Raw genomic sequence first — 57,671 nt, forward strand, 5'->3', positions numbered from 1 at the left:
GATTGTAAATCACAAACGATCATCAATGTTCCTACCTTTATGTACTGAAGGCACATCACTGAACTAACTGTTCAATTTAGACCCGTTTGCCCTAGGACTCACTCTCTTGCTGCTGCGATGCACCTTGAAATTCATTGGGTGTAGTGGTATTCATCAATGACCAATAATTTCATCACTTGAACATCCTTGTTCTACTATGGTTAGATTTAAATAATTGGCTTAATGGTTAAACATTAGGAGGATGAGCATAGAAATATAATATGGTGAAGAATAATAAATTATATGAATAATTTTATTGGTTAATATATGCTCAGTTGTTCATTTTGGACACTCAATATATTGAGTGCCCAAATACTTTAGAATATCTAAATCTATTGTTAATGTTTAATATAATCGAGCTGGCTGTATACTGAGGTTTCTATTTTTTCAATCTCGGCCTGCAAAATGAGAATAAGTTGCTTCGCTACGCCGGTTGTCAACCATAATGTTTTGTCAACACTGATATTTTTTGTGTTTTGATCTTGGGTGGTTGAGTAATAAAGACGTATCATTATGGCATCATAGGCATCGACAGTGCTAATGTCCCAGCCTACAACAGGATGAGTCTGAATTATTTCATTGTTTTCCATAATAACCTCCTAATCAGACTACAGAATCATTATTGATATAATTGACTAAGAGCAACAGAACTCATCTAAGATGAGTCCCTCGCAGTATAAACCTTTTTGGCAAGCTAATAAGTGAAAATAACGGGATTTTTTGCATTATAGTTGATAGGAATCATGGTAAGTCATTTCCGTAACTTATAAGACCGGAATTCTGCGGAAATCAAGAACAATTTCCGCACGAGTGAGTGATAGTAATAAAGCTTGGAGATAACGCTACTCACATACCTTTACATCCCATCTGGCATCTTCTCCAGCGAGGAATGGAATTAATTTTTCACCACCACATTCGATATATTCAACGACAGGAGTTGGTTTGCGTGTGAGTTCGATAAAGCCATCATTAATTGGCAGGCCATAAAATGCGGGGCCATTTAGGGAACAGAAAGATTCAAAATATTCCATTGCTCCCATTTCTTCAAAAACAGTGGCATAGGCTGCCAGAGCGGTTGGAGCATTGAAAACGCCTGCGCAGCCACAAGAAGATTCTTTGCGGTGTAGTACATGAGGAGCCGAATCCGTACCTAAGAAGAAGCGGTTACAACCACTGGCAACTGCTGCTCGGAGTGCTTTCTGGTGAATATTGCGTTTCAGTACAGGTAAGCAGTAAAGGTGGGGACGAATACCACCAACCAGCATATGGTTGCGATTGAACATTAAGTGCTGTGGTGTTAGTGTCGCACCTAATTTATCGTTGCCTTCAAGAACGTATTCTGCGGCTTCTTTGGTTGTAATATGCTCAAAAACAACTTTTAATCCAGGAAACTGTTGGCGCAATGGTTCCATTACTTGTTCAATAAAGCGCGCTTCACGGTCAAAAATATCAATATGAGAGGCTGTGACTTCCCCATGGATCAACAATGGCATACCTATTTTTTCCATCGTTTCCAATAAGGGGTTGAGCTTTTTGATATCAGAAACACCATGGCTGGAATTAGTTGTTGCATTAGCTGGATAAAGTTTACAGGCAGTGAAGATTCCCTCTTTATAACCAGTTTCAATTTGATTACTGGCTGTTGAATCTGTCAAATAGCAGGTCATAAGAGGTTGGAAGTGATGATCTGACGGAGTAGCTGCGATTATCTGTTCCTTATAGGCTTTGGCGCTGGCAATATCTGTCACTGGGGGGGCAAGGTTGGGCATGACTATAGATCGGCCAAAAAAACGGCTGGTATGAGGTACAATGGTTTTTAGCATATCTCCATCACGGAAATGAACATGCCAGTCATCAGGGCGGCGAATTTTAATTGTGTGTAATTCAGTAGTCATGGAACCGGCTCCAAAATATAGGTGAAAAACGGTGGATGCTGATTCAGCACTCCTTAAGCCGGAGGAAGATGATAAAGCGAAAATAGCTAAATAGCTATTATTGAATGATAATATTCTCTGAATTTTGGGAAGTTAGAATTTTAAATTTATCTTGGCTAGGGTATTCAGAGGAAATTATCGTATCAAAAAAGAAAATATGGAAATAACAACACGAGGGTGAATTGAATTTGGCTCCTCCAGCTGGACTCGAACCAGCGACATACGGATTAACAGTCCGCCGTTCTACCGACTGAACTATGGAGGAACTCCTTCAAAACGAGGCGGATATTAACGGTATTTTTCACATCTGTCAAAGCAGAAAACACCAATAAGTGTTTGATTGCTGATAATTTGTGCATTGTGCTTTTTTTGACTTAAAATTGAATGCCTTACGATAAATTGGGAAATAGAAGTAGGTCATAAGGGCAAGAAGTAAGAAACCGAAGGAGAAAAAAAGAAGAGAGATTTTTAAAAGAGGGGAACTTAAAAAGAGGAAAAATTCAAAACAGAAAAGTAAAAAGCAGAAAGCAAAAAACCTGATTAGCAAAACTAATCAGGTTCTTCAAAATATTTGGCTCCTCCAGCTGGACTCGAACCAGCGACATACGGATTAACAGTCCGCCGTTCTACCGACTGAACTATGGAGGAATTGAGTTGTTCTTGAGAACGGGGCAAATAATACAGTGAATGATTTGGCATTGTAAAGCGAAAAAAATAAAAATAGTCTCAATCGGCTGAGTTATCATCAATGTGGTGTTTTTTTGTTGTTTTTTGACTAGGGGGTGTTGATGTTTATTGTTTATCATTTACTCAATCCACATCGGTAGCCATATAATGACAAACGCCAGTGCCAACATACTGGCGTAATTCCGTTCAAGCTTATCGTATCTTGTGGCTATTGCACGAAAATGTTTCACTCTGGCGAACGCATTTTCGACTAAATGCCGATAACGGTATAAGCCGTTATCAATTTTCTTATCCGATTTTCGGCTATTTTTTCGATAAGGTATAACCGTTTTCGCCCCGTGTTTTTCAACAAAACGTCTGAACGCACCGCTATCGTAACCTTTATCTGCAATCACACAATCTGATGCCGGTGAATGGGCAACCAGACTTTCCGCATGTACAATGTCATGCGTTTGACCGCCTGACAGCTCAAAATGGACGGGCAAGCCGTAGTTGTCTACGGCTAAATGAATTTTAGTCGAACGTCTGCCTCGACTCTTACCGATGGCTTCATCTTTCCAAATTCATCAGGTAAATCCCGCCACGGACATCCCGTTCTCATTCGATAAAGGATCCCTTCGAAAGTCAGGTAGTGCTCTTCTTTGTGGTAAATACATCCACGTTGTTGCATCAATACAGCTAGCTTATTCCATAAGGATTTTGATAACACGGTTCTTGGCATGATGGGCTGGGATAATCGTTTTTTCGCGAAGACAATGATACCAGATCATCATGCTGTTCAAATTCCCCTCACAAAACGTCAACACGCCCTAAAAATCTCTGATCTTTTGAATACTTATTGGTCATATAATCTTTAGTGGTATTTTGTTTATCTTGTTAAAACTCGACTTATTTTATGATTAACACTTTTATCTCTATTTTTTATAAGTATGAGCTAAATAAGCATAAGCTCTTACAAAATAGGAATATAACAGAATTGGTTTTCAATAGATGCTGGCAACAAGTGCAGAATGTGCTGATCTTAAGAAGAGAGGATAAAAGATCGGGAAGTATAAAAAACGGCTTCCTGATTGGGAAGCCGTTTAATACGATTTAGACTAAATTATCTTTCTTAGCCTTAACATCACGCTTGACTTATTCAGCGTGACATTTGAATTTGGCTCCTCCAGCTGGACTCGAACCAGCGACATACGGATTAACAGTCCGCCGTTCTACCGACTGAACTATGGAGGAATTAGGGATTTTCCTGAGAGCAGGGCGAATATTAGCGATGAACTAGAATAGTGTCAACGCAAAAATTCTTTTTTCTTACCGTTTGCTCGTTATATGAACTTTCTGATTTATTATTGTACTACTTTATTAAATTCCTGCGTTTTTATTAACCATATTAATGGGTTGAACATAAGGTGACTGTTCTGAGCAGGCAAGTATAAACACATCATAAAAACAAATACCCTGCTTTCTATGTATGATATGTTTTATGTCATCTTTGATTTCATTAGGTATTCTAGGATGAGTGAGTATCTTATTGATAGCTTTTTTAGAGACTTGCTCGTTGACAAACCACTCACCATTATAACAGACACGTAAATCGAGTACGTCAATATCTTCGAAATGATAGATTGGTTTGATATCAAATAGCAGAACGGCGGCCATAGCGATAAAAGCTAGAGTAAAGGTAAAAAGAGACCAAGTGCCAAAATAGGGCGCGTACCACATGAGCATAGCAAGAAAAGCATAAGCGATAACCATCGCCAGACACAGGTAAGGGTGGTGGCGAATAAAAATGCTGTTGAAATGCACTTTACCATCACGATGCTCTTTAAGATTGATCCGCTCAAGATCCTGAATCAATATCTGTTTTATGATTTTCATAATACTAACCCACTTATTTGTAGACTCATTTGTATAAATAGTATTGTAAAAAGTGCTGTAAAAATTGTAATTGGATTGAAAATTATGACATTTTCAAGGTTAGCATGTACTGAACCAATATCTGTATAGCAATTGCTTTAATTTATTTGGCAAATTGTTATTGTTGGCGGGCAATATCCGTATTTTTGAGGAGACAAAAATTGAATATATCAAATAAAATTATAAAAACACCTCTTTATTATGTTATTTTGTTCTAATATTGAGCATCTGAGTTTTTTTTAAAACGATAATACACAAAAAGGTTGCTATTCGTGTGCGTTAATGCGTTAATGCGTTTGGCCTGATTAACAGACCTACTTTATGTACGACATCTTGAGTTAATGAGTTATGTGTAAGTGCTATCCCTGGTAGCCTTTGTTGACCGTTTCCTTCTTAGTGCCTCCATAAGTAATAGCTGATAATGGCCAACACATGCCCGAGGTGGCGAGTTTTTTTTGATATATAGGAAAGTCAAATGTCTGACAAAATGAAAGGTCAAGTGAAGTGGTTCAACGAATCTAAAGGCTTTGGTTTCATCACTCCAGCTGATGGTAGCAAAGACGTATTCGTACATTTCTCTGCCATTCAAGGTAACGGTTTCAAAACTCTGGCAGAAGGCCAGGATGTAGAATTCACCATTGAAAGTGGTGCCAAAGGCCCAGCAGCAGCAAACGTAACTGCTATCTAATTTCGCCTTTATGCCTTACTAAGCTCGCCAGCACAAAGTGCTGTGGCGGGCTTTTTGTTTTTCTGTGCCACGAACTTTATCTTACGTATTCGATTCTAAAATTTTCTAGGTTATTTAATTAATAAAAATAACGGAATGGAAATAATAGGATATAAGCCATTAATTTAAATCAGTTGTTATTATATGACTGAATATCTTATTATTGAAATTATATTTCACCGTTACTATTCAGTAAAACAGAAAACCATCACTGTTTTGCAAAAATCTCCCCGGATTGAAATCTTTACTTAGTAATTTTAACTGATTATATACTCCCAAAAATTCTATTGGATACCTATTAATTGGACAGTCAAAGTTTTAGTTTAAGTAAAAAATAATCTGGTAAGTTATTCATTTCTTCTTCGACTACAATCAGCTTTTTTCTGATTGCAATGGTTAATACAGCAATAACTGTATAGCGCTAGCTGGCTATTGACCCGTTTAGTGCTGGCCATGATTGTCAGTTCTAATCTGGTAAAGGGGCTATTGCGATGTCAAAGAAAAAAGCCATTACTAAATTTAGATGCAGAAGGTGAGAAAGATGCTTCTGTGCTTCGCTGAACTTGGTTAACCCGCTTCTACTAAAGTGATCCTAATAACTTAATGAATCAAGCAATTGTTAGGTATTGATGCGGTAATTCTGACATCGATTATCTCCGCCGCTACAGAAAAATTGATGAGTTACCTTTTGATTTTGTTAGACACAGGTTGTCAATTTCCATACAGGATTTGTATAGAAATCATCAGTTAATCTGCAAGGATGCCGCAGAAGAAGCACTATCAGTTTGCTCATCTATAAGGACAAAAGAGAAAATTATTCCTCTCACTGAAGAAAGCCGTAACAATGTAATAGAATTAGTTAAAAACTATAACGAACAAGCTTTCAGGGTGTTAATCATAGCAAGAAGGAGTTAAGTCACGATGAAGTGAAACCTCTGCTTTCTGTTACTGACAAAAAGGGATGGTAATAGAAAGTTTATTAGCATTTTTAGATCTACCAAAAGAAAGTGCTGTAATGGCAATTTTGGTATTAAGAGAAGGTAGTGTTTCAGTTAAGATGCTTACCGGAGATAATCCTGTTGTTACCGTTAAAATTTGTCGAGATATGGATTTAGATTCTGGAAATATTCTTATTGGTTCTGATATTTAACTAATGAGTGATGAAGACCTTTCAAAAGGAGTGGAATTAAGGTTGGTCTTTTGTAAGTTAACTGCCCTGTAAAAACCATGCATTTTAAAGTCATTAAAAAATAATGGTTATACAGTTAGTTTTCTTAGAGATGAAATAAATGACGAGCCGGTATTACGGGATACTGATGTTGGAATTTCAGTTGATATAGCGCCGGATATCGCAAAAAAGTCAGAAGATATCATTCTGCTTGAGAAAAATTTGATGGTATTAGAGGAGGGGGTAATTAAGGAAAGGGAAACGTTTGGGAATACCATCAGGTATTTAAATATGAAGGCTAATTCAAATTTTGGAAACGTATTTTTTGTATTGATCGCCAGTGCATTTATTCCATTTTTACCGATGTTATCCATTAATTTGCTTGTACAAAACCTAATGTACGATATTTCACAACTGTTTTTGCATGGGACAAAATGGACAAGGAGTTTCCGAAAAAGCTTCGTAAATGGGATGCAAAAAATATAGAGCATTTTATGCTTTGAATTGGTTTACATTATCTATTTTCAATATCACGACTTATGCTGTGATTTGGTATATATTTGCAGTGAACAGTATAGAATATCAAGTATTATTTCAATCAGGGTGGTTTGTGGAAGGACTATTGTCACAGACTTTGGTTGTACATGTGTTGTACGTATATTGTGCACACAAAAAATTCCCTTTGTGTAAAGTACGGTAATATTTTCTATTTTAATAATAATTGCAATGAGTATCTATATCCCATTACCCCACATTTAATACCCTAATTGGGTTACAGCCACTATCATGGGAATATCTTTTATGGTTAATTGAAGCACTAATAAGCTATTGTATCATTGCTAAATGATGAAGCGGTTCTACATTCATTGATTTGGTGGATGGTTGTAAATAATTCTCATTACTTTATATCTTATTCTGTATAGGTTAAGGGATGAGTTCATATAGAGTGTATGTCTTTATGACGATCATTATGATGAACTTTTTTCAGATATTTAGAATAGGTTTTGATGTTATTCTTTGAACATGAACCGTCTATCACAATATAAATGAATTTAAGGCGATAATAGAGTTATATTTACCTGTTATTTTTTTATTTGAACGCTAATTTAATCTATCTATTGTTATTTTTTAAAGTTAAATAGAGGGAATTACTTTTTAATATCTGTTTTTTATTTCTTTTTATTTTTGGTTTTATTCTTCTTTTAATTAGGTTTTATGTAATAAGATGTTGTTACTAAATTTGCATTTAGGAATTATTTTGTGTTTGTATTTTTTGTTATTCAAGCCAATTAATTTTTAGCCAATACACTACTGTGTTTTGGAGTATGGCTACCGATTTATTTGTTTTAGAAAACCAAAAAAACATTTATCCTTCTTATCATTTGAGGGGTGGGTGAGAAATAAATTAATTAATATTATTAATGTTTGTGTGCATAAGATAGACAATGGGAAAAAATAATCAGCAAGAAGCGATTAGTTAAATTTATGTCACTAACTGGCTATACATGTGTTTACTTTGTTTAGATAAATTTATTAATTGTAATGTCTGGAAATGGCCTGTCTAGCTCTTAGAAAGCTTGAATTTTGTTTAATTAGCAAAGTATTGCTAGTTGTGTTTGTTAGATGATAGAGATGCAGATGTTTTTTTATTTCAATATCATACTGTATTTTATCTTATTTTTGTGATCTGTGTGATGTTTACATTTAAAGTAGGGATGAGGGCTTGCTTTCTTCTGTTTGAAAATAACACGATCATAAACTAAAAATGATCAGACTGATAGCTTTTTAATAACTAGTATTCACATATAATTAATAAATTAAGCATGACAATGATCTAAATCAAGTTATAGTGGAAGATGAGTGCATACCCACATTATCAAGACGCAAATTTTATTAACATTCTAATAATTTAGCTAAAGTAGATATTTTTTATCGTTATTTTAAATTTATAAGTTTAATAGATCGTATAAAATAAAAAACAATCCCTAATATTTTTATTTAGATAATTTAACTTATTAATTGTAGACTATTTCTCGTTTTTTGTTGCTTGAATAGTTAATGAGCTAGAATCATAATAAAAAGTATAAGTTTTGTGATCGTGATCACATAGTATTTAAAAGGACATATATTCTCCGTTGTATAAGTTGATGATTCAGGAGTAAAGTTAATTAGCATTAAGAATATTCTTAATCAATTTTGGCAAGTGCATTACCCAGATGACGCAATAATACTTTCACAACCCATTACCGAAATATTTTAGAAATTGGGCGATCCCAAGAGTAATACAAAGGACAGTTACTGCTCTGGCTAAAGATGTATATTTCAGTTATGTCGGAGATTATTGAATCTCATGCTACTGGTAATTTTGTCGTGAGTGATTCTTTGATCACTTAATTTAATTTTTTCATGTAATCGGACGGGATATATAGAAATGAGTACGGTTGAATTGCTCAAACATATTTATGACATAAATTTATCGTATTTGCTTTTAGCACAACGGCTAATTAACCATGAGAAAGCATCTGCGATGTTCCGTTTAGGTATTAGTGAATCTATGGCTGATACGTTGGCCGAGCTGACATTACCTCAGTTAGTAAAATTAGCTGAAACAAACCAACTGATTTGCCATTTTCGGCTTGAAGACCACGAAACCGTACAGCAGTTAACTAAGGAATCGCGGGTGGACGATCTGCAACAAATTCATACAGGTATCTTGCTGTCTACTCATCTTTTTCAGCAATTATCTGCTCAGGGTGACACTTCAATCAAGAAAAGAGCGTAAAGATGGTTGAAAAAAGTATTGTTCAGGAAGCGAAAGATATTCAGTTGGCAATGGAACTCATCACTTTAGGCGCACGATTACAGATGCTTGAAACTGAAACGAAACTAAGTAGAGGCCGACTAATCCGGTTATATAAAGAATTGCGGGGAAGCCCTCCGCCTAAAGGGATGTTACCTTTTTCGACGGATTGGTTTATGACTTGGGAACAGAATATTCATTCGTCAATGTTCTATAATGCTTACCGTTTTCTGTTGAAAAGTGGACATTGTGAAGGTGTAGAGGCTGTTGTTAAAGCTTATCGGCTGTACCTTGAACAATGTCCTCCGAGTAGTGAAGAGGGACCTATTTTGGCATTAACCAGAGCTTGGACATTGGTTCGTTTTGTTGGTAGTGGAATGTTACAGCCAACACAATGTCGCTGCTGTGGTGGAACTTTCATCACACACGCTCACCAGCCAGTAAATAGCTTTGTTTGTAGCCTTTGCCAGCCTCCTTCACGGGCAGTAAAAAAACGTAAACTTTCCCTTCAACTTGCCGATACTAATTCACAACTGCTGGATGGATTTGCTCAGCAAGCTATGTGAATTTAAATGGGAAAGTAAATGCAGGTTACAGGTTTGATAATAAACTCTGTGACCTGTTATCACATCCTTATTAATTTGTCAACTTGCCCTGTTTAAATCCCATCTGTTCACCAACTTAGCTAAAGGATATCGCGTGTTAGTACTTTTAGGATATATAGTGGTTTTTGGTGCGGTAATTGGAGGCTACCTACTTGTCGGTGGTCACATGGGCGCACTTTATCAGCCAGCGGAATTTTTAATTATTGCAGGTGCGGGAATTGGCGCTTTTATCGTGGGCAATAATGGCAAGGCGATAAAGGCAACACTGCGTGTTTTACCAAAAGTATTGCGTAGATCAAAATACAATAAGGCGATGTATATGGATCTTATGGCGTTACAATTCCGCCTGTTGTCCAAGTCTCGCCAGAATGGGCTGCTGGCTTTGGAGAGAGATATTGAAAACCCACAGCAAAGCGACATTTTCACACAGTATCCTCGTTTGTTGAAAGATCAGTATTTGATGAATTTCATCACTGATTATATGCGCTTGATCATCAGCGGTAACATGAATCCCCATGAAATTGAAGCCTTAATGGATGAAGAAATCGAGACTTACGAACAGGAAAGTGAAGTACCAGCAACTAGTTTGGCAATGGTAGGAGATTCACTGCCTGCGTTCGGGATTGTTGCTGCCGTAATGGGAGTTGTTAATGCATTGGGATCTGCGGATCGTCCGGCAGGAGAATTGGGAGCGTTGATCGCACATGCGATGGTGGGAACATTCTTGGGGATCTTATTGGCTTATGGTTTTGTTTCTCCTCTGGCTACACTTCTTCGTCAACGCAGCAGCGAACAGGTCAAGATGATGCAATGTATCAAGGTAACACTGCTTTCCAGTTTGCATGGTTATGCACCACAAATTGCGGTTGAATTCGGCCGTAAAACATTATTCCTCACAGATCGTCCTTCATTCACAGAACTTGAAGAACATGTTCGTCGGGTTAAATCTCCTGTACAACAAGAAATTGAAGAATAACTATGAGAGAGAATAATGTTTCCGTTGTCAGAATAAAAAAGCGTAAAAAACATGACCCAGGCCATGTTGGTGGATCATGGAAGATTGCTTACGCTGATTTTATGACTGCAATGATGGCATTCTTTTTGGTCATGTGGCTGATATCGATTGCCAGCCCACAGGAATTGACCAGCATTGCAGAATATTTCCGTACCCCTTTACAGGTAGCGATCAATAAAGGGCAGCAAAGCAGTGATAACACTAACCCGATCCCTGGGGGAGGAGATGATGTTTTCCAACAGAACGGGGAAGTTTTCCGTCAATCCAAATCCGTTGAAGCCAACGAAGAAACTCATCGCCTGAATCGATTACGCCAACAACTTGATCAATTGATTATTACAGATCCTCGTCTTAAAGAGCTCCGCCCTCATCTATTGATTGACATGATGGATGAAGGTTTACGCATTCAAATTATCGATCGGGAAAATCGCCCAATGTTCATGATTGGCAGCTCAAAGGTTGAAAGTCACATGAGCAATATCTTGCGGGCAATTGCGCCGATTCTGAACGGCATTCCAAACAAAATTAGCCTTTCTGGTCATACCGATAGTTTACAGTATGCCAACGGTCAGCGAGGTTACAGTAACTGGGAGCTTTCTTCTGAACGTGCCAATGCGTCAAGGCGTGAATTGCTGATAGGTGGTCTGGATGGAGTCAAAGTCCTGCGGGTTGTGGGTATGGCATCCACTGTCAGTATGCAGAAAGGTATTGATCCCAATGCACCGGTTAATCGTCGTATCAGCATCATTGTATTGAATAAAGATGCAGAAAAAAGGATTGAGCAGGAAAATAGTGGTGGTAACGCCATGACCGCTAACAATAGTATGGATATACAAGAAGTCATCAGAATGGATTCGAATGAGGGAACGACTGCTCAGCAACCTACCGAACAATCCCATGTGACCATAAAACATGAAATCATAAAATCGGAACAGCCATCGGCTGAACCGTTGAGTGATACTAAGATGACAGAGTAAGTAACGATGGATATTACCGCGTTTTATCAGACTTTCTTTGATGAAGCAGATGAACTATTGGCTGATATGGAGCAGCATTTATTGCTGCTCAATGCCGATGAACCTGATCGTGAACAGCTGAACGCAATATTTCGCAGCGCCCACTCCATTAAAGGGGGCGCTGCGACTTTTGGTTTTACTAAGCTGCAACAGACTACACATGTTTTGGAAAATCTGCTCGATAGTGCCAGACGTGATGAAATACGTTTGACTATTGACATTATCAACCTGTTTTTAGAAGCGAAAGATATTATGCAGCAACAATTGGATGCCTATAAAAGTTCTCAGGAGCCGGATGAAGATACATTCAATTATATCTGCGAGACACTGCGTCAGCTTGCATTAGAACTACAGCAAGAGCAGCAGCAGGAAGAAGCATTTTTTGCAGCAACATCTGTAGTTCAGACCGAACTTATCACAGAAGACGTTGTAAACGAAGTTGAGGAAAAACAATTTGTAGCATCAGTTCAGTCCGAAGAAAATCAGCCAGAAGAGAAACATGTCTCGGCAGATAAATCCAATCATGGGCGGATACGTGTTCATTTATCTGGACTGAAAGAACGAGAAGTCAGTTTAATGAAGGATGAGTTGGGGCATCTTGGTGAGATTTATGATGTAGAACAGACTGCAAACAGCCTTGAAGCATCATTGATTACGTCTGCGACAGAAGATGATATCACGGCAGTATTGTGCTTTGTTATTGAGCCTGAGCAAATAACTTTTTTACCAACAAATGAATCTCAATCGGAAAGCACGGACACTGAAACGGAACAAGATGCTGTAGCAAAAAGTGATGTTGTAGCAAAAACTGTGGCAGAAAATAGTACAGCAGACAGTGATACGACAAACAATATTGCAACAAGCAACAATGCAGTAAACAGCAGCACAGCAAAAAATACGGCAGCAGAGGCTACCACAGCAGCAAATACAATAGATACAAATAATCCACAGCCGACTAATACCCCGAAAAAAACAGATGTACATGAAGTCGGGCGTCCCGCTCCACGTCCAGCAGCGGGATCGCCACGTCAACGGGCGGAATCGTCCAGTATCCGTGTCGCGGTTGAAAAGGTTGATCAGCTTATCAATTTAGTGGGCGAATTGGTCATTACCCAATCTATGCTGGCACAACACTGTAACGGTCTAGAGCCGACAAAACACAGTGAATTACTCAGTTGCATGGCTCAATTACAGCGAAATTCCCGTGATTTGCAAGAATCCGTCATGTCAATCCGCATGATGCCAATGGAATACGTTTTTAGCCGTTATCCGCGCTTGGTGCGGGATTTGGCTGGGAAACTCAATAAAAAAGTGGAATTGACACTAATTGGTAGTTCGACAGAACTGGATAAAAGTTTGATTGAACGGATTATCGATCCCCTGACGCATCTGGTACGCAACAGTCTTGACCACGGTATCGAAAGTCCGGAAAAACGTCTCGCGGCTGGAAAATCAGAAACGGGTAATTTGACTCTGGCAGCTGAACATCAAGGCGGAAATATCTGTATTGAAGTTATTGATGATGGTGCTGGTCTAAACCGAGAAAAGATCTTGGCAAAAGCACAATCTCAAGGTCTGAGTGTCAATGAGAACATGAGCAACGAAGAAGTGGCTGTGCTGATTTTTGCTCCCGGTTTCTCTACCGCAGAAGTGGTAACAGATGTCTCTGGCCGCGGTGTTGGCATGGATGTGGTCAGGCGCAATATTCAAGATATGGGCGGACAAATTCAGATTAACTTCCAAGAAGGGAAGGGAACTGTTATTCGCATTTTGCTGCCACTGACATTAGCGATACTGGATGGCATGTCGGTTAAAGTTAATGGTGAAGTTTTCATCCTGCCATTGAGTGCAGTGGTCAGTTCATTGCAGCCACAGGATGAAGATATTTATCCGTTGGCGGGTGATGAAAAGTTATTGCAGGTACGTGGTGAATATTTACCGCTACTTGAACTGTATCGCATATTCGATATCTCGAATGGAGTGACTGATCCAACGAAAGGTATTGCTGTCATTGTGCAGAGTGCCGGGCGTCGTTATGCATTGCTGGTGGATAAACTGGTGGGGCAGCATCAAGTTGTTGTTAAAAATATTGAGAGCAATTACCGCAAAGTACCGGGCATTTCGGCTGCTACCATTATGGGGGATGGTAGTGTTGCGCTCATCATTGATATTCCTGCCTTGCAGAAACTTAACCATGAGCAGTTGGCTGAGCGCAAAGCGGATTTGGTGAATAACAAATAAGATTATCCAATCACACTAAAAGGTAACATCATGTCAGCCATAGAAGAATTAAATAAATTATCGGGCGAAACGATCGGAAAGGAGTATCTGGTTTTCACCTTGGGTGACGAAGAGTATGGAATTGAAATACTGAAAGTGCAGGAAATTCGCGGTTATGACCAAGTTACCCGTATTGCGAATACACCTGATTTTATAAAAGGGATCACCAACCTGCGCGGAGTGATTGTCCCCATCATCGATTTACGGATTAAATTCTCGCAGGAAAATATCACGTATGATGATAATACCGTGGTGATTGTCCTGAACTTGCTTAACCGTGTTGTTGGGATTGTCGTTGATGGTGTGTCTGACGTGCTGTCCCTGAAAGAAGATCAGATTTGTCCTGCACCAGAATTTGCGGTTACTTTATCAACAGAATACCTAACAGGACTTGGTTCTCTTGATGAACGGATGCTGATTTTGGTTGATATCGAAAAACTTCTTAACAGTGAAGAAATGGCTTTGGTCGATTCAGTTGCAAGAGGTTGATATTTTGGGCTGCTGCAATAAAAAACAGCAGCCCTTTTGTTCTAGATCAAAAAAATGCTGTAAAAAATCAATTTTTAGAATTACGCGTAAAGTTCCCTTTAAGTGTGCCGATAACACTGGCATAGCAATTTATTACAAAAGGGAAGTCATGTTTAACCGAATGAAGATAGTGACGGGACTCATCTCAGTCATCATATTGTTTGGTGCTTTGCAATTTATCTCCGGGGGATTGTTCTTCAAAGGGTTGAAGAATGATATAAAGGCCTTTGATTTAGTAGATAAAATGCGACAGCAGCAAACCTATCTGGATGAAAGCTGGGTTAACCTGTTGCAAGCCCGCAATAACCTGAACCGTGTTGGCATTATGTATATGATGAAAGGTCACGGTGTTGAAGGTAGTTATAAAGCTGAAGAAGCTTTGGCAGAAGCCAGAACTAATATTGCCCGTGCCGAACGGTTCTTCGAGCAATATGACCAGACTGAAAAAGTGTCTTTTTATGATCAAGAACATCTTCAACGTTTGAAACAGACCCATCATGATTATCTCAATGCACTTAAAGAGTTAGATAACATGCTGGTGCATGAAAAGTTTAAAGAGTTTTTTCTCCAGAAAACGACTGATTATCAGAACGCTTTTAATGAGGAATTCGACTTTTATCTGTCCCAGAGCGCAAAACTTTATGATCAGATATCACAGGAAGCTGACAAGGCTTACAGCAATGTCATCGCTTCGTTGATCTTTGTGATGACTCTGCTGGTTGTGGTCATGATAATAAGCTGGATTGGCTTACGTAAAGCATTGATCGATCCATTGAATCAACTGCTGGATAATATTAAGGCCTTCTCAAAAGGGGACCTGACCCAGACGATTACCGTATCTGGTAATAATGAAATGGGCATGCTAGCTGTTGGTCTCATGCATATGCAAACGGAACTGATCAATACGGTCAGAAGTGTCCATCAAAGCACCCAAACCATCTATACCGGTACTAGTGAAATTGCCGCGGGTAACAACGATCTTTCTTCTCGTACTGAACAGCAAGTGGCTTCTCTGGAAGAAACTGCTGCTAGCATGGAACAGTTGACTGCAACAGTAAAACAAAATGCTGACAATGCTCGTCAAGCCAGTAATTTAGCTGACAACGCCTCTGAGATCGCCCGTCAGGGAGGTAAAATGGTATCCAACGTCGTTCAGACGATGCATGAGATTGCAGACAGTTCTCGCAAAATTTCCGATATCACCGGCGTGATTGATGCCATCGCTTTCCAAACCAACATTCTTGCACTTAATGCTGCTGTAGAAGCTGCCCGTGCTGGTGAGCATGGACGTGGTTTTGCCGTGGTTGCCGGTGAAGTGCGTAATCTGGCGCAGCGCAGTGCAGAGGCGGCCAAAGAAATCAAGGCGCTGATTGAAGATTCTGTAAATCGTACCGATACAGGCTCTGAGTTGGTAGGAAGTGCTGGTGAAACAATGAATAAGATTGTCGATTCTGTGACTCGCGTGACTGACATCATGGGAGAAATTGCGTCGGCTTCTGATGAGCAAAGTAGAGGAATTACCCAAGTTGGTGTTGCTATTTCTGAAATGGATAGAGTTACCCAACAAAACGCGTCACTGGTTGAGCAGTCTGCTGCGGCTGCGGCGGCATTGGAAGAGCAGGCCAAAATATTGACCAAAGCTGTTGCGTTGTTTCAGTTACCGGAGCAGGCAGAAAGGATGCAGCCTGAAAATAGAAAACATGAAGTTTTATTGACGAGAAAATTGTCAATTCCTCCAGCTAATAAAACGAATACTCCTGTACTGAAAAAAAACAGTAGCGTGGAAGACCCATCTAATTGGGAAACATTCTAAAAAAATAATAGCGATAACTACGGCTGCATTATGCAGCCGTTAAACGAGGTGATTACATGTTAGGCAGGCTTCGCATATCAACCAGTTTGTATCTATTACTGATGATGTTTTGTGTTATGCAAATTATTTCGAGTGGTTTATCTCTGGGAATAGTTTATACGGACCAGTCATATATTGAAAAAATTGATCTGGGCACTCAACGGAGAGATACCCTTGGCTTGAGTTGGGCGGCATTGTTACAAACGCGTAATACTCTGAACAAAATCGCAATTGCTCAGAAAGTGGGACAGCCACAGTCTCAAATAGATGCAATGGAAGCATTGCTCAAAAGCGCACTGAATGAGGCAGACAGGAATTTTGCCAAATTCAGTTCATTACCCCAGATGGAAAAAACTGACAATAGCGTAATTTTATTGTCTGCGGTTGAACGTTCTTACCAAGAATATATCAACGCATTAAAAGAATTAAAAACTTATCTCTATGAAAATAATTTTCAGGCTTTTCTTGATCAATCTACAGAAGATTACCAGCGTGCAATGGAAATTGCATATAACAATTATATGCAGCACCTCGGCTCTAATATTAGAGAAGCGGTTTCTGATGGTGCGTTTTATTATAAAGTATCCATTGCCATGTTCTTTGGCGCTATCTTGATGGTATTTATTGTTTCAGTAGTGGCTCATTGGTGGCTGAGACGTAACCTGCTCAGACCATTTTCGAATATGAGAGCTTGCTTTCAGGATGTGGCCGAAGGTCGCTTAGATAAAGAAGTTGCCGTGACCACCAATGATGAAATTGGTGATATTTTCCGAAAACTGCGTGACATGCAGACCTCATTAATCAAATCCATTGCCTCTGTGCGTGAGAATACCAACCAGATGTATTCTGGCATTCAGGAAATCACGCAGGGCAATACAGACTTATCTTCACGTACAGAACAACAAGCGGCATCATTAGAAGAAACGGCTGCCAGTATGGAAGAGTTGACTGTTACCGTCAAACAAAACGCAGAAAATGCGCGCCAAGCTAGTGAACTGGCAGTATCTGCTTCCCAGACCGCTTCAAAAGGTGGTGAACTGACCACAAGTGTTGTGGCAACTATGGATGAGATCGCCAACAGTTCGAAGAAAATCAGCGCCATTATCAGTGTTATTGATGGCATCGCTTTCCAGACCAATATTCTGGCACTGAATGCAGCCGTTGAAGCGGCACGTGCTGGTGAACAGGGACGTGGCTTCTCTGTGGTAGCCGGTGAAGTACGTGACTTGGCACAACGTAGTGCTGAAGCAGCGAAAGAAATAAAAACCTTAATCGACGAATCTGTCAATCGTGTTAACCAAGGTTCAGAACTGGTTAACAATGCGGGGCAGACTATGGATGAGTTGGTTAGATCGGTAAATCAAGTAACTGATTTAATGGCCGAAATAGCTTCTGCTTCTGATGAGCAAAGCCGTGGTATTCATCAAATTGCCCAAGCTGTCAGTCAAATGGATCAAGTCACACAGCAAAATGCCACATTGGTGGAACAATCCGCGGCTGCGGCTTCTGCCCTTGAAGATAAAGCAGACATATTGGTGAAAACCGTAGCTCAATTCGAACTGCCTAGAAGCTTGGAAAATGAGCACGATTATCAAACGTCTTCTGCATCAAACATGACCGATGAGTATGTTGTAAGTCAGGTACATTGAGGTCAGATGAAATCCAATTTAATAGCTTCAGATACTGATGCTACTGCACCGCTGAACTTTATGCTTCAGCGGCATGCTTTGTCGGATGCGCAATTTGAGCGCATCTGCCAGTTTATCTATCAACGGGCTGGCATTGTATTGGCAAAAAATAAACGTGAGATGGTATACAACCGCTTAGTCAGGCGGCTTCGTGTATTGGGTTTTAATGATTTTGGACAATACCTGTCAATTCTGGAACAAGATAGCCACAGTAAAGAGTGGGAGCTGTTCATCAATGCATTGACCACCAATCTCACGGCATTTTTCAGGGAAATCCATCACTTTCCCATTCTGGCGGCACATGCCAGCAGGAAAAATGGAGGAACATACCGCGTTTGGAGTGCTGCTGCTTCAACGGGGGAGGAGCCGTATTCTATAGCAATGACCTTGTGTGATGCGCTGGGGCATCGGTCAAATCGGATAAAAATCATTGGCAGCGATATTGATACCAGTGTGCTGGAAAAAGCCCGGCAGGGTGTCTATCGATTGGAAGAATTGCAATATCTTACGGAAAGCCAAAAGAAAAAATATTTTTTCAAAGGAGTTGATCTCTTTGAAGGATATGCTCGGGTTCGCCCTTTACTGGCTGAATTGGTGAATTTTCAGCACTTGAATCTACTGGATTCTGATTGGGCGCTAGAAGGCAAGTTTGATGCGATATTCTGCCGTAATGTCATGATTTATTTTGATAAGAAAACACAGGAAAGGATCTTGCGCCGTTTTGTCAATTTTTTAAAACCGGATGGTTTGCTCTTTGCAGGGCATTCCGAAAACATCACTCAAATCAGCCGAGAATTCTACTTGCAAGGACAGACCGTTTACGGTGTAGGTCGGGCAAGGAGGGGTCATGAATAAAATAACTGTTCTTTGTGTGGATGATTCGGCGCTGATGCGTCAAATCATGCGGGAAATCATCAATAGCCACCCCGATATGGAAGTCGTGGATTGTGCACCAGATCCATTTGTTGCCCGCGATTTAATCAAAAAACACCGCCCACAGGTATTAACATTGGATGTTGAGATGCCGCGCATGGATGGAATTGATTTTTTGGAAAAATTAATGCGATTACGCCCCATGCCTGTCGTGATGGTGTCTTCTCTGACAGCAAAAGGTTCGGAAATCACATTAAAGGCACTAGAATTGGGCGCTGTGGACTTTGTGACCAAGCCACAACTGGGTATCCGTGAAGGTATGTTGGCTTATAGCGAACTGATTGCCGAAAAAATCCGTGCTGCAGCCCAAGCCAAAGTCAGTACTGCGGCACCTGAATTTGTGAGTGTTCCCCCCTTGACTTTTAAGCCGCTATTATCCAGTGAAAAACTGATCGCAGTAGGGGCATCAACAGGAGGAACAGAGGCAATCAAAAATCTGCTGCAACCCTTGCCAGTCACCAGTCCGGCTTTACTGATCACTCAACATATGCCCCCGGGTTTCACTCGCTCTTTTGCCGAAAGGCTTAATAAATTAAGCCAGATTACAGTAAAAGAAGCTGAGGATGGAGAACGAGTCTTGCCGGGACATGCTTACATTGCTCCAGGGGATCACCATATGGAGCTTTGCCGCAGTGGTGCCAATTATCAAATCATGATCACTAACGCGCAGCCAGTTAATCGCCATCGTCCTTCTGTTGATGTTTTATTTCGTTCCGTTGCCAAACATGCAGGGCGTAATGCCGTAGGCGTTATTTTAACCGGTATGGGCAATGATGGTGCTGCGGGTTTGCTGGAAATGAAGCAAGCAGGAGCTTATACGTTGGCTCAGAGCGAAAAAAGCTGTGTGGTATTTGGCATGCCACGCGCAGCGATCCAGTTGGGGGCGGTAGATGAAGTTATGGATCTTCAAAAAATCAGCAAAACTATGCTGGCCAAAATCAGCATGGGGCAATCGATTCGTATTTAATTGTTGTATTTGATGTTAATTTTTGCAGCGCTGTGCTGCCGGGTAAGTGAAATTCCAAGGAGTTTTTATGGCAAGTAAGGATCTGAGATTTCTGGTAGTCGATGACTTTTCAACTATGCGTCGAATTGTGCGTAACCTACTGAAAGAATTGGGATTCAACAACGTAGATGAAGCACAGGATGGAGCAGAAGCGTTGACTAAACTTCGCACTACCGAATTTGATTTCGTTATTTCTGACTGGAATATGCCAAATATTGATGGTCTCGAATTGCTGAAAACGATTCGCAGTGAAGAAAAACTGGCTGCCTTACCTGTTTTGATGGTAACGGCAGAGGCGAAAAAAGAGAACATTATTGCAGCAGCGCAGGCCGGAGCCAGCGGTTATGTTGTGAAACCGTTTACTGCGGCCATTTTGGAAGAGAAACTCAGTAAAATATTTGAAAAACTGGGGCTCTAAGGAGACAAAATGAGTGAAAATCCAGTCATGCCGAGAGATGCGGCGATCCCAACCAGCGAAATAATCAGTCGTATTGGGCAGTTAACGAGAATGCTGCGTGATAGTTTACGTGAACTGGGATTGGATCAAACTATCGCTCAGGCGGCTGAGGCGATCCCAGATGCGAGGGAGCGATTGAATTACGTTGTCCAAATGACGGCTCAGGCGGCTGAAAGGGTGCTGAACTGTGTTGAAGTAGCACAGCCCCGTCAGAATGAATTGGAAGCGTCTGCAAAAGACTTGACCCAACGCTGGGATGAATGGTTTGCAAACCCGAGCAATTTGGATTTAAGCAATGCCCGCTCATTGGTAACAGACACGAGAAACTACCTGAATCTCGTGCCTGACCATGTCTCATTTACCAATACTCAATTGCTTGAGATTATGATGGCGCAGGACTTTCAGGATCTCACTGGGCAGGTAATCAAGCGGATGATGGAAGTTATTCAGGAACTGGAAAAACAGTTGGTCATGGTATTGATGGAAAACATGCCCTCTGACCAGATGGCTAAGGCGAAAAAAGAGAACAACAGTCTTCTTAACGGCCCTCAGGTTAACCAGAGTAGTGCTGGCGTTATTGCCAACCAAGCACAGGTTGATGATTTGTTGGATAGTTTAGGTTTTTGATAACGAGTTCGAGTGCTTTAACGAACAGAGTTTTTATATTTTGATTGCGTTTGGGTGAGCTGAATGGCTGGCCCAAACGTCTGCTCCGACATTATTTTTCCCATCACTTTTCTATACTCATTATTTTTGAATATATCGGAAATAAAATTAGATCACAGCGTTATCCAATTTAATTTAGTGTATAAATATACACGAATCTAAATCATGCAGAGGAGAACGTTGTGAAGTCGATTGATAAGGTCATTAAGTTGAAAAATTCATTTATTTCTTACCATAAGGAATTTCAATAAAATCAGTAAAGTAACAAAAATCCAGTCTTCTTCCTGCATGGCACAAAACGGATTGCTTTAGGATTAACCATAAATATAAAAAATTATCTTAATCAAATAGATAAAGATACACTGATTATTGGATTAAGTAGAGGTACGTTAATTCCGCCTTATTTGGTACGTGAAGTTTATAAAAATGTGAAAAACAGTACATATAAAGAAATTAATAGTGGTCATGCGGTGCAAATTGAGAGGCCAAAAGAATGGATTGGCTTAATCAAAGATTTCACTTTTTCAACATCAATACTTTCTTATTAAGTTATTAATAGTGGAGTGGGAAATTAACCACCTTTTCTACCGGTAAATGCTTATAAATCGTTGATAACGACACATTGTAAATAATCGACAACTGTTTCCGGGTATGACCTTTATTCAGCAATCTGGCAGCTTGTTGTCGATCTTCCTCGGTAAATACCACGGGCCGACCACCAATTCGCCCCTGTTCCCGTGCTGCTGCCAGACCTGCATTGGTTCTTTCTACAATCAGTTCGCGTTCCATTTCTGCCAATGCACTCATTACATGAAAGAAAAATCGTCCCATTGCTGTACTGGTATCAATGCTATCAGTCAGGCTTTGAAAATGAATTCCACGTTCATGTAGCTCTGAAATGAGCGTCACCAGATTTTTCACACTTCGCCCTAGTCGATCCAATTTCCAAACCACCAGTGTATCACCGGATTTAAGATGCTTTAAAGCGCGTTTGAGCCCTGGACGATTAGCTGTTTTTCCACTGATTTTGTCTTCGAAAATCAACTCGCAGTTGATATTGACTAAGGCATTTCTTTGTAAATCACTATTTTGATCATTTGTTGACACTCTGATGTAACCAACTCTTGCCACAGAAAATCCTTTAGTTATCTGAGAAACTATTTACTCGGAAATAATACCTATTTATTCATTATAAAAAACCTTTAATTTTATAAAAGGAGAGATAAAAGTTTAGTAAGAGAGGGTTAATATCATAACAAGTGATGTTAATAAGTTATTATTAATGAGATTGATAGCAAGTAACTAGAACGAGTGATTTAATTCACAGTATCAAATTTTTCTTACCAAGAATAGTTAATTAGTCCTCGCTTATTTTCCCAAAATGCTCTTTATTTAATTGAAACGCTTTTGTTGCTAATTTGTTATATAAACTACCGAGGGTGTATATGGAACTGATTACACAATGGTTAGGTACAATAAACGAGATAGTATGGGGAGTTCCCATGCTAATTGGGCTTCTGGGTATCGGTATCTTCATGCAAATTCGCCTGTCCTTCTTGCCAATCCGTAAATTGGGGATGGGGTTCAAGTTACTCTTTCAAAAAAATAAACAACGGGGTGAAGGGCAAATCTCACCTTTCAATGCATTAATGACCGCCTTGTCAGCAACGATAGGGACAGGAAATATAGCAGGTGTAGCGACAGCTATTGTGATGGGTGGGCCAGGCGCAATGTTCTGGATGTGGATGACTGCATTAGTGGGCATGGCGACGAAATATTCAGAAGCGGTATTGGCGGTGCGTTTCCGTGAGACGGATAAAAATAGTAATTATGTTGGCGGCCCGATGTATTACATCAAAAATGGCTTGGGGGAAAAATGGGTTTGGCTGGGAACACTTTTCGCCTTTTTCGGCAGTATTGCGGGTTTTGGTATTGGCAATACAGTACAAGCTAACTCTGTCGCTGACGTACTGCAAAGTAACTTTGGTATTGAAAAAACCATAACTGCGGGAATTCTGGTCGTTTTAGTTGGTGCAGTGCTGATTGGTGGCATTAAACGCATTTCTGATGTTGCAGGTAAACTGGTGCCTATTATGACAGTCGGTTACTTTGGTGCGGGAGCTATCGTTTTGGTACTCAATGTTACAGCTATTCCTGATGCATTTGCTTTAATCATCAAATCAGCTTTCACTCCTGTTGCGGCACAGGGGGGATTTGCTGGTGCAGCAGTTTGGGCGGCAATCCGCTTTGGTATTGCTCGTGGCGTATTCTCTAATGAGGCGGGTATGGGCAGTGCGCCTATCGCTCACGCGGCAGCAAAAACCCAAAACCCCATTCGTCAGGGGTTGATTGCCATGCTGGGAACCTTTATTGATACAATCATCGTTTGTTCTGTAACGGGTTTAACTATTGTTATTACTGGTGGCTGGCTGACAGGCGAAACAGGCGCAACACTGACTGCGACTTCCTTCTCATCCGTGATCCCAGGAGGTAACTATATTGTTGCCGTTGCCTTGGCGCTTTTTGCTTTCACAACTATTTTGGGGTGGAGTTTTTACGGTGAGAAGTGTATCCAATATTTATTAGGGCCAAAAGCTATAGTGCCTTTCCGCATTGCCTGGATTATCGCGTTGCCGATTGGTGCCACTCAGTCGTTAGCTTTTGTCTGGTTACTGGCAGATACCCTTAATGCCATGATGGCGATCCCTAACCTGATAGCGATTGCGTTGCTCAGTCCGGTTGTCTATCGTTTGACGAAAGACCATATCCGTGATGTTAATGCAGATAGTATTGATATTAAGTCATCAATTAAAACAGATTGAAAAACGATTGGTATGGAATGAATCAAAAAGGACTAAATAAAAATGGAGAGATGGCTGATATCAGCCATCTCAGACTACTCATAATGCCCCAAATATCCCCGCAAAGTCCGCAGTGTTCCTGCCATTGAATTTCTTGGCTTTTGTCATGCTTAGCATAATTTTATCTGTCTTTTTTCAAAGGCAAATTTTCTGCATGTAATCACGAATGCTCACCAAGGAAAGCTGTGGCTGAAGATAGCGATCTCGAAAAAACTGAAGAACCCACGCCCCATAAACGGGAAAAAGCCCGTAAAGATGGGCAAATTGCGCGTTCCAAAGAACTCACTTCCATCCTGATGTTAGCCGGAGGCGTAAGCCTGCTCTGGATGAGTGGGCAGTCGATCACCCATGAACTTTCATTGATGGTATTCGAAGGATTTAATTTTGACCATAACATGGTCAGCAATGACAAACAGATGGTGCAGCAAGTCGGTCGATTACTGAAGCAGGCCGTTTGGGCGTTGTTGCCCGTATTTTTGGGATTGGTATTGATTGCCCTTAGTGCACCCATTTTGATGGGAGGGCTGATATTCAGCTCAAAATCCATCAAATTTGACTTGACTAAACTAAACCCCATTTCTGGCCTGAAGAAAATCTTCTCTATGAATGCGCTGGCGGAACTGTTCAAGGCTATCTTAAAAGCGTCGCTGGTGGGAGGTGGCGCAGCCCTGTTTATCTGGATGAACTGGCCTACCATGTCGAATCTGACCGCTCAACCTCTGCTGATGGCATTGAGCGATGCCATGATGATGCTGATTTTTGCTGGTTATATTGTCTTATTTATGTTGATACCGATGGTCGCGTTTGATGTGTTTTATCAAATCCGCAGCCATCTGAAAAAATTGAGAATGACCCGTCAGGAGATCAAGGATGAATTCAAGGAACAAGAAGGGGACCCACATGTAAAGGCGCGGATACGTCAGCAACAACGTGCGGCTGCGCGTAAACGCATGATGGCGGATGTGCCTAAGGCTGATGTCATTGTTACCAACCCAACCCATTACTCGGTTGCCTTGCAATATGACAGCAAAAAAATGGGCGCACCCAAAGTATTAGCAAAAGGGGCGGGGCTTATTGCCTTGCGCATTAAAGAAATTGGTGCGGAAAATCGTATCCCGTTACTGGAAGCTCCTCCTTTGGCGAGGGCATTATTTCGCCATGCCGAAGTCGGGAGCTTTATTCCTGCGGCGCTCTATGCAGCCGTTGCAGAAGTGCTTGCCTGGGTTTACCAATTGAAACGTTGGAAACAGGAAGGTGGCCTAAAACCGAAAACACCTGAAAATCTGCCAGTGCCGCCAGCACTGGATTTTGCTGGAGAAAATAATCGTCATGGCTAATCTGGCCTCATTACTACGTTTATCGGGAAATCTTTTACCGGGGAATATCAAAGGCTCTCAGTGGCAAATGCTTGCGGGGCCTATTCTGATCCTTATGATCTTGTCGATGATGGTGCTACCGTTGCCACCATTTTTGCTCGATCTACTTTTCACGTTTAATATCGCACTGTCCATCATGGTTTTGCTGGTGGCGATGTTTACCCGTCGAACACTGGATTTTGCTGCATTCCCAACTATCTTGCTGTTCTCAACTTTACTGCGTTTGTCACTGAACGTTGCTTCCACGCGAATAATCCTGATGGAAGGACATACTGGCTCAGCGGCTGCAGGACAGGTAGTGGAAGCCTTTGGTCACTTTCTAGTTGGCGGTAATTTTGCTATTGGTATCGTGGTCTTTGTGATCTTGATCCTGATTAACTTCATGGTCATTACTAAAGGTGCGGGGCGTATTGCCGAAGTAGGCGCACGCTTTGTACTTGATGGAATGCCCGGCAAACAGATGGCAATTGATGCTGACCTGAATGCCGGATTGATCGGTGAAGATGAAGCTAAAAAGCGTCGTACAGAAGTCACGCAGGAAGCGGATTTTTATGGCTCAATGGATGGTGCGAGTAAATTTGTGCGCGGTGATGCCATAGCCGGATTGATGATACTTGTAATCAACATTGTTGGTGGATTGATCGTCGGTGTTGCTCAACATAGTTTGACTCTGGGTGATGCAGCAGAAGTTTATACTTTGCTGACCATCGGTGATGGATTGGTTGCTCAATTGCCTGCATTAATTATCTCCACGGCAGCAGGTGTGATTGTAACCCGTGTGGCGACTGATGAAGATGTTGGTCAGCAAATGGTGACCCAGCTTTTCAATAACCCAAAAGTAATGATGTTAAGCGCCGGGGTGCTCGGTCTGCTTGGTTTAGTGCCGGGAATGCCTAACTTCGTCTTTTTGTTATTTACGGCTGCCTTGGCGGGAGTGGGTTATTGCCTATTGCGCAAAGACAAAAATCCTTTTGTTGCACAGCATGAAGAAATGAAAGCGGTGGAGGAACAGCAACAAACTACGGAAGCATCATGGTCTGATGTGCAACTGGAAGATCCGTTGGGTATGGAAGTAGGTTATCGCCTGATCCCGATGGTGGACTTCCGTCAAAATGGCGAATTGCTTGGTCGTATCAGTGGCATCCGCAAAAAATTTGCGCAAGAAGTGGGATATCTGCCACCCGTCGTACATATTCGTGACAACCTTGAATTGGCTCCAGCCAGTTATCGAATCATGATGAAAGGGGTCGAAATTGGTCGTGGCGAAGCACATCCGGGACGTTGGTTGGCGATTAATCCGGGTGGTGCTGTGGGTGAATTGCAAGGCGATTTGACGACAGATCCAGCTTTTGGTCTGGCTGCTGTCTGGATTGATGATAGCTTAAGAGAACAGGCGCAGGTGCAGGGATATACCGTCGTGGCGGCTAGTACCGTTGTTGCTACTCACTTAAACCATTTGTTATCACAGCATTCCAGTGAATTGTTTGGAAGACAGGAGGCGCAGCAATTGTTTGAGCGCGTCAGTCAGGAAATGCCGAAACTGACGGAAGACTTCATTCCTGATGTTGTTAGCCTGACAACTTTGCATAAAGTCCTGCAAAATTTGATGGCGGAGCAAGTACCGATCCGCGATATGCGTACTATTATTGAAACACTGGCAGAACATGCTCCGGTACAGAAAGATCCTTATGAATTAACTGCCATGATTCGAATCGCACTTGGTAGGGCAATTGCTCAGCAATGGTTCCCAGGAGCGGATGAGATCAAAGTCATTGGTTTGGATGCAGGGTTGGAAAGATTGCTGCTTCAAGCGTTGCAAAATGGTGGTGGATTGGAGCCGGGATTGGCGGAAAGTCTAGAACGTCAGGCGGCAGAAGCATTGGCACGTCAGGAAATGTTGGGTGCGCCGCCTGTATTATTGGTCAATCACTCATTGCGTCCACTGTTATCTCGTTTCCTGAGTCGTATACTGCCTAGGCTGGTTGTGCTGTCTAGCCTTGAAATCACCAATAATCGTCAGATCAGAATGACTGCAACGATTGGTGGTGCGAGGTAGTATTAGCAACTATACCCAATGGATATAAGGTGATCGCTGCGGTGATCACCTTTATTATGGAATGATAACGTATAATTAATCTTTAGGCTCTTGCTATTACAGCTTTTATTTCATTTCGTCTGGAACCAACTTAAAGAGCATTTTAATTCGTTCTTTATGGAAGTGATAATTAGAGCACATCTTATTGTTAGAGTTTTCTAAATAATATCTAGCCTGATTATTTAAAAAATTAATATCTTGATTGCACATTTCTGATATAAGGAAGTGAAAAGATCAATATATTAATGTCTCAATATATCAATATAGTTCATAATTATATCCTAAGTATAAAAATCATCTTTTATTCAGAAAAGGTATGTTATACAGTTGCGTAACTCTAATACATATTTTTATTTTTCTCAAATTATTATGGTTTTTTTAATCAAAGATAATAAATAAGGATAATATGTTTTCGCATCTTTCTATGGATGATGTACCGATCTGGTTGGGCAAAAACGTATTCTGGCAATTGACCTGACACATGAAGGATTTAAAGAAATTTTCCAGTAAGAAGTGATCAGCCATTTTGATTCTAAATTTTTCGATTCAATAGATACATGGAAAGAGATAGTGCAAAGGAGTGATGTAGTGATTCAATGGGAGCCAGAACGGGATATTTCATTGAATAAATTAGAACAGAGAACAATACAAATTGGTTTACGCAACAATCAATAAATTGTAAGTTACAGCGTAGCCAACAACGCTGTAACACCACTAATCATGAACTCTAATTTTCTAGTCAGAATATTATATGAGTATTTTTAACTAAAAATTAAATCGTAAATAAATTTTTTATTAACGATTTTGTGTAATCAATATTTTCATTTTTCGGTTCTCGTAAAAATGGAGTAATTACTACATTGGAGTTGGATTGATTATATGATTTTTTAATTATTCATTATATGAATATATGATGAAAAGTGTTTTTATCTAATTAGAATCTCAGCTTATCAGTAAAGTAATGATACCTCATAATGGTTATTATAAAAATATAGCCTAACTGAAATTATGGCTATTTTATACTAATAATTAATAAGATAATTTTTGGAAGTTTAAAGCCTCTAGAATGGTGTTGTCATAAACTCGAGAACTCTCTTTGAGTAATGTCCAGATGAATTTTCAAACTAGTTTGGTGCTCATTATATGAACTAAAAATTAAGCGTCTTGAGTTATTGACAGTATATAACGATCGAAATGAGATTTTTAATAGTTTTTATCTATTAATTGGTGCTAATAAATAGTTAAGAACAATTTTAATGGCAATATGAGTTAGTGTATCTTGCTTTTCCTTGATAATAGAGATTTTATTATTTTAGTTCATAGGATACGTTGATATAAGTCAAACTTATCTAATAATATCTGGCATGGAGGCTATGCTTATGTTTTTCCCAGATACGGATATTCTTCTCCGTAGTTTTTAGGTAACATCTTCATAACATAATGAGTGGCGTTTAAGCAAAAAATGCTTTTATGATTTTATACATATATAACCATATTAATTGATGGGAAAAGAATAGAAATTATCGAGCTGATATTTGGATGAAATGTGTATAGAGATATATGCATCCCCTAATTCTATTTCAATCATTGAAAATGTATTTATTAAGGGCTCATAATGTGAAGGGTTATATCTATTAAATAGGATGCGTTAAGTTCGTTAATATTAATTCATTGATGTTTTATGGGTTTTTAATCGAAAGATATTTTCATTTCGATAGGTTTTACACACGTAATATAAATGGAATAAAGAATGAAGTTATTAATGAAATCAGCTGTTATCGTGGCAATTTGGGGGTCTATGATTGTTTCTGCATTTGCTATTAGTAATACTGGCAGTATTACCTTTACTGGCAAAGTGACTAAAGGAACATGTTCTTCTGCGGTAGCGAGTGATTCTGGTAATGTCACTATGCCTGATGTCGGTGTAGGAGATTTTACAAATAAGGGTGACACAAAAGGTGATACAAATTTTCAAATTAATCTGAGGAACTGTAGTGTTAATCCATCGAGTAATTCTTCAGTAAAAATCAAATTTACTGGTGAGTCAGATACAGATGATAAAAAGGTGTTGAAGAATAGCGCATCGGGTTCTTCCGCAGCTGGTGTTGGTATTGGCATTTATAATAAATCTTCGGAATCGCAAATCGAAATAGGAGGAGGTTCATCTGTGGAAATTACTACTTTAACTTCTACGGATACTACTAAGGAACTAGAATTTATTGCTAAATATGTGGCAACAAAAAATAAATCTAATATTAGACCTGGTTCAGTGCGGGCTAACGCGAATTTTACAATAGAGTACGACTAATTCCAATTCCTTACATTTTCATTTTTTTATTGCAACTGTGATATTTCCACTGTTTTTGGTGGGAATATCCCTTATTTTTAATTTATGTAGGGATGGATATCGTTATGTCAAAATATTTTTTGATCGGGTTGTTATTTTCTCTGCCTGTTTTTCTTGCCGCTCCTGTTCACGCTGGGATATCGCTTAGTAATACTCGGGTGATCTATGAAGCCTCGCAACGTGAAGTAACTATTTCCGTCATCAATGACAGCAAAGAAAATGTTTATCTTATTCAGTCTTGGGTAGATATGTTTACTCCAACGGCTGAATCTTCTGATCGCAAAGTGCCATTTTTAGTAACCCCTCCTTTGTTCCGTTTAGATGGTGAACAAGAAAACCGTCTGCGAATTATTTTGACGAATGACACATTACCACGGGATCGTGAATCTATATTTTGGCTTAATGTTAAGGCTATTCCTGCCCTGAACGAAAATAAAACAAATCTCTTGTTGATCTCGCTGAAAAATCGGATAAAACTTTTTTATCGTCCAGAGGGATTGACAGAGCAACTTGCTGCTAATGCCTGTCAAAAACTTACTTTTTCCCAGAAAGCAGGACAATTGGTAGTAAAGAATCCAACGCCTTTTTATATCTCTTTTTATGACATTAAGCTCGGGAGTAGTTCAATATCGGAAGCTGGCATGGTGGCACCGTTTAGTCATCAGCAATGGGCGTTACCCATAGGTTCTGGCAATACCATTACTTGGAGAGCCATCAATGATTATGGTGGCATCACTGAGCCTCAATACCAAACATTATCATCCATACAATAACCTATCAGTTAGAAGATATTTGGTGTCATGAGTTTGATTATTCTTATTGTCTGTAAACGGCTGGCGTTGTTGATGATGATATTGTTAGTAGCATTGGTAGTGATGGCAACAGGGTTCCTACCTACCGTTGGGTATGCCAGTGAATATTTTGACATTAATGCGCTGGAGATCCATGATCCGTCTGCCCCTCCACCCGATTTAAGTTATTTTGCAGAGAAAGGGGGCAGTGCGCCAGGAACATACAGGGTTGCTATCCATGTCAACGATCAGGACAAAGGTACACAGGATATCCAATTTGTAGTGGGAGCCGAAAAAAAGCTTCAACCCGTCTTATCGGTTCAGCAATTGGTTGACTGGGGAGTCAATATATCTATTTTTGCTGGTTTGAATTCAGAATATCAACTTTCTGATTTAGCTGATTTTATCCCTTATGCCAATGCATCATTACAACTGGGACAACAAACTTTGCTGATCACTATTCCTCAGGCAGAAATGACAACGTCAGCCCGTGGTGCAATTGATTCATCGCTTTGGCAACAAGGGGAATCAGCGTTATGGGCTAGTTATAACCTTAGTGGTGTTGACATCCGGGGTAAAAGCGGCTCTGGTACAAATAATCTCTATATGAATTTACGTAGTGGAGTGAATTGGGGAAGCTGGCGCTTACGGAATTATTCTACCTACTATCGAAATTTTGGCAAAAGTAATGGCGATAAAGCGCATTGGGAAAATCTGAATACATTTTTGCAACGTGATATTCATTCTCTAAAAAGCCAGCTCGTAATTGGTGAGACCAATACACGAGGAGAGCTGTTTAGTGGATTTGCCTTTCGAGGTGTCACTCTGACATCGGATGATAACATGCTACCCGATAGTCAACGGGGTTTTGCTCCGGTAGTGAGGGGAATAGCAGAAAGTAATGCTCAGATCACTATTCGTCAAAACGGGCACATTATTTATCAGGCCAATGTTCCACCTGGGGCTTTTGTGATTGATGACCTTTATCCTATATCTTCTGGGGGTAATCTGGATGTGGTCATTCAGGAAGCTGATGGTTGTGAACGCCGCCTTGTTCAACCATTTTCATCAATTCCCGTTATGTTGAGGGAAGGGCAATTCAAATACAGTTTTACGGTGGGTGAATACCGCAATTCGTATGTATATGCCTATCAACCAATCTTTATGCAGAGTGAAGTTTATTATGGCTTGCCATATGCAACAACTATGTATGGCGGTATGCTGTTGTCTCCAAATTATCAGGCATATGTAGTTGGCGTAGGATACAGTTTTGGTCACTGGGGATCTTTGGCATTTGATATCACACAATCACAGGCTGATATTATCAATAAAGGTCAACAACGAGGCTGGGTCTATCGGGCACAGTATGCTAAAGACTTCGAAGAGACTGGTACTAATCTGTTTCTGACCAGTTATTATTACCCTTCACCACATTTTTATGATTTTCAGAACGTTAATAACAGTGCGGCATATAATGAGCCGTCATATCTCAATAAACATAAATTTCAGTTCACACTGAGCCAAAGTTTATCGGATTATGGCAGTCTCTATTTTTCCGGTTACTTGCAGAATGATTGGGGAAGCAGAGGCACTACCCGCAGTTTGAATGTCGGGTACAACGTAAATTATTCCGATATCCATTACTCGCTGAGTTATACCCAAAATATGAGTCCAGGTAACTCAATGGTCGATAATCAGCTGGCATTCAATATACAGATTCCACTTGATCGCTGGCAGCCAAGTAGCTGGGCGACTTATAGTATCAATCATAATCGTCGGGGTGATATCAACCAATCGGTTGGGTTGAGTGGCATGGCCTTAGATAAATTGAATTATTCTCTGCAACAGAGTCACAGTAATAACGGTCAGGGCACTAGCGGTAATATAAACCTTAGTTATAAAGCCCGTTATGGTGTGTTGTCTGGCGGATATCACTACAGTGATGATTCACAGCAGGTTAGCTATGGTCTCAGAGGGGGTGTCGTTGCTCATCGTCATGGCTTGACTTGGTCGCAACCGCTGGGTGAAACCATTGTTCTGGTCAAAGCATCTGGAGCTGCTGGCGTTAAAGTCACTGGCTATAACGGTGTTGAAACTGATGGACAAGGCCATGCAGTATTACCTTATGCCAGCCCTTATCACCGTAATCGTGTCGCCTTATCACCGAATTCTTTTGGGGAGGGGGTGGATATTGAGTCTAATATCCAGACTGTTATTCCAACACAGGGAGCCATAGTCTTGGCTGACTTCCAAACAAGGATCGGCCGCCGAGTGTTGTTTAATTTGACTCACCAGGGCAAACCTATTCCTTTTGGTGCAATAGCTACCTTGAATGAGGAAAATACATTCCACTCTTTTACTGCAAATCAGAGTATTGTTGGCAATGGGGGGGAAGTTTATTTCGGAGGTGTTCCAGAACAAGGTCAATTATCTGTTCAATGGGGGAGTGGTCAGTTTGAACAATGTAAAATTCCTTTTCTTTTGCCAAAAAGTAAAGCAATGGTGGTTTCAATAAAGGCTGATTGTCATCCATAAAGGTAAATCATCATATTTTTTAAGAAATGCGACATAATGATAATTTATAAATAAAGGTTGTTGATGAATATATCTATTTTTTCATGGTTACTGTTTGTACCAATATTTGTTTCCCCCTATGCGGGTGCTTATGCTGATGTCTCTTGTACAGCACCTTCTCAAGCATTGAATTCACATAAGATATCAGTTCCTGTACATGTGCCTGTAGGCCAAGAACTGGAAAAATCGGATAATAGATTAAGGCTGGATGCAAGCCCTATGATTACTTGTCAAGGTAAGTCTCTGGACAAGACTGAGGCTGTTCTTGGTATCAAGGCAACTGGAATTTTGTCACAATCTATCGGAGGAAAAAGCGTCTTTTTGTTGGGTGACAGTGGCATTGGGTATGCAATTAGAGGCTTAACTGGTAATCCTAGTGAGAGAAAATATATACAAAAAGGTGGTGATAGTGTGAAGCTTACAACTACTGCTTTTCGAGATCATAAAGAGCCAATTAATGTTGGAATTGCACTTGTATTTTACCGTATTGGTCAAATAAAACCTGGCAAATATCTTCCCCAGCCTGTGGCAATAGCGACTGTAAATTTACGAAATCTTGGTGGAAGTGGTTTAGGTAAATCTATTGAAGTAGGAAAGTTCAGCACTGGCAATATAGTCGTTGAATCACGATCTTGTACTTTTGATAACAATCCAATTCCTGTCGCATTAGAATCGATAACAAGCATGCAGTTACCTAAAGTAGGTTCTACTGCAGCGGAAAAAGCATTTAATATACCTTTAAATTGCGACGCACGTATTAAAGTTAACATGCTTTTGCGGGCAGGTTCTCAAGGAGCCTATGATTCCCCAAAAGGGATTATCAAACTTAATTCTAATGCCAATGCGGCTGGTGGTGTTGGTATCCAAATTTTGGATGGGGATAAGACAAACCCAATACCTCTTGGTACAAAAATTGAATATATCAAAACTATAATAGAAGGGCCTGTCAATATTCCTTTAAAAGCGCGTTATTATCGATATGGCAATGTTAAAGAAGGGGTAGCTAATGCGACAGCGACATTTACCATGAGTTATGAGTAATATCAACCTTCATTTATGATTGATATTAATATTCTATCTGCAAATAAGGTTACATACTTGTTTTAAAAAATTATGTAACTAAATGAATTTTATCTATTTTTAATAGCTCATTCCATTCTAATTTACCTATTATTTATCTGTAATCATTATTTCCATTGATGAAATATAATTGCTATGAAAATTTATTTTTGTTTATGATTTTGTGAATAAATTCACAATGCGGCACTAAAAAAAGTGTAGTGAGAATTGTTCTCTTTTTTGTAAGGAGAATAATATAAATATACAGAAACAGACCCCTTATTATTACTAATAAACCAAGAGGTCTGTAAAGATTACTGCTTAAGCAGTAAACGAATAATCAAACGCTGATCTTGTGGCCTGACAGTGCTGAATTGTGACGGGCTTGGCCGTCTGCACCATAAAGAGAAGGGCTGTGGTGACTTTTCAGAAAAGCAATTGCCTTACTGTTCAACTCAATATGTTGATCCAGCAAAAAACCATTATGCGAATTTAAATCACGGATGCGTTTAATAGATTGGCTAATTTGACCCCATAATACTGCCAATCTTTCACAGTCAGCATATGGTACATCTATTTTCAGCGTTTCATTTAATTGCTGGCGTTTTCGTTCAGCGTGATCAAGTGCCGAAAGCAAAAATGTTTTTTGTTCCGTCACACGATGTAAATGATTTGCCTCAATAAAACCTTCGCTCAGTATGCGCTGTTCTTCTGCCATAGTTTGCGAAAGCGAATTTAAGTGTGCGCTCTGCTGTTCAAGCAAGAGTTGAAGTTCTTTCATTTACGGCTCTTTATAATTTCGATGGTTTATTTATCATATTCCATGTTTTCAAGGGCCTCCCTGAATAGGGCATCAGCAATTTTACCGCTGTCCATCGTCAGTGTTCCCTTTGCAATGGCTTCTTTCAATTGTTGCACTTTCTGGATATTAATATCTTGGCTACTTGGTTGGACGAGCTTTTTCTGCGCTTCGCTCAGCTTGACTTGTGTATCGGCGCTTTTTTCGGCGACAGCCACAATTCTGCGAGCGCTCTGAGCACCTTCATTGGCATCGCGCTGTTGTAAAGCTGCAATGGCCAGTAGAGGTTGAGTGCGTTCAATACTCATAATTGTAATCCTTTAATCAGGCATTATTTATTTGTCTTAGGTAGCAGGCGATATACCGCTGGCATGCCTGTAAATCTTGGTCTGTTGATTATATCGGCTTGCAGAAATAAAACTTTAACCATTTATAACCCCATTTTTACACTGCCATTTTCTTGAGCTTTACCCGTAATAACCTGTCCGGAGTTCAGGCGGACACGGATATTATCAAAACTCGCGGCGTTGTTAATCGCTTTTCCTTCGTAACGCACCTGAAAATGATGTCCATCTACGGTGACGACCACATTTTGTCCGGCTTTAATCGCCCAGGGACGCCGAATCATGTTGCGTGTAATGAATTGTCCGGCAGGTATGTTGCGGATCGCAATACCATTTTGTATGGCCTTTCTGTTACGGATTATGTTGTTTGGCAGTTTATCTAAGGACCCTGTTTTTACTTGAAAATCTTTTTCTGTCAGGACGGCATTGCGGTTAATGGCTCGCTTAGAAACCAAATAAGGTCCAGTAACATTAATGTACGCCTGAAGAAAACGACGTTGCTGACCACAAGTTACAGGGATGGAAAGGTTACCCCAATTTTTGTTGCCAATTGACGGTTGTATTTCAGGATATTCACAAGTCGGCCATTGTTGTTCAGGCGTTTTGATTTCCACTGAGACTTTATGGCCCGGCGTGTGATGTATCTGCCTGAAATAGTCAGTTATCAATTGCGGTAAGTTATTCCCCCAAGCCAAAGAACTGCCAAAAAACAGATTAAGAAAAAAAGTAAATAACCCGATAAATTTTAACGCAGGCATTTCACCACCTTAACCTCATCAGCGAACCATGATCTCAAAAAATATTCATTACCTGTTGGATGTTAATAGTGTAACGCGATTGATTATTCGTTAATGGAATAAATAGCAATTCAATTTGTTTCTATTCTTCGAATCACCTTTTTCTTCTGCGTTTATTCTGTTAGCTGCTTGGAGCTTATACCCAGCAGATTTCATGTACCGAGCCGTTAATAAAGTGGTTACATGAATGATGAAAAGAGGGCGATAAGCTCTTGATGCATTATTGGGGGCAACCCCTACAGAACAGATCCAAGGGAGGAATATGCTCGATAAATTAGATGCCGCTTTTCAATTTCGACAAGAAGCGTTGGTACTTCGCAGCCAGCGGCAGGAAATTTTGTCTGCCAATATTGCCAATGCAGATACTCCTGGCTATCAGGCGCGAGATATCGATTTTGCTGATCAACTGGAAAAGGTGATGGCACATGGTCATGTATCGGGAAATGGAATTGAGCTAACTCTGACTTCCGATCGACATATTCCCGGTCAGTATGAAAAAAGTTTGGAGATGGATTTGCTGTATCGGGTGCCATTCCAGACAGCCATGGATGGAAATACCGTTGACATGGATATGGAACGTAGCAATTTCGCAGATAACAGCCTGAAATATCAAGCCGAACTGACTATGATGAATGCGCAAATTAAAAGCATGATGTCAGTTCTACAGTCACAAGGATAACGGGAATGTCTCTACTCAGTGTTTTTGATATTGCCAGCTCTGCGCTCACCGCTCAGTCCCAGCGACTGAACGTCAGCGCCAGTAATATGGCGAATGCCGATAGTATCGTAGGGCCGGATGGCGAGCCCTATCGTGCCAAGCAGGTAGTTTTCCGTGTCGCTGCGCCAGCAGGGCAGGAAATTGGCGGTGTTCGCGTCAGCGAAGTAGTGGATGATCCCACGCCTTTCCGTCTTGAGTATCAACCGGGTCATCCGCTGGCCGATGAGAAAGGTTATGTCCGTATGCCGAATGTGGATGTTGTCGGGGAAATGGTCAATACCATCTCTGCTTCCCGTAGCTATCAGGCGAATGTTGAAGTGTTGAACACTACTAAGTCCATCATGTTGAAAACGCTGACACTGGGTCAGTAACAGGAATTCCATTATGGCAGTAACCACTTCAATCAATGATTCATTGGATAATACTACGGTAGGTGAGCTTGCTCCCGCGAGTAAAATCAAACCACAAAGCAGCGACGATATTAAAGATAATTTCTTGAATTTATTAATCGCTCAGCTCAAAAACCAAGATCCAACCAATCCAATGCAAAATAATGAGATAACCGCTCAGATTGCACAGATCAGTACCGTTGAAGGTATTGAAAAACTCAATAAAACACTGGGAACTGTTGTCGGGCAGATGGACAACCATCAAGCAATGCAAACGACATCGCTGATTGGTCGTGATGTCATGATTCCCGGCGATAAGATTTTAGTCGGTTCCAGTGAAGAAAAAGGCATCGACATCAGTCGATATGGTGTTGAGCTGCCCCGACCTGCCGATAATGTCAAAGTCATAATAAAAAGCAAAGATGGCGCAGTTGTTCGGGAAATGAATATTGGCAATTTAAATGCTGGTGTTCATAAATTTTTATGGGATGGCAAAGACGCAGATGGCAGGGAAGTGCCAGACGGTGCGTATAACTTCACCGTTTCCGCAAGCTATCAGGGTGACGCGTTGGTGACACATTCGTTAACGTCTGCTCAAGTTTTAGGCGTTACGCGGAGTGAGGATGGCACTAAATTAGATTTAGGGCTGGCGGGTACGGTAACCATGGATAAAGTTCGTCAGATTCTTTAATTAAACGGAGGACATATGTCTTTTTCACAAGCGGTTAGTGGTTTGAATACTGCAGCGAGTAATTTGGATGTTATTGGTAATAACATCGCAAACTCAGCAACATTTGGCTTTAAATCCAGCTCTGCTGCTTTTGCAGATATTTTCAGCGGCTCAGAAGTGGGTTTGGGTGTTAAAGTTTCTGGCATGCTACAGAACTTTAAAGATGGCTCAACCACTAAGACTAATCGCCAGTTGGATATGGCAATTACACAGGGCGGTTTTTTCCGCATGCAGGATTCCAACGGTGATATTTTCTATTCCCGTAACGGTCAGTTCCAAATGGATGAAGAACGTAATCTGATCAATATGCAGGGCATGAAGCTCACAGGTTATCCGGCAGTAAACGGAGAAATTCAGCAAGGCAGAGCGGTGGAGCCACTTTCGATTCCACAGGATATATTGAATGCGAAAGCAACTACAAAAGCCGAGTTGAAAGTTACCCTGAAATCAACACACTCAGTAATTGATCAGACGACACATGCCTTTGATCCAAATAATCCAGATACTTTTAGCTACAATACATCTCTGCAAGTTTATGACAGTCTGGGCAATCAACATGATATCAATATATTCTTCGTGAAAAGAGACGATAATAAATGGGAATTTATTGCTAAGGATAATTCTGTAGAGGTTTCTGACTTTAAGAAATTGGGTGATGTGCAATTTGACGGCAATGGTCAAATGGTCGGCACCAATAATGCATTTACATTCGATGTAGCATCTCTGAATGGTTCAAATGATGCAAAAATCACCCTCGATTTTTCTGGTAGTAAACAGCAGAATGTTGGGACAGATGGTGCCTCCAATCCAGTACAAGATGGCTATACCGCAGGTAGTTTCTCTGAGTACACTGTGGAGGATGACGGCAAAATTTATGGTAAATATTCCAACAACGAGAGACAAGTATTAGGTCAGGTGGTACTGGCAAACTTTGCTAACCCTGAAGGTTTGGCTGCACAAGGCAATAACGTCTGGGTAGAATCCGGTGCATCTGGCAGCCCGGTTGTGGGTGTCGCAGGTTCGGGTAACTTCGGTAAGCTGATAGGTGGTGCGCTGGAAGCCTCTAACGTAGATCTGAGCCAAGAGCTGGTCAATATGATCGTCGCCCAGCGTAACTATCAATCCAACGCCCAGACCATCAAGACGCAGGACCAAATTCTGCAAACGCTGGTCAGCATGCGTTAATAAGCTCAGGCGGATAGCTTTATGGATCACGTTATTTATACCGCTATGGGAGCAGCACGCCAAACGCTGGAGCATCAGGCTGTTACTGCCAACAATCTGGCCAATGCGTCAACGCCGGGCTTCAAAGCTCAGCTTGCAGCACTACGCGCCGTACCGATTGAAGGTGAAACCCTGCCAACACGTACATTGACCGTTGCTTCTACCCCTGGCATGGATAGCCGTCAAGGACCAATGAATTATACCTCCCGCCCGTTGGATGTGGCTGTCGGACAAGGCGGCTTTCTGGCTGTCCAGCTTGAAGATGGGACGGAAGCCTATACCCGCAACGGCGGTATCCAGATTTCACCCGAAGGGCAATTGATGGTGCAGGGGCGCATGTTGATGGGCGAAAATGGGCCGATTGATGTTCCACCGCAGGCTGAACTGACTATTGCCGCCGATGGTGCCATCTCAGCCCTGATTGCCAGCGATCCGCCAACATTGTTGGGGCAGATTGGCAAACTGAAAATCGTTAAACCTGAAGCCAATCAAGTGGTACGGGGCGATAATGGTTTGTTTCACTTAACACCACAGGCGCAGGAACAGCAGGGCAATGAATTGGCGGCCAGCACGGAAGTGAAAATCATGCCGGGTGTACTGGAAGGCAGTAATGTCAATCCAGTGGAAAGCATGGTGAACATGATCGCCAACGCGCGTCGCTTTGAGATGCAGATGAAAGTCATACACAATTCCGATGAAAATGCACAGCGGGCTAATCAAATTCTCGCCATGAACTGAATCGGGAACAGGGGATAAATTCATGATCCGATCTTTATGGATTGCCAAGACTGGGCTGGATGCTCAGCAAACAAATATGGATGTTATTGCCAACAACCTGGCAAACGTCAGTACCAATGGTTTTAAACGCCAACGTGCGGTGTTCGAAGATTTGCTCTATCAAACCGAACGTCAGCCGGGTGCAATGTCATCTGAACAGACGAACTTGCCATCAGGTTTACAGATTGGTACAGGTGCGCGTCCGGTAGCGACTGAGCGGCTGCACAATCAGGGCAATTTGGCACAGACCGATAACAGCAAAGACGTGGCAATCAAGGGACAGGGTTTTTTTCAAATCCAGATGCCTGATGGCACAATTGGTTATACGCGTGATGGTTCATTTCAGCAGGATCAGAACGGTCAGTTGGTCACTGTCGGCGGTTTTCAGGTCGTGCCTGCCATCATTATTCCAGACAATGCCACCAAGATGAGTATCGCCCGTGACGGGATCGTCAGCGTGAATGTGCAGGGGCAAAGTGCGCCTCAGCAGGTTGGGCAACTGACGCTGACCACGTTTATCAATGAAAGTGGTTTGGAAAGCATCGGTGAGAACCTGTATCTGGAAACCAACAGTTCTGGTGTTCCGGTAGAAAATGCACCGGGCATCAATGGCGCAGGGTTGCTCTATCAAGGTTATGTTGAAACGTCTAATGTTAATGTGGCGGAAGAACTGGTCAATATGATTCAGGTTCAGCGAGCCTATGAAATCAACAGTAAAGCGGTGTCGACATCTGATCAGATGCTGCAAAAACTGACTCAGCTATAACCTAATTATTAATGGTGGAGGGGGAAAGCGTTCCTCCACTATTATCTACGATAAACTTAAGAGCATAGAAGATGGATACAATGCCCGTTGCCGAAAGCCATGCTAAAAACCATGTAGCTGGCTCCACTGGTTTACGGAAAAACCAGAGAAATAAGTGGCGTATCAGCATATCTGTGGCGGTACTCGCATTGTCGGCACTGACATTAGGGGGCTGTGCTTATATCCCGCACAAGCCGCTGGTGAGAGGGCAGACAACAGCAAACCCCGCCGAAGCGCCTGCTCCCACGCCAAATGGTTCAATTTTTCAAGTTGTCCAACCGGTCTATTACGGTTACCAACCACTTTTTGAAGACCGTCGTCCACGTAATATCGGTGATACGCTGACCATTATCTTGCAAGAGAACGTTAGTGCGAGCAAAAATTCTTCGGCCAATGCCAGTCGAAATGGAAAAACCGGTTTCGTGGCTGCCTTGACCCCTCGTTTCTTGCAGGGTTTGATAGGTGGTGAGAAAACCGATTTGGGCATGGAAGGCAATAATGAGTTTGGTGGTAAGGGTGGAGCGAATGCCAACAATACATTCAAGGGCACGATTACCGTGACCGTGAATAAACTGCTGGCAAACGGCAACCTGCATGTGGTAGGGGAAAAACAGATTGCCATCAATCAGGGAACGGAATTTATTCGTTTCTCTGGCGTTGTTAACCCGCGCACGATTACTGGCAACAATACAGTGAGTTCCAACCAAGTTGCAGATGCCCGTATTGAATATGTTGGTGATGGCTACATCAACGAATCGCAGCATATGGGTTGGTTGCAACGTTTCTTTATGAATATCTCACCGTTTTAAAAGAGGATGGTCAGGATGAGAAAATTAGTCGCCAGCCTTTTTACGCTTTTGTTGGTGTTATCCGGTATGTTCGCGTCTACCCGTGTTTTTGCGGAGCGTATTCGCGACTTGACGACCATTGAAGGAATTAGGGATAACGCACTGATTGGTTATGGTTTAGTGGTTGGGCTGGATGGAACGGGTGACCAAACCATGCAGACGCCTTTTACCACCCAAAGCCTGAGCAATATGCTGTCACAGTTGGGCATTACCGTACCACCCGGTACGAATATGCAGCTTAAGAACGTAGCTGCTGTAATGGTGACAGCAAAGTTGCCACCTTTCGCACGTTCAGGGCAAAACATTGACGTTGTGGTTTCCTCATTGGGTAATGCCAAGAGCCTGCGTGGTGGTACATTGCTGATGACCCCGTTGAAAGGAGTGGATAATCAGATCTACGCATTGGCTCAAGGGAATATCCTAGTGGGCGGTGCTGGTGCGAGTGCGGGCGGAAACAGCATCAAAATCAATCAGCTTGCAGGAGGCCTTATTTCGAATGGTGCGGTGATTGAACGTGAATTGCCGACGCAATTCGGCCAGAAAAGCACGTTGAACCTGCAATTGAATGATGATGATTTCAGCTTGGCTCAGCAGATTAGTGATGCGATCAACCGTCTGAAAGGCACAGGAACTGCAACACCACTGGATTCCCGTACCGTTCAGTTGCGTCTGCCAATCGAAAACAGCGAGCAGGTTAAGTTTCTGTCTCAAGTTCAGAATGTAAATATTCGTGTTAATGCTGGCGATGCCAAAGTGATTTTCAACTCCCGTACAGGATCGGTCGTCATGAATCGCAATGTCACACTGGATAGCTGTGCGATTGCACATGGTAGTCTTTCGGTAACCGTTGAACGTCAAACTGCGGTCAGTCAGCCTGATACACCATTGGCAGGAGGAAATACCGTCGTAACTCGCAATACAGCCATTGGCATTCAGGAACAGGGCGGTGCATTGCAAAAAGTCAATGCCAGCGCGAATCTGACTCAAGTTATACGGGCATTGAATGCACTTGGTGCAACGCCAACGGATTTGATGTCGATTTTGCAGGCGATGGAGGGCGCAGGCTGTCTGCGTGCGAAGTTGGAGATTATCTGATGAATGATTTTCTGACGATGCCCAATGCTGCTTACGATGTTAATTCGCTGCATTCATTGAAAGCTAAACTGTCACAGGAACCACAACAAGGGCTACGGCAAGTAGCCCAACAACTGGAAGGTGTCTTCGTTCAGATGATGCTGAAAAGCATGCGTTCCTCATTACCACAGGATGGTATGTTGAGCAGTGACCAGACGCGTTTTTATACTTCGATGTACGATCAGCAAATTGCACAAGACCTTTCTCAAAAGGGATTGGGGTTTGCTGATATGATCGTCAAGCAATTCTCTAACGCTAATAATATGCCTAGTGAATTGGCAGGCACGATGCCGATGCCGCTGGACAATGAAATCCTGCAAACATTACCGAAGCAGGCATTGGAACAATTCATGCGCCGGGCTATACCTGAAGACGCATCTTCATCTTTCTCCAATGGAGCCATTAAGTCGAAGCCATTGCCAATGCAAAGCGCCAGCTTTGTTTCCATGCTTTCCGTACCGGCACAGTTGGCAAGCCAGCAAAGCGGTATTCCTCACTTATTGATTATTGCGCAGGCCGCACTGGAGTCAGGTTGGGGACAACGGGAAATTCTGACCGCAGAAGGCAAACCGAGCTATAACCTGTTTGGCATCAAAGCGGGGAAACACTGGAAAGGGCCTGTCACCAATATTATGACGACGGAATATATTGAGGGTGAGCCGAAGAAATTACAGGACGGCTTTCGTGTGTATGGTTCTTATGTGGAAGCGATAACGGATTACGTCAAGTTGCTGACAGAAAATCCCCGCTACGTCAAAGTCGCTCAATCCACGACAGCAGAGCAGGGGGCGTACTCTTTGCAGGATGCGGGATACGCTACCGATCCTGGTTATGCCAAAAAATTAGTGTCACTGATTCAGCAGTTAAAAAATACCGGCAATCAGATGGCAAAAGCCTATGCCTATGATTTAGATAACTTATTTTAATCAATCTGATTTTAAGTGGTGGGTATCGAAATCAAGAGCATTTTTGTTCAAGGAACAGGGAGCTTTGCCGATAACTGTAACAGTGAATGACCTCCTATCAATGATAGGTTTAAAGAAAACGTAAAAGGATCTACACATGTCCAATAGTCTAATGAATACTGCCATGAGTGGTATTAATGCCGCGCAGGTGGCAATGGGTGTAGTGGGTAATAACATTGCCAACTCCAAAAACGCGGACTATAACCGACAGACTACCGTGATAACGCAAAATAATGGAGCCATGTCGCCAGCGGGGTTTGTCGGCAACGGAGTGGTTGTCAGCACCATTAACCGTGAATACAATGAGTTCATCAACCAGCAATACAATGAGGCACAAACTAAATACGCCGCATTGAATGCCCAGAACGAACAGATCACTAAAATTAATAATCTATTGGCAGATAGAAACACTAACCTGTCCAATTCTATCGAAGATGTCTTCAAGAGTTTGGGAGCTGTTGAAAGCAATGCGGAAGACAGCGCTGCCAGAACGACGGTGTTGGGTAAAGTGGAAAGCTTAGTTAGCCGATTCAAAGAAGCTGATGGTTTTCTGAGCCAGATAGATGACAGCATTAATTTCCAAATTGAACAAAATGTTAAAGGGATCAATCAATACGCGGAAGAAATTGCCAAGCTGAACAATGAAATTACGCGTATGCGTAGTACAGGCAGGGGCGAACCGCTGGCGTTGCTGGATAGGCGTGATGAAGCGGTTAACCAATTAAATCAATTGGTGGAAGTCAACGTCGTTAAGCAGGATGGTGACACTTATAACGTCTCATTCGGTGGTGGCATGATGCTGGTATCGGGCAATAAGTCCTATCAGATGGAAGCGATCCCATCCAGCACTGACAGTGGTCGTATCACGCTGGGCTATAACAATGGTACAGTCGGCACCAAAGAAATTGATGAACGCTTTATCTCCCAAGGCGCATTGGGCGGTGCATTACAAGTGCGCAAAGAAGAGGTGGATTCAACCCGCAATAAATTGAACCAACTGGCTTTGGTGATGGCGGATCAATTCAATCAGGTGCAGAATGGCGGTTTTGACCTGCACAACGAGAAAGGTGTTGATTTCTTTAATTTCACTAAACCTGGCGTCATTTCCAATAGCAACAATAAAGGCACGGCTGAGATTACGGTGGAATATACCGATACCACCAAAGTAAAAGCGAGTGACTATACCCTCAAATTTGAAGGTGGAGATTGGAAAGTTCAGCGTGTTTCTGACAGAGAGATGATCCCAGTGAAAAAAGGCGGGGATACGCTGGAGTTTGATGGTCTGAAAGTCAAGATCGATTCTGCCAAGGCAGAAGAACACGATGCTTACACCCTGAAAACGGTCAGCAATGTCGTGGCAACCTTGAAAGTGAATCTGAAAGATTCTTCCAAATTGGCGACGGCCAGTGTCAAAAATGCCGGCCAAAGCGATAACCGTAATACGAAGAAATTCCTTGAATTACAGAATAAGAAGTTGGTTGATGGAAAATCCTCCTTTGCAGGAGCGTACGCATCACTGGTCAGTACTGTAGGCACCTCTGCAAATAAAATTCAAGGGCATGTCGAAACGCAGGGGAACATCGTTGATAAGATAAATTCAACTCGCCAATCTATTTCTGGTGTCAATATGGATGAAGAATACGGCGAATTGCAACGCTTGCAGCAGTATTATCTGGCAAATGCCCGCGTGATCCAGACTGCAACAACATTGTTCGATGCGATTTTGAATATTCGTTAATCACCGTTTGGCTGAAGATAAAAAGGGAATGATATTGTGCGTGTAAGTACGAATCAATTATATACTCAGAAAATGAATGGGATTTTTGGCGCCCAATCAAAATTTATGAAATCGGGTGAGCAACTGTCGAGTGGTCGTCGGGTAATTAATCCATCCGATGATCCTTTGGCGGCTTCGCAGTACATCATGGTTTCTCAATCTGAATCGAAAAACCAGCAATTTGTCACTGTTCGTGACTTTGCCAAAAATACCATGTCAGCACAGTTAAACATTACCAATAATGTTGTAACAGCTACCACTAGTGTTTTGAGTGCATGGGTGGCAGCCTCAGATAAGACTAGTGATCAAGATCGTGCATCCTATGCACAGCAGTTGGAAGGTCTTAAACAAGAATTGCTGAATTTAAGTAATAAAACCGATGGGAATAATCGTTATATTTTTGCTGGCTACAAGACGGATGTACCGCCTTTCGTCGCAGATAGCAGTGGAAAGGTGAGCTATGTCGGTGGTCATGAACAAATAACGCAGAAAGTAGATGATAACCGTTCGATGATTATCGCTCATACCGGCCAGCAGGTCTTTTTATCCCAGCCCAGCAAACCGATCAAAGAACCTGATGGCAAAACTAACAGTGAATCAGATATTTTCGCTTCCATTGATATGGCGATCAAGGCACTGGACGTTTCGTACAGCACGGCAAGTGAGGACGAAAAAAACGAAGCCAAGGAATTGATGGATAAAGCTAACCGTGGTATTCGCAATAGCCTAGAAAACTTCTATTCCGTGCAAGCCGTGTTGGGTTTGCAGCTTGATGAGCTGGATAAGTTAGATGCGCTTAGTGATGAACGTAGGACATTGAATGAAGTGCGTAAAGGAGAATTAGTTAATGTCGATTTGGTATCCACTATTTCCGATTACCGCCAGCAACAAGCTGCATTGCAAGCTTCCTTCATCGCATTTACTGACTTAAAAGGCATGTCTTTGTTTGAGATGCATCGCTAACCAAAATTAGGTATATAGCGCTTTTCATTGTAGGCCCTTGTTCTTTCCCCATTGAATTTGGAAGGTGATTTGGGAAGTCAAGGGCTTATTTTTTGTTTTCATTTTTGAATTTGTTGCAGCTGCGGCATCAAAATAATGTTCGTTTTGGTCATCGAAACATTAAACGTCGGATACGGCCGATATCAGGCTTCAAATCATTTCGCCGGACCCAAACGATTTTAGCAGGGATAGAGCTCGTTTCAATGCTTCGTAAAGAGCAATACTTATAACCAGAAGAGAAGATATTGTCACCGGCAGGGAGGTTTTATCGATTGACTGCGCAAATAGCAATTAACCCCGCATTTGACATCTATAATGATTTTGTTCCAGATGTTGGTTAGAGGTTGATTCTTTCATAAAACAAGGGTGAACCCATAGTTCTAAAAGAGTGGTTCTAAAAGAATTGATTATCTCAAGTTTTATTTTTTAAGCATTAATTCCCCTAAAGGGGGAATTAATGCTTAATACGTTAATAAATCGTATCAATTTATATTTTAACACCATGATAGCCGGATAAAATTAATTCCCATTCCTGTTGAGCAAACCAAGTTTGAGTATCACCATTATAATGCATTTCATCGGGTAGGAAGACGCCATATTCAGAAGCAATGCCAGTGTAATTTGGCGAATTTCGTGCATCAATCAACGTACGGTATTTAGGAGCCACAGCAATGACATCTTTAATTGCTTCATCCACATAGCTGGTATTGAGAGGATCGAACGCTACCGAAAGCGGGTAATATAATCGCCATGGGATCTGACGGGAGCCAATGGCATGACTGATGCCAGTGATGATACGGGTAAAATTCATCTCTGATGCTTTGGCCGCTGCTAAACTCTCAGTTTCTGCTTCCCATTGGTTCCAATGTACTGCCAGAATGCGTGGATTTTTGCCCATCTTGCGCAATGACTCAACTGCCATGCGTAAGGTTCTAATCGCGCGGGGATAAAGGGATTCTACATCTTTTGGATCGCGCTCTGGTGCCCAGCGATTATCGGGAGGGTTATTTAAGTACATGCCCTGACCGCCGTAACCCATTAAAATCACATAAAGATCGGGTAAATTCAGCGTATTACCCTGATTAATATGAGCTTGCCAGAATTTAGCGAAACGGTTGGCGATATTGTAAGGATGATCTTGATTACCACGTGCTAAACCGACAGGAGCACCAATATTGGCATTACCAAAACTGGTCAATCCTGTCCAATTAATGGTAGTAAAGTTGACGCTATAGATTTCTGGCAGGGATAGAGTGAATACATTATTTAATCCCTGGGTAATTCTTTCATCTGGTAGCAGCAGTGTACCGTGACCATAGCTATTAGACTGCCCAAGAACGATGAAAAGAGGAGCATCATTGGCTTCCCATGACAAATATTTCATTTCGGGAGAGTGAAGCGGTTTGTATGTCATCATTGTCTCCTTAAAATATATGAATTAATTAGATGTCGCACTCCTTGCCAAAAAATTATTTATGTCAGATAAAGTATAAATAGTTAATCAATCCGATCTATTTTGCAATACGATTCATGTCTCACTGAAATTCCACAAGAGAATTTTCATATTGCTATCAATTAATGGTTCATCCAGCATAAAAAAAGACATAGCAGAATAAATTAGAAAAATATTTAGTATTATCTACCCATGCGGAATTATGTGATGAGATTTTATATCTTGTTCTTGAAAATGGCGTAAATTCGTTAATTGCATTTGATATTACACAGTGAGAATCCCGACATGCTGAAACATGTTTTTACAAAACTACCCAAAAATAGCACGGTTAATTGGCTTAATCCCCCGCCTTATTGGGAAACTGATATGGGATTGTGCAGAATGAAACCTGCATCTGGGACGGATTTTTGGCGGGAAACGTATTTTGGTCATACAGCGGATAACGGACATGCTTTATTGGCTTCTTTCTGTAGCAATATTGTGATTTCAACGGATGTTATTTTTTCACCTCAGCATGATTATGATCAGGCTGGATTAATGATCCGTTTGTCCGATAAAAATTGGATAAAGTTTTCCGTGGAACTGGAGCCAGACAAAACGATTAAGCTTGGTACTACAGTGACATCGCAAGGAATATCTGATTGGTCTGGTGAAGTGATAGCGACTATTGATACATTGATAGCTCCGATTACCCTAATTGCTGAAATATCATCGGGAGCCTGTTTGTTATCCATGAGACAAGGTGATGAATTGGCACAAACCGTCAGAATCACACCATTGCCGCTAGTAAAATCCAATGAAGCATGGGCTGGTATCTATGCTGCTTGCCCACGGGAATCCGGGTTTATAGCTAACTTTGAAAACACATCAATGAGGACAAGAAAATGATTCGATTTGAGGATAAGGTTGTCATTATTACTGGCGCAGGCAGCGGCATTGGCGAAGCTACAGCAAAGCGTTTTTCACAAGAGGGAGCCATTGTTATATTGGCTGGGCGAGATACCGATAAGCTTAACCGTGTATTCAGTGAATTGTCATCGAATAAAGCGTTGGTGATTCAAACAGATGTAATAAACCGTGAGTCGGCCAAACACATGGTTGATGAGACGATCAGACATTTTGGCCGGATAGATATTCTGGTTAATAACGCAGGTGTATATGCGATTGGCGATTTATTGAGTGTTTCGCAGGAAGAAGGTAATGATGTTCTGGCTACTAATCTTAATGGTGTACTCAATTGTAGTTATTTTGCGTTGCCGCATTTAATCGAAAGTAAAGGATGTATTGTTAATAATGCCTCCGTATCAGGGTTAGGGGCCGATTGGGGAAGTGTTCATTATTGTGCGGCAAAAGGCGCAGTGGTTAACTTAACCCGTGCCATGGCGTTGGATCATGGAGCACAAGGTGTTCGTGTCAATGCGGTGTGCCCAAGTTTAGTGATGACACCTATGACTGCACGTTTTGACGATGAAACTCTGCAACATTTTAATAACCGCATTCCGTTAAAAAGAGCGGGTCAACCTTCCGACGTCGCAGCAGCCATTGCATTTTTGGCCAGTGATGATGCCAGTTTCATTAATGGTGTGAACCTGCCGATAGATGGTGGGGTAACCGCATCCAGTGGTCAGCCTAATTTTAATTGAACAAATTTAATTGAAGATATTGCCTATTGAATAAATGATCGAAAAAGCGGCTCCACTATCCTTGGAGCCGCTTTTTTCCGGTTAACGGTTTGAATTATTCGATACGGTTGAGTGACTTAGGTTTGTTGTCTTAGCCAGTTCACATACCTTAGCCAGTTTACATAGTATGGGATGTGTGAATAGTGTTATCAATGGAATTTCCATGCCTTGCTCACGCATACGTGCCAAGAATTGTATCGCTATTAGCGAATGTCCTCCCAATGCGAAGAAATTGTCATGGCGGCCGACCTGTTCCAGTTTTAACAATTTCTGCCAGATCTGGGCCAGTGCTTTTTCCACATCACCGATGGGGGCTTCATAGCCAGAGGTTACAGCGGCAGGTTGCTCAGATGCTGGCAGTGCTTGATGATCGTATTTACCATCAGGAGCTAATATTAACGTATCTTGTAGGTAGTCGGCCTGCGTGTTTTTGAAATCGGCTAATAGCTGTTGGCGTTCGGCGGCAGACATAATGGGTATGTCCATGATTGGCTGTTGAGGTTGATTTTCCAGCGCCTCAACCAGACTTGCCAAAGCAGTAGTCATATAACCTATCAGACGTGACGGATCAATTCCTGACACAGCTTGGGCAGACAACAGAAAGCTTTTGCCCAAATTATCTACAGCCAAATAAAGGGGATAGTTAGTCCTCTCCTGTCCTGTGACCAGACGTATGCCTTCCCATCCGGTATTGGTCGTATTCGATTGGCCTTGTTTCGATTGGCTGTGGCGATAGTTAAGGAGTGCATTGAAGAGCGGCAAGGGAGGTGTGACTCCGCTACAGCGTTGAGCCAGTGCCAGAGGAGCCTGCTCGTGCTCAAGTAATCGCGCCAGACTGCGGTAGGCCGTTTGCACGGTTGCCTGTACGCTATTTCCGGCAAGCCGGAATCGCACAGGAAGGGTATTAATAAACAATCCCAGAATCCGCTCGATATCGGCACTTTCCTGCATACGTCCCAGTAAAACTGTCCCGAAGACAACATCATTGCGCCCACTTATTTTTGCCAGAACTTGTGCCCATGCGACATGGAACAGTGCTCCGGGGCTGACGCCCTGATGGCTTGCCTGTTTGCGGATACTTCTGGACAATGCTGCATTAAGTGGCTTGATAACCTCAGTTATCTGTCTATCTCCACTGTAGACATCCAGTATTCCGAAAGGGGCGGTCGGTGTGTCCACGTCGGCGAGCATCTCACGGAAAAAGGCTTCGTGGTCTGATATTGGTGCACGCAATGACTGGGCAATAAAGTGACGATAAGGCAGTGCAGGAGGCAATTGCCCGGTACGCTGGTGCAAAAGCTCGTTGATTTCAGTAATGATAAGACCCAGCGACATATGATCATTAAGTATATGGTGACAGCAGAAGGCCAGTAACCATTCACCTTGATGCGGATCATAGGCGATATCGGCGGAGAATAATGGTGCCTGACTTATATCAAGACGGTGCCGGTATGGATCTGTATGCGCCAGTAATTGAGATGGTACGCTCTTATCGCTGTCTGGCACAAAGGTGTTGATGCGCAGGGAAGCCTGATGCCAGACAACTTGTACTGGCTGTGTTAAGCCTTTCCAGCAAATGGCAGTGCGCAGAATATCATGGCGGTTAATGATCTGTTGCAAGGCCGCCAGAAAAGCATCAAGGCGATCGCGGGTGTCGAAAGCAAACAAGGTATGCAACAGATAAACGTCTCCTTGTGTTTGCAGCAGATGGTGGAATAGCATTCCTTCCTGTAATGGTGCGAGTGGGTAGATATCCTGAATATTGGTGACACCATCAGGAAGGGTAGCGGCGATAGTATCAATTTCGTGTTGTGTCAGAGAAACCAGCGGCAGCATATCGGGAGTGATGGCGGTACAGCCATCAGGAATGAGATTGGGCGGTACGGTATACGTAGTTGCATTCTCTTCGGCTACCTGCATTACTTTTGCCATCTCAGCCAGTATTGGTGCGGAGAATACTGTACGAATATCAAGACTCCAGCCTAGGTTACGAAGTCGTTCAATCAGGCTGATTACCATCAGCGAATGACCGCCCAGCTCAAAGAAATTATCATAACGACCCACTTTTTCCAGCTCTAATAATGTTTGCCAGATTTCAGCCAGCGCGATTTCTCTGTCACCGAGCGGCGCTTCATAAACGCGGGTCACGATTGACGCTTGATCCGGCATCGGCAGTGCCTGACGGTCGAGCTTGCCATTTGGTGCGAGTGGGAACGCATCCAGTGTCACAAATGCGCTGGGTAGCATATATTCGGCAAGATGCTGTGCGAGTTGTTGTCGCAGTTCCGCTGGCACGAGCTCTGTATTGGGTTCTGCGATCAGATAAGCAATAAGACGCTTATCGCCCCCTGTTTTTTCATAAGAAGCATCCTCGTGGGCAAGTACGATAGCCTCTCGCACACCGTAGCATTGCATCAATCTGGTTTCAATTTCTCCTAGTTCGATACGGAAGCCGCGTAGCTTGACCTGAAAATCATTGCGACCAAGGTACTCAATATTGCCGTCAGATCGCCAGCGAGCCAAGTCGCCGGTTTTATACATGAGCGCGTTGGGGTGTTCGCTGAATGGATCAACGACAAATTTCTCCGTTGTCAGTTCTGGTTGGTTTGAATAACCACGGGCGACACCCATACCACCGATATAGATTTCGCCGCTTACGCCAATAGGAACCGGCTGACCGAGTGCATCCAAAATATAGATACGTGTATTGGACAGTGGCCGACCAATCGGGATGTTGTTGGTGATAGATGGAAGATGTTTGTCATCTATCATCATCTTGCTATCTATCATCATAGCTGTGGCAGTGACGGTGATCTCAGTGGGGCCATAGGCGTTGAACCAGCGGCAGGGTTGTATTTCTGGGCACGACAGCCAGTCCATTAAATAGCGGGGTTCTACTTTATCACCCCCAACAATAACGGTGCGTAGGCAGGGGCTGAAACCGCTGCGTCCTGCCCTTATTTCTTGCACCCAATGGTGCCAGAAGGCGGTCGGTATATTTATAATAGTCACTTTTTGTTCACGTAAAAAATCAACAAAAGTGATATTTGGTATCTTGATATGAGGTGGACGCAGAACCAGTGTGGCACCCGATGCCAGAGTAGGGAAAATATCCGACACCGAAATATCAAACGCGACGGTGACAAATTGCAGTATCCGATCGCCCAATTGGGGTTCACTGATCTGAAACTGGGCATGGATGAGGCTCACGACATTGTGATGTTCCAGCATGACACCTTTTGGATGTCCGGTTGAGCCAGAAGTATAAATAATATAGGCCAAATGGTGTGGCTGTAGTCCTATTTGTTCGCTGTCCGGATTATGCGCAGGCTGTTTTTTTATGTGGTTTTGATGAGTTTCATCGTCCAACAACCAGATAGGAATGTCTTGTATGGGTAAGCGTGTCTGCAAGTGTTTCTGAGTCAGCAGTATTACGGGTTTGCAGTCGGATAACTGATAAACCAGTCGTTCGGTAGGATATTCTGGATCGAGCGGGATGTAACCGGCACCTGCTTTTAAGATCCCAAACAGGCCGATGATCATGTCTAAACCCCGTTCAACATGAATTGCCACACGATCATCAGGGCGCACACCAAAAGCAATCAAGCTATGTGCCAGTTGATTGGCGCGTTGGTTCAAATTGTGATAACTCAAAGATTGCTCTTCAAAAACGACCGCAGTGACATCCGGCGTACGTTGCGCTTGCGATTCGAACAATTGATGTATCAGCGTATCTTGCGGGATATCTGTTGGAGTGGGGTTGAATTCCACCAACAATTGTTGTCGCTGCGAAGCTGATAATATTGGCAGACGAGCAATGGTTTGTGTCTCATCGGTTGTCATGGCAGTCAGCACATTAGTGAGATAACCCACCATGCGCTCGACTGTCGTCCGATCAAATAGACTTGATGCATATTCCAGATAACCATTGAGTCCATCCATAGTTTCGGTCAGTGACAGTGTCAGGTCAAAGTATGCACTGTGATGTGGCTGCTCCACCAAGGAGACAGCTAAACCAGATAATTCAAGGTGTTGGGGAGCGGTATTGTTGAGAGCCAGCATGACCTGAAAGATCGGGCTGTAACTCAGGCTGCGCTCAGGTTGCAGGATTTCCACCAATTGTTCAAAAGGCAGGTCTTGATGTGCATAGGCCGCCAGTGCCCGTTCACGGACGTGGTCAAGCAGATCTGTTACGGAGTTGCCTGGCTCCAATTCAACACGTAAAGGCAGGGTATTGACGAAAAAGCCGATCAGCCCCTCAAGTTCACTCTGTGAACGGTTGGCGACGGGCGTACCAATGACGATATCATTCTGTCCGCTCAGGCGGGCAAGCACGATCCCCCAAGCTGCCAGCAAGGTCATAAATAACGTCGTATTCTGACGTTGTCCCAGTGCCTTAAGAGCAGACAATAAGTCTGCATTCAGGTGAATGGGCACGAGATCGCCTGAGTAACTTTGCTCTGGTGGACGAGAGTAGTCGGTGGGGAGAGCCAGCAATGTCGGTGCGTTCTGAAGCTGATTTTGCCAAAAATCCTGTTGTGCAGTGAGGATCTCTCCTTGTAGCCATTTTTGTTGCCAGACAGCATAGTCGGCGTATTGGATGGGGAGGAGCGGTAAAGGCGCCATATTTTCCCCCAGTGCAGCACGATAGAGTGCGCTCAGCTCGCGGAGCAATATGCCCATCGACCAACCATCGGTGATGATATGATGCTGAGTGAGGATCAGAATATGCTCTTCATCAGACAGTTGCAGCAATTGGCCTCGAATCATTGGCTCATTGGCAAAATCAAATGGGGTTTGTGTTTCGAGTTTCACCAACTCGTTAATACGGATTATGCGCGAAGTTTCGTCTAATCTGCGCAAATCCTGATAGGTCAGAAAAAAATCAGTATCTGCGCTATCGATATGTTGGTAAGGCTGTTCATCAATCAGAACAAAACGAGTGCGCAAACTTTCATGTCGGCTGACGAGACGGTCAAGCGCAGCCGTAAACGCAGCATGATTGAGATGCCCGCTGAGATGCCGAACTATCGGGATTTGATAGGCCAGATTGGCTTCTGTATTGAGGCGGGTGAGGAACCACATGCGTTGTTGAGAGAAGGAGAGTGGCAGTGGTTGGCTGCGATCGGTAGCCGGAATAACAATTTGGGTTGCCACAGGTGTGTCGGTGAGTTTAGTAGCCAAGTCAGTAAGGACAGGGTGAGCAAAGAGTTGCTGCAAATGCAATTCCCGCGCCAGTGTCTGGCGTATTCGTGTGGCAAGTTGGATTGCAAGCAGGGAATGACCACCGAGTTCAAAGAAATGATCATGACGGCCAACTTGTTCCAATTTCAACAGTTCTTGCCAAATTTCGGCCAGCCCCGTTTCCATGTCTCCGATGGGCGCTTCATAATTGCGGGTTACCAGTGCCGTATGGTCTGGTATTGGCAGTGCCTGACGGTTGAGTTTGCCATTGGATGTCAATGGAAAGGCATCAAGCGTCACAAAGGCACTGGGCAACATATAGTCGGCAAGGTGTTGTGCCAGTTGCTGGCGCAGTTCTGCCGATATCAGTGTTGTATTCGGTTCGGCAAGCAGATAAGCAACTAAACGCTTTTCGCCCCCTGTTTTTTCATAAGAAGCATCCTCACGGGCAATCACAACTGCCTCGCGTACATTGTGACATTGCACAAGTCTGGCTTCGATTTCGCCGAGTTCAATACGGAAGCCGCGTAGCTTGACCTGAAAATCATTACGACCAAGGTATTCAATATTACCGTCAGGCAACCAGCGAGCCAGATCGCCACTTTTGTATAATCGGGCATCAGGATCTGTAGAAAAAGGATCAGAAAGAAAGTGTTCTGCGGTTAGCTCTGGAAGGTTCAGATAACCGCGGGCGACACCGATTCCGCCAATGTAAAGCTCACCTGTAACACCTATTGGAACAGGTTTTCCGTGGTTATCGAGAAGGTAAATCTGGGTATTGGCGATGGGTTTCCCTATGGGGACTTGCCCGATATACCGATCCGGTACACATCGCCAGGCAGTGACATGAATCGCTGCTTCAGTAGGGCCATATAAGTTATGCAATTGACAGTGGGCAAAATGGGACAGACATTTCTGTTGCAAGGTATATGGAAACGCTTCGCCACTGCATAAGATGTGACGCAGGGAAGAGCAGCGTCCGGCGGGAATAGCATCAAGAAATAGTTGTAGCATGGCAGGTACAAAGTGGATGATAGTAATCCTGCGCTTTTCTATCTCGGACAATAAATAGTGTGGATCTTTATGACCATCGGGGCGAGCCAAAATTAATTGTGCGCCAAACATCAGGGGCGGGAATAGCTCCCAAACGGAAACATCAAAACTGAACGGTGTTTTCTGCAAGACACGATCCTGCGGGGTTAATTGATAAGTCTCCTGTGCCCAGAGTAAACAATTCACGACACTGCGGTGCTCATTCATTACCCCTTTGGGCAAACCCGTCGAACCAGAGGTATAAATCACATAAGCCAAATGGCGTAAGGTCAGGCCAAGAGCCTGGGGGGCTGGGTTGTTGGTTGGCATGTCCGCAGTAAGGGAGGCAAGATTGTCGAGATCTACAATAGGTATGGTGCTGATCGGCTGCTTGAGTAACGTTGTTTGGGTAAGCAAGGCAACAGGAGCGGCATCCTCAAGTATATAGGCCAGTCGTTCGGCAGGATAGCTTGGATCGAGTGGAACATAGGCACCGCCGGCCTTAAGGATAGCGAGTAATCCCACCATCATGACAGGACTACGTTCAGAACAAATCGCTACCCGATCATCCGGGCGGACACCTAAGGCAATCAGATAATACGCTAAACGATTGGCTTGACGGTTCAGCTTATCGTAGCTCAGCAATTGCTCTTCAAAGACGACTGCCATTGCATCGGGATTATGCTGTGCTTGCTTTTCAAATAATTGGTGAATAAACACGTCTTGCGGGAAATCAACCGCTGTATTTTGAGAAGATTGAATCGTGTTGAAATCCACCTGCAACTGTTGACGTTCCCTAACAGACAAAATAGAAATATCCAGAATTGGCTGGTGGGGTGAGGTTCCCAGCGCTTCGACCAACCCTGTCAGGGCCGTGGTCATATAGTCAATCAGACGAGTCGGTTCGATGTCTGATACGGTTTGAGCAACCAAACTAAATCCATCTCCCCAATCATCTACAAACAAACCGATGGGATAATTACTTCTCTCTTCTTGCATCAACAGGCGTATGCCTTCCCATTTAGCAAAGGTGGTATCCGATTGACTATGACGATAGTTGAGTAGCGTGTTGAAGAGCGGCAAAGGTGGTATCACGCTACTACAATGCTGCGCCTGTGTCAGTGTTGCCTGTTCGTGCTCCAGTAACCTCATCAAACTGAGGTAGGTCTCTTGAACGGTTGTCTGCGCGCTATTACCCGTAAGCTTGATCCGAATGGGTAAGGTATTAATAAGCAGCCCCATAATTTGCTCGATACCAGCGCTACCCTGCATACGTCCCAGTAATACCGTACCGAAGACCACATCATCACGCCCACTTACTTTTGCCAGCACCAGAGCCAAAGCAACATGAAACAATATACTGGAGCTGACACCCTGACGTCGGGCTTGTGTGCGGATAGCTTTGGCAAGTAGCGCATCAAGAGGCTGTTTGGACTCCGATATCGGCCTATCCCCACTGTGAATATCCAGTATCCTGAAAGGAGCCATCGGTGCATCTACATCAGAGAACTCTGTACGGAAATAGGCTTCGTGAGCTGAAGTCGGCACATACAGGGATTGGGCGACAAAGTTACGGTAAGGTAATACTGGGGG

The 57,671-nt window shown here is 42.4% G+C and carries 44 protein-coding genes, 3 tRNA genes and 3 pseudogenes (1 of these 50 running past the window's edge); 37 read left to right on the forward strand and 13 right to left on the reverse strand.

Annotated elements, in window-relative coordinates; all coding sequences use genetic code 11:
- Nucleotides 1-377: 377 nt before the first annotated feature.
- From bssS to BM135_RS06515, 7 genes and pseudogenes are all read right to left on the reverse strand, one after another.
- Nucleotides 378-632, reverse strand: a complete 255-nt coding sequence (gene bssS, locus BM135_RS06485) for a biofilm formation regulator BssS (RefSeq protein ID WP_092518960.1) — start codon at nucleotides 630-632, stop codon at nucleotides 378-380.
- 249 nt (nucleotides 633-881) lie between these two features.
- Nucleotides 882-1,934, reverse strand: a complete 1,053-nt coding sequence (gene pyrC / locus BM135_RS06490; protein WP_092518962.1) for a dihydroorotase — start codon at nucleotides 1,932-1,934, stop codon at nucleotides 882-884.
- A gap of 228 nt (nucleotides 1,935-2,162) precedes the next feature.
- A tRNA-Asn gene (locus BM135_RS06495) sits at nucleotides 2,163-2,238 on the reverse strand.
- A 307-nt stretch (nucleotides 2,239-2,545) separates the two neighbouring features.
- Nucleotides 2,546-2,621 (reverse strand) — tRNA-Asn (locus BM135_RS06500).
- A gap of 158 nt (nucleotides 2,622-2,779) precedes the next feature.
- A pseudogene (locus tag BM135_RS06505) lies at nucleotides 2,780-3,381 on the reverse strand (IS5 family transposase).
- Between the two features lie 436 nt (nucleotides 3,382-3,817).
- A tRNA-Asn gene (locus tag BM135_RS06510) sits at nucleotides 3,818-3,893 on the reverse strand.
- A 126-nt stretch (nucleotides 3,894-4,019) separates the two neighbouring features.
- Nucleotides 4,020-4,535, reverse strand: coding sequence for a YlaC family protein (locus BM135_RS06515; RefSeq protein WP_092518964.1), 516 nt, complete (start codon nucleotides 4,533-4,535; stop codon nucleotides 4,020-4,022).
- Between the two features lie 514 nt (nucleotides 4,536-5,049).
- Between BM135_RS06515 and cspE the strand changes: the two genes are divergently transcribed.
- The 15 genes and pseudogenes from cspE to cheZ all read left to right on the forward strand — a co-directional run bounded on the left by cspE (nucleotide 5,050) and on the right by cheZ (nucleotide 21,276).
- Nucleotides 5,050-5,262, forward strand: coding sequence for a transcription antiterminator/RNA stability regulator CspE (cspE, locus tag BM135_RS06520; RefSeq protein WP_045958852.1), 213 nt, complete (start codon nucleotides 5,050-5,052; stop codon nucleotides 5,260-5,262).
- Nucleotides 5,263-6,009: 747 nt separating this feature from the next.
- On the forward strand, nucleotides 6,010-6,216 hold the full coding sequence (locus BM135_RS18100) for a hypothetical protein (RefSeq protein WP_479688438.1): 207 nt from the start codon (nucleotides 6,010-6,012) through the stop codon (nucleotides 6,214-6,216).
- 55 nt (nucleotides 6,217-6,271) lie between these two features.
- A pseudogene (locus tag BM135_RS17910) lies at nucleotides 6,272-7,339 on the forward strand (cation transporting ATPase C-terminal domain-containing protein); the annotation flags it as partial.
- A 1,561-nt stretch (nucleotides 7,340-8,900) separates the two neighbouring features.
- Nucleotides 8,901-9,251, forward strand: coding sequence for a flagellar transcriptional regulator FlhD (gene flhD, locus BM135_RS06535; protein ID WP_092518968.1), 351 nt, complete (start codon nucleotides 8,901-8,903; stop codon nucleotides 9,249-9,251).
- A 2-nt stretch (nucleotides 9,252-9,253) separates the two neighbouring features.
- Entirely contained in the window at nucleotides 9,254-9,835 is a 582-nt protein-coding gene (gene flhC / locus BM135_RS06540; protein WP_092518970.1) for a flagellar transcriptional regulator FlhC, read from the forward strand.
- 133 nt (nucleotides 9,836-9,968) lie between these two features.
- Nucleotides 9,969-10,850 (forward strand): flagellar motor stator protein MotA, encoded by an 882-nt coding sequence (gene motA, locus BM135_RS06545; protein WP_092518972.1) that lies wholly within the window; start codon nucleotides 9,969-9,971, stop codon nucleotides 10,848-10,850.
- Between the two features lie 2 nt (nucleotides 10,851-10,852).
- Complete coding sequence (motB, locus tag BM135_RS06550; protein WP_092518974.1) at nucleotides 10,853-11,866, forward strand: flagellar motor protein MotB; 1,014 nt, start codon at nucleotides 10,853-10,855, stop codon at nucleotides 11,864-11,866.
- Between the two features lie 66 nt (nucleotides 11,867-11,932).
- Nucleotides 11,933-14,146 carry a chemotaxis protein CheA gene (gene cheA / locus BM135_RS06555; RefSeq protein ID WP_422646118.1) on the forward strand — a complete coding sequence of 738 codons (2,214 nt, stop codon included), beginning with the start codon at nucleotides 11,933-11,935 and terminating at the stop codon, nucleotides 14,144-14,146.
- A gap of 30 nt (nucleotides 14,147-14,176) precedes the next feature.
- Entirely contained in the window at nucleotides 14,177-14,674 is a 498-nt protein-coding gene (cheW, locus tag BM135_RS06560; RefSeq protein ID WP_092518976.1) for a chemotaxis protein CheW, read from the forward strand.
- A gap of 148 nt (nucleotides 14,675-14,822) precedes the next feature.
- Nucleotides 14,823-16,526, forward strand: a complete 1,704-nt coding sequence (locus tag BM135_RS06565) for a methyl-accepting chemotaxis protein (protein ID WP_092518977.1) — start codon at nucleotides 14,823-14,825, stop codon at nucleotides 16,524-16,526.
- Between the two features lie 56 nt (nucleotides 16,527-16,582).
- A complete protein-coding gene (locus tag BM135_RS06570; protein WP_092518978.1) occupies nucleotides 16,583-18,214 on the forward strand; it encodes a methyl-accepting chemotaxis protein in 1,632 nt (543 codons plus the stop codon).
- A gap of 6 nt (nucleotides 18,215-18,220) precedes the next feature.
- Nucleotides 18,221-19,108 carry a protein-glutamate O-methyltransferase CheR gene (gene cheR, locus BM135_RS06575; RefSeq protein WP_092518979.1) on the forward strand — a complete coding sequence of 296 codons (888 nt, stop codon included), beginning with the start codon at nucleotides 18,221-18,223 and terminating at the stop codon, nucleotides 19,106-19,108.
- Nucleotides 19,101-20,153 (forward strand): protein-glutamate methylesterase/protein-glutamine glutaminase, encoded by a 1,053-nt coding sequence (locus BM135_RS06580; protein WP_092518980.1) that lies wholly within the window; start codon nucleotides 19,101-19,103, stop codon nucleotides 20,151-20,153. Before cheR ends, BM135_RS06580 begins: the two co-directional genes overlap by 8 nt.
- A gap of 67 nt (nucleotides 20,154-20,220) precedes the next feature.
- The gene (cheY, locus tag BM135_RS06585; RefSeq protein WP_092518981.1) at nucleotides 20,221-20,610 is read left to right on the forward strand and encodes a chemotaxis response regulator CheY; all 390 of its coding nucleotides are present in this window, start codon (nucleotides 20,221-20,223) and stop codon (nucleotides 20,608-20,610) included.
- Between the two features lie 9 nt (nucleotides 20,611-20,619).
- The gene (gene cheZ / locus BM135_RS06590) at nucleotides 20,620-21,276 is read left to right on the forward strand and encodes a protein phosphatase CheZ (protein ID WP_092518982.1); all 657 of its coding nucleotides are present in this window, start codon (nucleotides 20,620-20,622) and stop codon (nucleotides 21,274-21,276) included.
- A gap of 591 nt (nucleotides 21,277-21,867) precedes the next feature.
- Here cheZ and BM135_RS06595 read toward each other — a convergent pair.
- Complete coding sequence (locus BM135_RS06595) at nucleotides 21,868-22,446, reverse strand: recombinase family protein (RefSeq protein WP_092518984.1); 579 nt, start codon at nucleotides 22,444-22,446, stop codon at nucleotides 21,868-21,870.
- A 314-nt stretch (nucleotides 22,447-22,760) separates the two neighbouring features.
- Between BM135_RS06595 and BM135_RS06600 the strand changes: the two genes are divergently transcribed.
- The 8 genes from BM135_RS06600 (at nucleotide 22,761) to BM135_RS06635 (ending at nucleotide 34,400) form a co-directional block, all read left to right on the forward strand.
- Entirely contained in the window at nucleotides 22,761-24,137 is a 1,377-nt protein-coding gene (locus tag BM135_RS06600) for an alanine/glycine:cation symporter family protein (RefSeq protein WP_092518986.1), read from the forward strand.
- A 224-nt stretch (nucleotides 24,138-24,361) separates the two neighbouring features.
- On the forward strand, nucleotides 24,362-25,513 hold the full coding sequence (flhB, locus tag BM135_RS06605; RefSeq protein ID WP_092518988.1) for a flagellar biosynthesis protein FlhB: 1,152 nt from the start codon (nucleotides 24,362-24,364) through the stop codon (nucleotides 25,511-25,513).
- Nucleotides 25,506-27,608, forward strand: coding sequence for a flagellar biosynthesis protein FlhA (gene flhA, locus BM135_RS06610; protein WP_092518990.1), 2,103 nt, complete (start codon nucleotides 25,506-25,508; stop codon nucleotides 27,606-27,608). Before flhB ends, flhA begins: the two co-directional genes overlap by 8 nt.
- 609 nt (nucleotides 27,609-28,217) lie before the next feature.
- Nucleotides 28,218-28,322 carry a DUF4291 family protein gene (locus BM135_RS17315; protein WP_245737306.1) on the forward strand — a complete coding sequence of 35 codons (105 nt, stop codon included), beginning with the start codon at nucleotides 28,218-28,220 and terminating at the stop codon, nucleotides 28,320-28,322.
- Between the two features lie 1,075 nt (nucleotides 28,323-29,397).
- Nucleotides 29,398-29,955, forward strand: a complete 558-nt coding sequence (locus BM135_RS06620; RefSeq protein WP_092518992.1) for a fimbrial protein — start codon at nucleotides 29,398-29,400, stop codon at nucleotides 29,953-29,955.
- Between the two features lie 104 nt (nucleotides 29,956-30,059).
- The gene (locus tag BM135_RS06625; RefSeq protein ID WP_092518994.1) at nucleotides 30,060-30,767 is read left to right on the forward strand and encodes a fimbrial biogenesis chaperone; all 708 of its coding nucleotides are present in this window, start codon (nucleotides 30,060-30,062) and stop codon (nucleotides 30,765-30,767) included.
- 27 nt (nucleotides 30,768-30,794) lie between these two features.
- On the forward strand, nucleotides 30,795-33,320 hold the full coding sequence (locus BM135_RS06630) for a fimbria/pilus outer membrane usher protein (RefSeq protein ID WP_092518996.1): 2,526 nt from the start codon (nucleotides 30,795-30,797) through the stop codon (nucleotides 33,318-33,320).
- A 63-nt stretch (nucleotides 33,321-33,383) separates the two neighbouring features.
- Entirely contained in the window at nucleotides 33,384-34,400 is a 1,017-nt protein-coding gene (locus BM135_RS06635) for a fimbrial protein (protein WP_245737307.1), read from the forward strand.
- 358 nt (nucleotides 34,401-34,758) lie between these two features.
- Here BM135_RS06635 and BM135_RS06640 read toward each other — a convergent pair whose 3' ends face one another.
- The 3 genes from BM135_RS06640 to flgA all read right to left on the reverse strand — a co-directional run bounded on the left by BM135_RS06640 (nucleotide 34,759) and on the right by flgA (nucleotide 36,319).
- Nucleotides 34,759-35,199 (reverse strand): flagella synthesis protein FlgN, encoded by a 441-nt coding sequence (locus BM135_RS06640; protein WP_092518998.1) that lies wholly within the window; start codon nucleotides 35,197-35,199, stop codon nucleotides 34,759-34,761.
- 26 nt (nucleotides 35,200-35,225) lie between these two features.
- A complete protein-coding gene (flgM, locus tag BM135_RS06645; RefSeq protein WP_092519000.1) occupies nucleotides 35,226-35,525 on the reverse strand; it encodes a flagellar biosynthesis anti-sigma factor FlgM in 300 nt (99 codons plus the stop codon).
- Nucleotides 35,526-35,647: 122 nt separating this feature from the next.
- A complete protein-coding gene (gene flgA, locus BM135_RS06650; RefSeq protein ID WP_092519002.1) occupies nucleotides 35,648-36,319 on the reverse strand; it encodes a flagellar basal body P-ring formation chaperone FlgA in 672 nt (223 codons plus the stop codon).
- A gap of 301 nt (nucleotides 36,320-36,620) precedes the next feature.
- Between flgA and flgB the strand changes: the two genes are divergently transcribed.
- The 12 genes and pseudogenes from flgB to BM135_RS06710 all read left to right on the forward strand — a co-directional run.
- Nucleotides 36,621-37,037: a flagellar basal body rod protein FlgB gene (gene flgB / locus BM135_RS06655; protein ID WP_092519004.1), complete on the forward strand. Its 417-nt coding sequence runs from the start codon at nucleotides 36,621-36,623 to the stop codon at nucleotides 37,035-37,037.
- Between the two features lie 5 nt (nucleotides 37,038-37,042).
- The gene (flgC, locus tag BM135_RS06660; protein ID WP_092519006.1) at nucleotides 37,043-37,447 is read left to right on the forward strand and encodes a flagellar basal body rod protein FlgC; all 405 of its coding nucleotides are present in this window, start codon (nucleotides 37,043-37,045) and stop codon (nucleotides 37,445-37,447) included.
- Between the two features lie 13 nt (nucleotides 37,448-37,460).
- Complete coding sequence (flgD, locus tag BM135_RS06665; protein WP_092519008.1) at nucleotides 37,461-38,156, forward strand: flagellar hook assembly protein FlgD; 696 nt, start codon at nucleotides 37,461-37,463, stop codon at nucleotides 38,154-38,156.
- A 15-nt stretch (nucleotides 38,157-38,171) separates the two neighbouring features.
- On the forward strand, nucleotides 38,172-39,380 hold the full coding sequence (gene flgE / locus BM135_RS06670) for a flagellar hook protein FlgE (RefSeq protein ID WP_092519009.1): 1,209 nt from the start codon (nucleotides 38,172-38,174) through the stop codon (nucleotides 39,378-39,380).
- 21 nt (nucleotides 39,381-39,401) lie between these two features.
- Nucleotides 39,402-40,157 carry a flagellar basal body rod protein FlgF gene (locus tag BM135_RS06675; protein ID WP_092519010.1) on the forward strand — a complete coding sequence of 252 codons (756 nt, stop codon included), beginning with the start codon at nucleotides 39,402-39,404 and terminating at the stop codon, nucleotides 40,155-40,157.
- A 22-nt stretch (nucleotides 40,158-40,179) separates the two neighbouring features.
- Nucleotides 40,180-40,962, forward strand: coding sequence for a flagellar basal-body rod protein FlgG (flgG, locus tag BM135_RS06680; RefSeq protein WP_092519011.1), 783 nt, complete (start codon nucleotides 40,180-40,182; stop codon nucleotides 40,960-40,962).
- 71 nt (nucleotides 40,963-41,033) lie between these two features.
- Nucleotides 41,034-41,810 (forward strand): flagellar basal body L-ring protein FlgH, encoded by a 777-nt coding sequence (locus tag BM135_RS06685; RefSeq protein WP_092519012.1) that lies wholly within the window; start codon nucleotides 41,034-41,036, stop codon nucleotides 41,808-41,810.
- A gap of 15 nt (nucleotides 41,811-41,825) precedes the next feature.
- Complete coding sequence (locus BM135_RS06690; RefSeq protein WP_092519013.1) at nucleotides 41,826-42,944, forward strand: flagellar basal body P-ring protein FlgI; 1,119 nt, start codon at nucleotides 41,826-41,828, stop codon at nucleotides 42,942-42,944.
- The gene (gene flgJ / locus BM135_RS06695) at nucleotides 42,941-43,909 is read left to right on the forward strand and encodes a flagellar assembly peptidoglycan hydrolase FlgJ (RefSeq protein WP_422646119.1); all 969 of its coding nucleotides are present in this window, start codon (nucleotides 42,941-42,943) and stop codon (nucleotides 43,907-43,909) included. The genes BM135_RS06690 and flgJ overlap by 4 nt, the downstream gene beginning before the upstream one ends.
- A gap of 136 nt (nucleotides 43,910-44,045) precedes the next feature.
- Nucleotides 44,046-45,686, forward strand: coding sequence for a flagellar hook-associated protein FlgK (gene flgK / locus BM135_RS06700; RefSeq protein WP_092519015.1), 1,641 nt, complete (start codon nucleotides 44,046-44,048; stop codon nucleotides 45,684-45,686).
- A gap of 36 nt (nucleotides 45,687-45,722) precedes the next feature.
- Nucleotides 45,723-46,688, forward strand: coding sequence for a flagellar hook-associated protein FlgL (gene flgL / locus BM135_RS06705; protein WP_092519016.1), 966 nt, complete (start codon nucleotides 45,723-45,725; stop codon nucleotides 46,686-46,688).
- A gap of 146 nt (nucleotides 46,689-46,834) precedes the next feature.
- Nucleotides 46,835-47,022 (forward strand): annotated as a pseudogene (locus BM135_RS06710) (DDE-type integrase/transposase/recombinase); the annotation flags it as partial.
- A 192-nt stretch (nucleotides 47,023-47,214) separates the two neighbouring features.
- Here the strand turns inward: BM135_RS06710 and BM135_RS06715 are convergent.
- Nucleotides 47,215-48,144, reverse strand: a complete 930-nt coding sequence (locus BM135_RS06715; protein WP_245737308.1) for a hypothetical protein — start codon at nucleotides 48,142-48,144, stop codon at nucleotides 47,215-47,217.
- Between the two features lie 321 nt (nucleotides 48,145-48,465).
- Between BM135_RS06715 and BM135_RS06720 the strand changes: the two genes are divergently transcribed.
- Complete coding sequence (locus BM135_RS06720) at nucleotides 48,466-49,068, forward strand: DUF1349 domain-containing protein (protein ID WP_092519019.1); 603 nt, start codon at nucleotides 48,466-48,468, stop codon at nucleotides 49,066-49,068.
- Nucleotides 49,065-49,823 (forward strand): meso-2,3-butanediol dehydrogenase, encoded by a 759-nt coding sequence (budC, locus tag BM135_RS06725; RefSeq protein WP_175485999.1) that lies wholly within the window; start codon nucleotides 49,065-49,067, stop codon nucleotides 49,821-49,823. The genes BM135_RS06720 and budC overlap by 4 nt, the downstream gene beginning before the upstream one ends.
- A gap of 81 nt (nucleotides 49,824-49,904) precedes the next feature.
- On the opposite strand, the gene BM135_RS06730 is transcribed toward budC, so the two are convergent.
- On the reverse strand, nucleotides 49,905-57,671 hold the 3' portion of the coding sequence (locus tag BM135_RS06730) for a non-ribosomal peptide synthetase (protein WP_092519020.1). It continues 3,996 nt past the right edge of the window; the window shows 7,767 of its 11,763 coding nt (coding positions 3,997-11,763); its start codon lies off the right edge, out of view; the stop codon is at nucleotides 49,905-49,907.

It is taken from the genome of Xenorhabdus japonica, from assembly GCF_900115195.1.
GTDB lineage: Bacteria > Pseudomonadota > Gammaproteobacteria > Enterobacterales > Enterobacteriaceae > Xenorhabdus > Xenorhabdus japonica.

Coding starts and splice junctions, on each gene's coding strand:
- pyrC (WP_092518962.1), bottom strand. CDS start 1,934: ATGACTACTGAATTACACACAATTAAAATTCGCCGCCCTGATGACTGG.
- BM135_RS06515 (WP_092518964.1), bottom strand. CDS start 4,535: ATGAAAATCATAAAACAGATATTGATTCAGGATCTTGAGCGGATCAAT.
- cspE (WP_045958852.1), top strand. CDS start 5,050: ATGTCTGACAAAATGAAAGGTCAAGTGAAGTGGTTCAACGAATCTAAA.
- flhD (WP_092518968.1), top strand. CDS start 8,901: ATGAGTACGGTTGAATTGCTCAAACATATTTATGACATAAATTTATCG.
- flhC (WP_092518970.1), top strand. CDS start 9,254: ATGGTTGAAAAAAGTATTGTTCAGGAAGCGAAAGATATTCAGTTGGCA.
- motB (WP_092518974.1), top strand. CDS start 10,853: ATGAGAGAGAATAATGTTTCCGTTGTCAGAATAAAAAAGCGTAAAAAA.
- cheA (WP_422646118.1), top strand. CDS start 11,933: ATGGAGCAGCATTTATTGCTGCTCAATGCCGATGAACCTGATCGTGAA.
- cheW (WP_092518976.1), top strand. CDS start 14,177: ATGTCAGCCATAGAAGAATTAAATAAATTATCGGGCGAAACGATCGGA.
- BM135_RS06565 (WP_092518977.1), top strand. CDS start 14,823: ATGTTTAACCGAATGAAGATAGTGACGGGACTCATCTCAGTCATCATA.
- BM135_RS06570 (WP_092518978.1), top strand. CDS start 16,583: ATGTTAGGCAGGCTTCGCATATCAACCAGTTTGTATCTATTACTGATG.
- cheR (WP_092518979.1), top strand. CDS start 18,221: ATGAAATCCAATTTAATAGCTTCAGATACTGATGCTACTGCACCGCTG.
- BM135_RS06580 (WP_092518980.1), top strand. CDS start 19,101: ATGAATAAAATAACTGTTCTTTGTGTGGATGATTCGGCGCTGATGCGT.
- cheY (WP_092518981.1), top strand. CDS start 20,221: ATGGCAAGTAAGGATCTGAGATTTCTGGTAGTCGATGACTTTTCAACT.
- cheZ (WP_092518982.1), top strand. CDS start 20,620: ATGAGTGAAAATCCAGTCATGCCGAGAGATGCGGCGATCCCAACCAGC.
- BM135_RS06600 (WP_092518986.1), top strand. CDS start 22,761: ATGGAACTGATTACACAATGGTTAGGTACAATAAACGAGATAGTATGG.
- flhA (WP_092518990.1), top strand. CDS start 25,506: ATGGCTAATCTGGCCTCATTACTACGTTTATCGGGAAATCTTTTACCG.
- BM135_RS06620 (WP_092518992.1), top strand. CDS start 29,398: ATGAAGTTATTAATGAAATCAGCTGTTATCGTGGCAATTTGGGGGTCT.
- BM135_RS06625 (WP_092518994.1), top strand. CDS start 30,060: ATGTCAAAATATTTTTTGATCGGGTTGTTATTTTCTCTGCCTGTTTTT.
- BM135_RS06630 (WP_092518996.1), top strand. CDS start 30,795: ATGAGTTTGATTATTCTTATTGTCTGTAAACGGCTGGCGTTGTTGATG.
- BM135_RS06635 (WP_245737307.1), top strand. CDS start 33,384: ATGAATATATCTATTTTTTCATGGTTACTGTTTGTACCAATATTTGTT.
- BM135_RS06640 (WP_092518998.1), bottom strand. CDS start 35,199: ATGAAAGAACTTCAACTCTTGCTTGAACAGCAGAGCGCACACTTAAAT.
- flgM (WP_092519000.1), bottom strand. CDS start 35,525: ATGAGTATTGAACGCACTCAACCTCTACTGGCCATTGCAGCTTTACAA.
- flgA (WP_092519002.1), bottom strand. CDS start 36,319: ATGCCTGCGTTAAAATTTATCGGGTTATTTACTTTTTTTCTTAATCTG.
- flgB (WP_092519004.1), top strand. CDS start 36,621: ATGCTCGATAAATTAGATGCCGCTTTTCAATTTCGACAAGAAGCGTTG.
- flgC (WP_092519006.1), top strand. CDS start 37,043: ATGTCTCTACTCAGTGTTTTTGATATTGCCAGCTCTGCGCTCACCGCT.
- flgD (WP_092519008.1), top strand. CDS start 37,461: ATGGCAGTAACCACTTCAATCAATGATTCATTGGATAATACTACGGTA.
- flgE (WP_092519009.1), top strand. CDS start 38,172: ATGTCTTTTTCACAAGCGGTTAGTGGTTTGAATACTGCAGCGAGTAAT.
- BM135_RS06675 (WP_092519010.1), top strand. CDS start 39,402: ATGGATCACGTTATTTATACCGCTATGGGAGCAGCACGCCAAACGCTG.
- flgG (WP_092519011.1), top strand. CDS start 40,180: ATGATCCGATCTTTATGGATTGCCAAGACTGGGCTGGATGCTCAGCAA.
- BM135_RS06685 (WP_092519012.1), top strand. CDS start 41,034: ATGGATACAATGCCCGTTGCCGAAAGCCATGCTAAAAACCATGTAGCT.
- BM135_RS06690 (WP_092519013.1), top strand. CDS start 41,826: ATGAGAAAATTAGTCGCCAGCCTTTTTACGCTTTTGTTGGTGTTATCC.
- flgK (WP_092519015.1), top strand. CDS start 44,046: ATGTCCAATAGTCTAATGAATACTGCCATGAGTGGTATTAATGCCGCG.
- BM135_RS06715 (WP_245737308.1), bottom strand. CDS start 48,144: ATGATGACATACAAACCGCTTCACTCTCCCGAAATGAAATATTTGTCA.
- BM135_RS06720 (WP_092519019.1), top strand. CDS start 48,466: ATGCTGAAACATGTTTTTACAAAACTACCCAAAAATAGCACGGTTAAT.
- budC (WP_175485999.1), top strand. CDS start 49,065: ATGATTCGATTTGAGGATAAGGTTGTCATTATTACTGGCGCAGGCAGC.